Here is a 42,978-nt window from a genome sequence, read left to right on the forward strand (position 1 = left end):
ATGAAAAAATCCTTGCAAATTATTGATTTACAAGGATCTTTCTGTGGAGCATAACGGAGTCGAACCGATGACCTCTACACTGCCAGTGTAGCGCTCTAGCCAGCTGAGCTAATGCCCCAATACGCTTTTTTATTTGCAAAATGTTGTTTTGCCTATTTTTTAACACTCAAAACCAGTAGTGGAATTGAACATCTAAATTCGCGCTTCAAAATTATATTTTTTTCCCATAACTTGGTAAAAAATCCACGTTTTCTTCTAAAAACAATTAAAATATCAGGTTGGTTGGTTTGAAAATGCTCAAGCACACCTTCGAAAGTACTAGTGTTTTCGGTAGTTTTCAGAGAATCGCTCAAGTTTTCTAAAATTGGATTTAAAACCAAATCTTCCGCTGTATACTTGGGTGTTTTAACCAATAAAAGGTTTAAATATAGCTTAAATGCATTTTTAAATTGTATTAAAGTCTCTAGAATCGATTCATGATTGACAATTCCTGACTTAAATGCAACCAATCCATTTTTATAAGGATAAAAAGAATTTCCTTCCGGGATGATCAGTGTAGGTATGTTGGTTAGTTTAATAATACCTCCAGAGGTATCTCCCAAAAATACCTCCTCTCGAATATCCGTGGTTTTGGGCTCTAAAATTATCAGATCAATACCATACTGTTCCTCCACGGCTCTTACTCCGTCTACCACATCTCCGTTATAGGCCGTAATGGTGAGAGAAACCCCTTTTTTATCTACTTGACCAACGATCTCGTCTAATTGATTCGTGGTTGATTTAGCAACAGCCCTTTCCACATTGGCCAGACTCCCAGCCTTGGTAACCAAGGTGAAGGCTTGCATAACATAAAGATCAGAACCCATAAATTCTGCAAAATCAATGGCGTATTGCAATGTTTTGATAGCGTTCTCAGTGGGACCAATTGGAACTAAAATATTTTTCATTAGGCTAAAAATTATGGTTTGGTATGTTGTTGAATTTACCTTCAGTACATTTGCACTTAAATTTAAACAAAAAATCTAAGCCTGATCATTGCTGGGAATGCAATGAGTCAACCGATGGAAAAAACAAAAGTAAGCTTTAAAGAAATTAACAAACTTGCCATTCCAGCGATTATTGCCGGTATAGCAGAACCCTTAATTTCATTAACTGACATAGCCATAATCGGTAATGTTAAAGAAAATCCTGTCGAAGCGCTCGCTGCCGCGGGTGTTGTGGGTTCCTTTCTTTCAGCCATTATTTGGATTCTGGCACAAACAAAAACAGCCATTTCAGCTATTGTGTCTCAGCACCTGGGTTCAAATCGTATTAACGCTATTAAAACATTAATACCTCAGGCACTAGCCTTTAACTTCATTCTAAGCATTATCATATACATTACTACCACTTTGCTCGTTGAAGAAATATTTCGTCTTTATAATGCCGAAGGACTCCTGTTAGAATATGCCACAGACTATTATGTTATCAGGGCCGTAGGTTATCCTCTTACATTGGTCACTTTTGCTATATTCGGAATATTCAGAGGTCTACAAAACACGCTTTGGGCCATGAAATGTAGTCTTACTGGTGCATTTGTAAATGTCATCCTAGATTATATTTTAGTTTATGGAATTGATGGGATCATACCCCAGATGCATATAAAAGGTGCTGCCTATGCGAGTGTCATTGCCCAGCTTGTGATGTTTATAATGGCTTTGTATTTCTTTTATACCAAAACCCCTTTTGGGCTATCCCTGCGATTTAAAATCAACCCACAAATGAAAAGACTTTTGGGATTGAGCCTAAATCTATTTGTTCGTGCCGCTTCACTGAACTTTGCTATTTACCTCGCAAATGCTTATGCCACAGGTTATGGAGACACCTACATTGCGGCACAAAGTATTCTGATGAATTTATGGCTGTTCTTTTCCTTTTTTATTGATGGTTATGCAAGTGCTGGAAACGCTATCTCAGGAAAATTACTCGGAGCAAAGCAGTATAAAAAGCTTTGGCTACTCAGTTTAGACATCTCTAAATACGCCATCATAATCTCCTTGATCCTAATGGGAATCTGTGCGGTTTTTTACAACCAAATAGGGTTGTTATTTAACAAAGAAGAAACTGTGTTGGTGCTATTCTCATCAGTGTTTTGGATGGTACTATTAATGCAACCTATCAACGCTATAGCCTTTATGTTTGATGGTATTTTTAAAGGACTGGGAGAGGCAGCTTATTTAAGAAATGTCCTCTTAGCAGCTACTTTTTTAGGATTTGCCCCGACCTTACTCTTATTTGATTCCATAGGCTGGAAATTACATGCCATATGGATTGCTTTTTTTGTGTGGATGCTTATACGAGGTATTTCATTAGTGGTCAAATTCAAGCGAAAGTACGTGAATGCCATTTAGAATCCTTAAATTTGAAATAACGCAAAATTGACTACAATGGGCACAAATCGTATCAACGGAAGTTTATATACCACAATTGAAAATAAAATAGCCACCCTAGAATTTGGTCACCCTCAAAGTAATTCATTTCCTAGTGTGTTGTTAGAGCGTTTAACTGATCAGATCAAAACCCTGTCCAATAACCCAGATGTCTCCGTGATCTTATTAAAAAGTGAAGGTGATAAAACATTTTGTGCTGGGGCATCTTTCGACCAGCTCATGGCCATAACTAACAAAGAAGAGGGTAGCGTATTCTTCAGTGGTTTTGCAAAACTGATCAACGCGATGCGAAACTGTACTAAAATTATTGTAGGACGTGTTCAAGGAAAGGCAGTTGGCGGTGGCGTAGGGTTAATTGCTGGGTGCGACTATGTCCTAGCTACTGAAGCTGCCTCGATCAAACTCTCCGAACTCAGCATAGGTATTGGCCCATTTGTGATCGCTCCTGTTGTAAAACACAAAATAGGAGTCAGCGCATTAGCAGCCCTTTCCTTAGACCCTACTCAATGGAAAAATGCTTATTGGGCATTGGAAAAAGGACTCTATGCAAGAGTATTTGAAAACCAAAAAGATCTCGATAAAGAGATAGAGATCCTTACTTTGAAATTGGCCTCCTACAACCCATTAGCGCTAGCGGCCATGAAAAAATCCCTTTGGGAAGGTACCCAACATTGGGATACCCTACTTTTACAACAAGCTGAAATCTCTGGCGAACTTGTTCTTTCAGACTTTACAAAGAATGCTCTTGAGCAATTTAAAAGGAAGTAGACCTTTACCGAGTTTTAAGCCAGCCCGTTATGCTGTACCGCTCAGTGGCTAAAACCCGCTTCACTTCATGCTCTAATATTTGGCTCTCGAAAATCACCACACGGCCAGGCAAAGGATGGATCACTATCGGTTCAGCAGTAACATCATTTGGGTAAATAACAAGCTCTCCACCATTTTCACTCTTCCAATTACTATCATTTAAGTAGCAGACTAAAGATAGTTTACGCCGATCATCATTTTGAAAGGTATCTAGGTGTCGCTTGTAAAAAGTCCCTTTTGGATATACAGCATAGTGAAATTCCTTATGAAAAATCCCTAAAAAGCACGTCTTATTAAGATAGCTTACCATCGCATTAATCTTTTTGAAAAATAATTGCGCTGCTTTACTTGTGGAGCCTTCGTCAATCCAAAACACAAAATCACCGCGTATCTGATCCAAAATTTGTTCGTCGAACTTATTTCCTATAGCTGCTCTTTTAAAACAATCCTCATGATATTTATCTAAAAGGGAGGCTCGTAACAAAACAATTTCCTCTTCTGAAAAGAAGTTATCAATCACACTGTAATGTTGTTGTAAAAGATCATTTATAATCGTTTCATACAATGGATCTTCTACAAATTCAAGTTGGTCAAACAACTCTGCCATGGTTGAGGATTAAAAAGTGTGCAAATATAATTCTAAATTGAATATGTTGTTTCACTTTTTTTGAATCAAAACCATATTTTATTTAATTTTTGATACCAGTTCCCTGAATTGAATACATTAAAACCAATCAATCACCATATTTTGTCTAAAAACTCTAAACAGTGGTTTAAAGTAGGCTGAAACCATGGATGCACCAACCAAAAAGAATGAGGACTCTGTTGTAGGGTATGAACTTCACTATAAATTTGGTAGGAATTAAGTTTTGAGATCATATCATCTCTACCTGCATGGAATCTATCCTGGGAACTGTTTACAAACAAAATAGGAGGGCTATTGTTATCAACATACTCTAGCGCAGAGGCAAGCCTCCAATTGTTGAAGTTTTCATCTTGAAGACCGCCCAACCACTTTCCAGCAATTTCACTTTCTCGGGCATCGGGATGGATAAAGGAAGTAATCCCATCAATGTTAATGACCCCTTGTACCTTATCCTTAAATTCTTTGTTTCCATCAAAAAACATTGGGTTTGATGCGCTCACACCAACCAAAGTGGCTAATTGTGCACCAGCCGATGCACCTAAAATTGCAATACGCTCCGGATCAATTTTAAATTCATTTGAATGGGCTCGCATCCATTTAATAGCTGCCTTTAAGTCAATAACTGCTGCGGGAAATTGAGCTACTGTACTTAAACTATAATTTACGCTTACGGCAACATATCCATTTTCAGCAAGTCGTTGTGCTAACGGCTTCAAGTTTTCTTTGCTTCCTGATATCCAACCACCTCCGTGAACAAGAAGTACTGATCCATACTGACCCTTACCAGAATTAGGGATAAATACATCCGCTCGTAAAGTCTGCTGTATGGTCTGACGATAAGGGATATCTTTGATCGTGATACAGCTCGGGTTATTAACAAGGGTAAGTGGTTGTATGTGGGGATAGTCTTTCTTTAATTTCTCATAGGTAGTAGCAATGGTATAGGGTTTAGGGGAATGCTGTGATAGCTCAATTAAAGCATCAAATACAATTTGAGCTACTACTGCTGCACCTTCAACCTGGAAATGAGTGTTGTCATTTTCGCCTTTAGGATACGCCTTGAAGGTGTTTGGTGGAAGGTTCATATAATAATGCTTACTTACATAGGATTTTCCCTTTTTGGTGAAGAAGTCTCTTGCTAGCGTATTTAAATCAATCAAAAGTACCCCCATTTCTTGAGCGACATCCTTGGGGGCACTGTCGTACTCCTTATGGACATCCTTAAGTATTCCTTTTTCCCATGGATAATTCCTTGGTACTGGCGTGAGAATAATAGGTATTCCCCCTTTTTGGCGCGTTTGGGTTACAAATAGACGCAAAAACTCTTTGTATCCTCTCACATTCACATAACGCTCAGGTTTACTCTTTGAGGCATCATTATGACCAAATTGCATCATCACCAAGTCATTTGGTTTTATTGCTTTATACACCTCGGCCCAATGACCTTGTTGAAAAAATGTACGCGTACTTCTTCCCCCACGAGCTTTATTGGATACCACGACACTATCTCCTTGAATAAGGTTTGAAAGCAATGTTACACTTTTTTTTGTAAATAATGCTTGGAACACCTGGCCCCAGCCAGTTAAAGGGTATCTAGTTTGCATATAATCTTTACCTGGATCGTAGTTATCACTATAATCCGCCATGGTAGAATCACCAATTAAATGAATAGTAATAGGGTCATGTTCCTGTGCAAAGCAAGAGCATGACCCTATGAATAAGAATAAGAAAACAATGAGGAAGTTTTGATATGGTACTACACGCATCCTATCGTTTTTCTAAAGGTTAATAGTCAATTTTAAGTGTGGTTCCTTCTACTTTTATTTTTTTACGCACCGTTGTGGTTGATTTAGCGTTTAAATCCGTTTTAAAACAAGGTTGCTCTCCTCCCACGCTTATTGAAAAAACACCTGGTTCAATAACCAAATCTCCTTTATCATTGATCATGGAAAGCTGTCTTGGTTCAATAGTAAATTGAACCTGTTGACTTTCTCCTTTCTTTAGGTGGATTCGTTTAAAGCCAACCAATTCACGAATGGGACGAGGCGTGCTTCCCTTTTCATCTGTAAGATATACCTGAATGACCTCATCGCCATCGTAAGCACCTGTATTGGCTACCTCTACACTCAACGCAATGGGTTCATTCATACCAATTTTAGAAGGCAATTGAAAATTTGAATAATCAAAAGTGGTATAACTAAGGCCATATCCAAAAGGGTAAAGCGGCTCTTTATCAAAATAACGATACGTTCTACCGTCCATATTGTAGTCTTCAAAATCAGGTAGATCCGCCACTGATTTATAATACGTCACTGGAAGTCTAGCAGCGGGATTGTAGTCCCCAAATAACACCTGAGCAACGGCATTTCCTCCTTGTTGACCTGCATATCCAGCGGTGAGAATTGCTGGAATATTCTCCGCCGCCCAATTTATAGAAAGGGCGCTTCCGTTGAGAAGAACCAGTACAATTGGCTTTCCCGTCTTTGCTATCTCTTTTAAAAGCGTTCTTTGTGAGGCAGGAAGATCCAAAGCCGTACGATCTCCTCCTGCAAAACCTTCTACTTCAACATCCATTTCCTCACCCTCCAAACGTTCATTTAATCCCAACACCATCACAACTACTTCAGCCTTTTCAGCAGCCGCAATGGCATCTTCTAATTGATGTTCCTTAGGAACACCCCACAGCATTTTCGCTGTGGAATTACCGTAGTAGTTATTGTATTTTACCTCTATTTTATATTTTTTTCCCTTCTCCATATAAATCTCTTTATTGATGATGGCAGGGCGATGTTCATGGTTTCCACCACCACTTATTTGCTGGGCAATTTCAAATTCCATGAATGGTTTTCCCCAATCACTAAAAGAATATGTACCCGTTTTTGGTGGGGTGATATATCCGCTCCAACGGATGCTATAATCTCCCATTTTCAAACTAGGATCAGGGGTTTCGATATCCCATTGAAAATCAATATTGGCATCTATACGATCAATTACTGGGGTTCCCTCCCAGTTATTATTATCGTAATATTGCGCTGATAGCCCTTGCTTGCCATCCTCCGTACTTAGATATACTGATGGGATGACTTCCATAGTAGGAATCCCTTTAGCTAATGGTCCACCTTCTTCATATAGAACAGTTGTTTTTGAACCCAGGGCATTTTTTATTCCTTGCAAAACGGTCACGGGGTCTTTAGGGTTGCCATTATAATTTCCCCATAAGGACTGAATGTTATCTGCATTAGGTCCAATAACTGCCACAGATTTAAGATCTTTTGAAAGGGGAAGCAAATCTCCCTGATTTTTCAAAAGCACAATACTCTTTTTCGCAGCTTTGAGAGCCAATTGATTATGCTTTTCACTGGTATTGACGCTAAATGGTATTTGAGCATATGGAACCACCTCTTCAGGATCAAACATTCCTAACTTAATACGTGCTTCCATTAAACGGCTTAATGCGATGTCTAAATCCTTCTCTGTAACAATTCCCTGCTTGTAGGCTTCGCTAAGCTTTTCATAGGAATCACCACAATTTAGATCACATCCTTCGATAACTGCCATAGCTGAAGCCTCAGCAGCATCCTTTGCAATCTTATGATACTTCCAAATATCAGAAATAGCATAACAATCAGAAACCACGTAACCGTCGAAATCCCAATAGTCTCTTAAAATAGTAAATAGGGTATCACTAGCACTTGCTGCTTCCCCATATACACGGTTATAAGCGGTCATTACCGATCTAACATCTCCTTGTTTGACCAAGTCACGAAAAGCTGGAAGATAAGTTTCCCACAGATCACGTTTACTTGGGTGTACATCAAACTCATGGCGTAGCGGTTCTGGTCCTGAGTGCACAGCGAAATGTTTTGCTGTAGCAACTAACTTTAAATAATTAGGATCATCTCCTTGAAGACCTTTCACGTAGGCTATGCCAAGCTGCCCAGTCAGATAGGGATCTTCTCCATAAGTCTCATGGCCACGTCCCCATCTGGGGTCTCTAAAAATATTTATGTTTGGAGACCAGAAGGTAAGTCCTTGGTAGATTCCTCGCTGCCCTCGTCTAATATATTCATGGTGTTTTGCTCTCGCTTCATCTGAAATGGCATCTGCCACTTCCTTAAGTAAGTCGCTATCCCAAGCGGCCGCTATGGTAATGGATTGAGGAAAAACGGTCGCATAACCAGCTCTTGCAACACCATGTAAAGACTCATTCCACCAATTATATTCTGGAATCCCAAGGCGTTCTATGGCTGGTGAGGTATATAAAAGTTGATCAATTTTCTCCTGCACAGTCAGTCTGCCTAATAGATCTACTACACGATCCTTGTCGTCTAAATTCGGATTTTGAAAAGGGTATTGCTGCCCATTGGATATGGACATTGATAGTGCGAAGACTATAAAAAATAGTTGTTTTAGTTGGTTGATTGTATTCATTATATTGGTGTTTAATTAACATTTAAAGCAATGGAATTAATCCGAAAATTCCAAAACTAAAAATGATTTTCTGTATTAATCCACCCTAAACCAATCAAAATCAGCATATCCTCCACGTTTGGACTCGGGCGTACTCACAGTAAAGAGCCCTACTTTTGCTCCGATCCATTTTCCAGGTTGTGCATAAAACAACTTGCCGATATTTTTAAATTTCCTACCATTTTCACTATAGCTAAATTGGCATTCACCTTTAGGCCCTACTACCTGAACCCTGAAATATACCTGATTGGATTTTGCAAGTTCTTTCTCCAAGACAACTTCCTGATGCCCATCAATAGCATTGATGCTTTCGGAATGTTGGATGTAATACTTCTGGTCTTCATACACAATACTCAAGGCTGCATAATCCGTTCCCATTACAATTAAACCAGCTCTTTTACCAGAGGTCGCCTCTTCTGGGAATAAGCTTACCTTAGTGGTAGCGGTAAACTCAGGTGCTGGAAATTTCTGTAGTAAAAGATTTGGTGCCATCCAGAGATTGGTATCCTCTGGGTTGGTTTTAATGGCAAACAACCTCAGATGTTTTGTTCCTCGAATTTGAGCGCTCCATAGAACATTTGGGTTCGCCTGCCACTGCCATTGTAACCCCAGCTCATCGGAGTTAAATTCATCGGACTCCATTGGTTGTTGTATGGGATAATTTACACCACTTATAGGTTTTTTGTACTGTGTCACAGGTTCACCAATACCATTGCCATCATAATCTTCTCCCATTACAGGCCAATTATCTTTCCACTGCATAGGTTGCAAGTGCACAAGTCGTCCATAGGGATCTAAATCTTGAAAATGATAAAACCAAGAAGCTCCCTCTGGAGTATCTACCCAAGCTCCTTGATGCGGACCATTTACTGCCGTACTTCCTTGTTCTAAAACTATTTTTTCTTGATAAGGTCCATATATATCCTTTGATCGTAATATCAATTGCCATCCAGTGGCTACTCCTCCAGCAGGAGCGAATATATAGTAGTAACCATTGCGCTTGTAGAACTTAGATCCTTCTACCGTTGGATGTGCATCATGGCCGTCAAAAACGTGTTTTCCAGCATCCAACACCTTTGTTCCCTCTGCATTCATGCGATGAACAGTTAATAAACTCTTTACCCCTGCCCGGCTTCCTGCCCAGGCATGAACCAAATAGGCTTTTCCATCATCATCCCATAGAGGAGATGGATCGATTGCACCTTTAGCTTCCATTACAAGTACAGGAGGATCCCATGATCCAAAAGGATCTTTTGTTTTTACCATATAAATTCCAAAATCAGGATCTCCCCAGTAGATATAAAAATATTCGTTATGGTATCGAATACTCGGTGCCCAAACTCCATTACCGTGCTGTGGCACCCCAAAATGCTCCCGAGGGATCTGAAAAGGTAATGCATGATTTACTAACTGCCAATTCACCATATCTTTTGAATGTAGAATTGGTAGACCAGGAGCACAGTTAAAACTTGAAGCGGTCATAAAGTAGTCTTCTCCTACTCGAATAACATCGGGATCTGAATAATCCGCATACAAAATTGGGTTCTTATATGTCCCATCACCTTGGTCGCTCTGCCAAACCTTAGACTGATATGGGGTTTGGGCGTTAGCAACAGGCAATAGGCCACATAGCACACTTAAACAATAAAAGAAATAAGCACGAATTCCACTCATGATTAATTAATATTTTTGCCCACTTATGGTGGTATTTGTAAACTGAATGGGCTCTGAATTTTCAATACGCATAGGCATTTCTGCCTTTTTTATAGTTACATTTTTAAAAGTTATATTCTCGACAGGGTTCTCTTCGCGTCCTTGAATTAAGATGCCGTATTTCCCTCCGTCTTCAACCGTAACATTTTCGATATGAATATTCTTGATCGATGGTATGTGATCCCCTTCTTGATTATCATAAATCGCATAATACGTATTGATTTTCAAAAAGGCCTCTTTTACTTGTCCTACTTGAATATCTTTGACAAAAACATTCTCCACAAAACCACCTCTTAAGGTGTTGGTTTTAATACGAATGGCTCGATCCAAATTCGGGCTATCCATTTTGCAGTTTCTCACATACACATTGCGCACCCCTGCAGAAATTTCACTTCCCATAACAACACCACCGTGGCCATCTTTCATAATACAGTTTTCTACTACAATGTTTTCACTTGTTATACCCACTCTGCGCCCCTCATCATTTCGACCAGATTTAATGGCGATGCAATCATCCCCTGTATCAAAGACACAATTGGTAATATGTACATTTTTACTATATTCTGGATTACACCCGTCATTGTTTGGACCATGACTTATCACCTTAACTCCATCCACAGTCACATTAGTACATTTAATAGGATGCATTACCCAAAAAGGCGCATTGATAAAAGTCACGCCCTTAATAAGCACATTTTCGCTTTCAAAAGGTTCGAAGAAGGTAGGTCTTAGGTGATGCCCCTCTCCAAATATTCTTTCACTCACAGGCAAGGCATCCTCATTCATCTTACGGAGTCTCGGTAGATTGAATGTATCCCTTTGATGTGGATCTCCTTTTTTATGACCATATCGCTCAGCACCGCTCCACGGCCACCAGTTTTCTTTACCTGCTTGGCCATTAAATGTTCCGCTTCCTGTGACCGCTATATTTTTTTGTTGATACGCATAGATTAAAGGTGAATAGTTCATAAGCTCCACCCCTTCATAAGAAGTTCTAACCACAGGCAGGTAGGCTTGTTTATCTTTGGTAAATATCACTTCAGAATTTTTTTCTAGATGTAGATTTACATTACTCTTTAAGTGAATAGGACCCGTTAAAAATTTTCCAGCTGGAATAATAACCTTTCCACCACCCGCTTCCACACAAGCCTGAATCGCATCCTTTATGGCCTGAGTGTTATCAGTTATACCATCGGCCACTGCACCATAATCCATAATACTAAAATTAGTATCGGGGAATTCAGGGATCGTGATGGATTCGATTATTAAATCTGCAGCATCCTTTTCCTGGGTTACCTGCTTTTTAGATTCGGTTTTACAGCCTATCACAAGGCTTAAAATTATCAGGCTGAAAATAATTTGTTTCATAGTTATTAATTCAATTGTTTATAGTTGGATTCCAATTATCATTTCCCTTAAATATGTTTTCTTTCCTATACTCTAACATTTTGTTTTTAGTTAATTTCTTTGCCCAAGCAACCCTATTGGAGGTAGCACCAGGTCCACTAGAATTGTATTCCGCATAAAATACCGTTCGCTCAGCCTCTGGCTTATTCCAATTATGCCATCCAAGGGGTTTTATATGATCCCCCATATAACAGTCAATCCAGACCGTCTGGGCATAATTTCTCCAAGGGCGACCGAGGTAAACACTGTTTTTTTGCGCTTCGCTAATAAGTTTACAATTTTTAAAGACCATTCCATACGAGGCAACTTTAGGTGTCGATGCCGCTGTTATATACCCCTTGGATTTGGACTTAATTGTACAGTTTTCAAAAAGTGCAGTAGAAGCGCCAAAAATAAAATCTACTGTCCCTTCAATATAACACTCTTTATAATATTGCCTACTGTTTGCTCCTTGCAAGTATAAAGTATCTTGATTCCCAATGAATTTACATTTATAAAATACAACCCTATCGGCACTTACTCGAACAGCCACCGCTTGACCTACATTGCCCGCACTGTTTTCAAAACTCAGATTCTCTGCCTTGAAACCATCGCCAAAAACAAAAAAAGTACTGGAGCCCGTAGTGCCCATTTCTTCTCCAAAATCATTGACTTTTGCGGCAAAATCGTCGTTAGTTATGATGGTTTTTTCTACGTCTTGCCCAATCAAACTCACATTTGTTTTACTGCTGGGGAGTACCAGTTTTTCCTTATACACGCCGTTTTTAATATAAATATAAGTGCGATTCCTACGAAAATCGGGAACAGCATCAATGGCCTGTTGTATCTTTAAAAAATCACCACTACCATCGGGAGCTACTGTAAAATCATATACGCTAGGGACCAGTGAATTTGCATACACCTCAATATTAACATAATGCTCATCTAAGGTATGTAAACCCGCATCATTTTTTGTTTTATCCAAACCATGTTGATCCTCCCAAAAATCAGGAATTCCATCCAAATCAGTATCCTTCTCTATACTGTTTTCTGGAATTTTAGGCCATCCACCTACCTGTTCTTGAGAATCAATAATTCCTTTTTTATAAGTTGCCGTTGTTGTTTTAACGCCCTGTATTATTCGAAGATCTACGGCATCTCGATAAAGGCTATGGCCAGCTTCTCTGATCACCAGTCTATAGGCCTGTTTAGGCTGATGGGTCTTAACATTGTCTATGTTGGGGGCTAAGGTGAGCTTGGTTAATTCTGGCTGATCACACTGAACACCACCATCCCAATTATCCTGCGATATCCTCTGGGATCCTTCAATGAAATTACCAGTTACATAGAATTTACCATAGGGTTTAGAAGGATTCACAATACGATCTGGTTTGGTGGTTGCCGGTCCTGGTTTAAAATAATTATTTACCATAGAATAGGTACCGTTCTCTCCGCCATAAACACTATTAAACCCCCAATTGTAAATTACATTATTTCGAAAATCAACAAATTCATTCTTGTTATTTTTGGTTGATTTAGAACCACTAAACCTTGGATTTCTACTGTTATTATTAGCGATTAGGTTATGATGAAAGGAAGCGTTAACTCCTCCCCAAATCCCACCATACCCATGTGCTCCTTTTGAATGAACTGAGTTGTTCAAGGCCTCTGATATGATACACCATTGTAGTGTAAAATTTTCATTTCTATAAAAGGAGACATTTTCATCCACCGCCCAACTAACTGAGCAATGATCTATGATGACACCATTTAAATCTCGCCCTCCAAGAGCATCTGATTCGATGGCATTAATATCGCCCATGCGACATCGGATGTATCGAATAATCACATTGTCTGCCTTTACATTTAATGGATATCCTTTTAAGGTAATCCCTTTTGGTGGAGCGGTCTGTCCTAAGATCGTCAAGTTCGGTTTATTGATGTCCAAAGGAGATTTTAAATCAATGGTTCCTGAGACCGCAAAAACAATAATTCTAGGTCCATCCTTGACAATACCTTTTCTTAAACTACCCTCCCCGTCATCGTTTAAATTGGTAACTACATATACTTTTCCTCCTCTACCTCCAGTGGTATATCGTCCAAAACCTTCTGCCCCAGGAAAGGCCAATTGTTGAGCCGAGAGTGAAAAGCAACAAAGTAATAATAGATATCCAAGTGCGAGACTCTTCTTAAGCATACGCTAAAAATTATATATTTATGATGTTCTTATTTGTTTGTATGTTAATAAAACTGAGTCATGCACCGGTATAGTAATACCGGTGCTTTTTCTCAGCGTTAAGCAAATTTAACTACAAACAAACTAAAACAATTCAATTCCAATAGTTACAACTTGGCTCTCCATCGAGGATCACCAGCTGTGTATTTTCCAGAAAACCCTGTATCTTTAAAATTAAAATTATTCTGCTCTGGGCTAACCCATAGATCTTCTTGTGTACCCTTGTAATTTCCAACAGGAAATCCAGGAATTTCTTTTGATTCGCTAAAAGCAAAATTCTCCGTGCTATAGTTATTTAAAAGTGAGATATTGGTGGATTCCAAACCTTCACCTATTCCTTGAATACTACCGTATTCTCCTGTTCCTGTTTGATCCCAACTATGACCAAATATGGAATTACTAATGGATATTCCACCAGTGATATTGTTGTTTCCATCCCCCCCTCTATAGCGCAGTAATCGCCCTCCAGGAACAATGAAATTAGCAAATGTGCAACTTTCAATACTAAGGGATAGTGAATTATTACGTGACTGTATTCCAGTATCAATTTTATTAAAGGTACTGTTACTCAAAACTATGGTATTTACATGAGCCGTCATAGGGTCACCAGGATTGGTGTCGGTAGTGATAATTCCATACCCTCCAATACTATCCACAACGCTGTTATTGATGATATAATTATCAATCTCAACTGTTCCTCTAATTCTAATAATACCTCTAAGGGTTCCGATCTCACAATTTTCAAAATTCAGCTCTCGAACATATATATTGTCTGTATTTGGATTAAAGACATAGTCTCCACTAAAATCTTCACCTCTTATTTCCATATCAACAAATTTGATATGGTCGATCGTACTATTCTCTGCAATATTCCAGTTACCAGTGGTATATAATTTTGCTTTCTGTGGCCCAAAGCCATATGCTCCTCGGATCGTAATGGATTTGGTTAAATCATCCTGAGGCAAATCATATGTCACACCGCGTTTAACCAGTATTATGGCCCCATCGGGTGCAGCTGCCACAGCATCGGCCACCGCAGAAGGGCTTTCATTCTCGGTCAGATCTATTACATTTGGCAAACTAGGATCGATATCAGCCACTTTGGTACTATAATTCACCCAGCCACGGATTTCTTCTCCACTATAAATAGCTATTTGATAATCCGTCTCTGGCTCTAATCCATAAACAAAACTTTCTCCGCTTTGCTGCTCATCTGATGTCACTGAAACGGCATCGAACAATGGTGTGGCTAATTTTAGATCGTCTCCTGCGAATACTTTCATGGAGGTTACAGCGGCGCCAGTAGGCGTCCATGTAACCCTTGCGGCCACATCGGTCACATCATAAGCCATTGGGATATTCAATATCGTCGGGAATCGCTGTGTTCGCACATTTCCTAAATCAGACACCTTACTGTCGTATTGCGGGTCTGAAGCATGAGCTATAACCCTAACCTGATACAAGGTGTTCCAAAATAATTCTTCCCCTACTAATTTCTCATCAATGGTAACAAAACTAGTATCCGTTTTAAAACTATAATCGATCGTCGCAAAAGTATCCCGACTCACCTCAAAACTATATGACTTAGCTGCTTTCAAGCTACCCATATCTACGATAATGCTATTGCCTTCAGCGTACAACTCTTCATTGAGTACTGGGCGAAACAACCTTGTTTTCTCAAAGTCTGATTGATCATCATCACTACATGCGGTAAAAAAACCAGCACATAGAACAAAGAAGATTAAGAGCCGATTGTGAATGATATTGTTGATGATTTTCATCTTGGTGTTTTTTTAATTGATCTAGAAACCGTATCCGTCATTGCTTAATGTGCCTTGGCTATTCTCCACCGCAATGGTAGGTATAGGAAAGATATACCTTACCACTCCTGGTTTGGGACCGTTAATATAGTTTTCCCAATCCCTTGTGATCCACTCGTCGTAAGTGGTGGTCTCATCGTGAAGATCCAGTAAAAAAGGTACTTGATTCCATGAATCATCTGGCGGGGCAACTACCTTTTGATTAGGATTCAAAATGGTAAATTTACCTTCCTGATCCAATTTCCAGTACATATAATCAGGAAGATCTGTCGTGCCATTATAAGCCTCATCTGCAAGTTTTTTCAAACCTTCAACCGTTTCGGCTACTTTTTCGGAGTATATTCCCCAACGAATGAGTTCGTATTTTCGAATCATCTCCCCACCAAATTCCCAAGCACGTTCATCGACGATGGCATCAAAGAAGCTCGATTTATCAGCGGAAATTTCTGCAACATACTGATCTACTTTTTCAGCCCAATCCTCACTTTTAAAAGCCCTTCGACGAACACGTTTTAAAGCATCTTGAGCGGCAGCCGTAGGTCCATTTAACTCATTTTCTGCCTCAGCAAACATCAACAATACATCCGCATACCGCATCATCGGCCAGTTGATTCCAGTACTTTTTGCGGTAGAGGCTCCCGGTGGTGTTGTCAATAAATGACGCCCCCACTTTCCCTGGGAAATATTCATTGGACCATCAATAAATTCAGCCTCAAAGTCCTTGTTTATTCTATATAAACCACAAGTGACATCTCTTCTAATATCTAAGTTGTCAAAAGAAAAGTAATAGGTCACCGGCATGGCCATGTAATTATTTCCAGACCCATAAGCATGGGAGGAAGTTGGTCCGCCCTCAACTTCTATCCCTATATTCCAACCCACATCACCACTGTTTAATGAGAAAGGAACTTCGAAAAGTATTTCACTATTCAGAGGCGTTTGAAAGGTTACATTATTAAGGAATATCTGAGCAAAATCCTCAGGTAGTGGTCGGTCTTTAAGTGTAATGAGCTTCTGGGTATATTGTTTAGCAATCTGATAATACTCAAGATAGTCACTATCTCTGGCAAGACTAAGGTTTGGTTTAAGATAATAACCTCCTCTTTGTAGTGATAAACGAGCGATCATCCCTAAGGTGTATTCTCTATTGACCTGTTCTACGCCATAGGTTGTTTGATCGGCCCACATCATATTCTCTTCAACCTCCATGAGTCGTTTAATTTCACCACTTAAAATGTCATTTCTATGAGTCTTGGGTAAATTAAACTCTTGCCCTGCCTTAGGTGCACTAATCACATAGGGAACATCACCAAAATAATAGATCAGCATACTATACCAATACGCTCTAAGGGTATAAGCTTCCCCTAGTAAATGATGCATGGTCTTTCGGACGGTTTGATCCTGGCTTTCTAAATTTCCACTTAAGTTAATTCCTTCAATAGCGATATTAGCATCCCTTATAGCTCGATAGGCGTAGGTCCAAACAATATCCAAATCCCTATTACTTGGAAGCGCATCGAGGTTCCAAATCTGGTAACGATCTCCATTACTTGTCCATCCTGATTGGTGTTCTATGTCCGTATTCCCAGTAAAATTATTTGATAAGCGGGAACGAAATGCATCCTGATTAAAATAGGAGTATATTGCATTGACTCCATTTCTGGCATCATCTACGTTGGAATAAATATATTGATTATCAAAAGTCGAAATTGAGTCTGGCTCCATAAAGTCATCACTACAAGCCGACACAGCAAAGATTAGCGAGAGTGATGTAAATCCTATTTTAAATAAACGTGTTATATTTTTCATTGTTCAAAAGGATTAAAAAGTTAGGTTTAAGCCAACGGTATACGAGCGGCTTCTAGGAAAAGAAGAATAATCTACCCCTGGCGTAAGTCCGTTATTAGATGAGTTCACTTCAGGATCATATCCTGAATAGTTGGTCCATAGTTTTAGGTTTCTACCAGTGACATAAACTCTAAATTGAGTCATTCCAAGTTTGGAAATCCATTTTCTTGGCAGGTTATAGCCCAAAGTTAAATTATTGAGTCTCAAGAAAGAACCATCCTCAATAGCCCAAGAATGAACCACAGCACCTGCTATCCCGTGACTGGCATGGGACCACATATTTTTATCGGCGTTGAGTTGTTGTAGTTGATTTAAATCAGTAACAACTCCTCCAGCCACACCTGTGAGTTGTCCATCAACATCGATATAAGAATATCGATTATCAATGTTCATAGTGTTTAACAGGTTACCATAGGTAACCCTCCTAAACTGATTGTATTGAATTTTACCAGTGTTGTAGACGTCATTTCCATACTGATAGTTGAAGAAAATTGAAAGGTCAAAGCCTTTATACTGAGCGCTGAGTCCAAATCCACCTTGAAAATCAGGAAGTGCATTTCCGATCACCTTACGGTCATCCGCATTAATTTCTCCGTTACCATCCAAGTCTTTTAATCTTAAGAACCCAGGACGGATATCGGTATTTCCTACCACAGAACCTGAGGAAGGAACGCCTTGTTTTAAAATGTATTCTCCAGAGGCTGGGTCATAGGATTCAAAATCATCCGTGGTATACATGCCATCGGTCACATAACCATAAATATCTCCAATTTTACCACCCACTCTAAGGTAATAATCATTAATATTATTCAAATCGGTACTGGCCCAATTGGATCGTTGAAATCGTTCCGTAGTCCCATCGAGCTTCTCGATTTTAAAGGTATTGGCACCAATATTGAAATTCGCGGAAAGACTAAAATTCTCTCCATCTACAATATAGCCAGTGGCTCCAAACTCAACTCCCCGATTGGAAGTAGAACCAATATTAGCCCATTGTTCGGAAAATCCAGTATTATTTGGAATAGCCGAGGCTAAAAGTAAATCTCTAGTCTCATTTTTGTAATAATCTAAACTACCTTTTAACCTGTGATTGAAAAGAGTAAAATCCAATCCAATATTATTGGTTACAGTAGTTTCCCATTTCAAATCAGGATTGTACAAAATATCGCTACTAGGGGTATAATATACATTGTCTATATTTCCAAATCCTGGCCCTCTATTGGTGGTAGCTGAAAATAAAAACTGTGTTGCTGTAGCATCAATACGATCATTCCCCGTTTCACCATAGGTTACTCTGAGTTTCAGATCATTCACAAAATCAATGTTCTCCATAAATTTTTCTTGGTTGAGTTTCCAGGCGAAAGCCAAGGCAGGAAACACCCCTAATCGATTTCCTTTAGAAAAACGACTCGATTCATCAGCTCTAAAGGTCAATGTCCAAATAAAACGTTCCCAAAGCTGAAAATCCAAGCGCCCAAAAGCGGAGCGTCTATTTATATCGGTGTCCTCAGAAGTAGAAATTCTATCCACACGTCCAAAGGCCATATTTGCAAATAATTCCTCTGGTGTAATTGACAGTCTAAAATCTTCTGCTCTAATAAAGTGACGTTTTCCAGAGGCAGAGGACATCTCGAAACCAACTAAGAAGTCTAATTTATAATCAGTTGACCACTGTTTTTTATAATTCAAGGTCGTAAGCCAACGGTAAGAAGTATTATCACGGTCTTCCTTTTGTCCTAAAGGCATGCTTCCGCCATTGTTAAATGATTCACCCGTTAAAGGTCCGTAAAAACGTAAATTTTCACGAAACCTGCGCTGGTTGGTATAAACGGTCTTCAGATCCAAATCTGGAAAGACTGACCAGGTTAACCCAGCGTTAAGTACATAGTTATGATCACTTCTTTTTCGCCAATCTTGCTTTACAAGTTCAGTAGGATCGATCAAAGACAATAAAAATTGTTGGTAATCATTATCAGTATTCGGAGCATTTAAATCAATTTCCAACTCATCCGCTATTCCGTTAACTGGTCTTGCTTGTACAGCATCTTTAATTTTTAATTGTGCATTATTGGAGGTTCCCGCTCCATCAATCTCCGTATTGGTAATCCTTGCAGAAATATCCAAATGTAAAGGGTTGGCTAGTTTTTGATTTAACTTAAAATTGATCGAAGTACGCTCGTAGGCAGAACCCGTTAAGAGACCCTCATCATTGTTACGTGTAACACTTAATCGCATTTTAGTTTGTTCCGTTCCACCACTTACACTCAGATTATGGTATTGAGACATTCTTTGGCCACCAAACAACTCTTCTTGCCAATCCGTGGCGGGTTTGTATTTATACAACTCTAAATCATCATACTTACCATAATATTTCTCGAAATCATCCACAGCAGTTTGCCCCTGCAATTTGGCGTATTCATAATTTGCCATCACATATTCATAAGGGGATAATACATTGTAGCGTCTATCTTTTGGTAATTCGTTAAATTGAAAATAATTGTTATAAGAGATAGACACCTTACCAACGGTAGGTGATTTTGTAGTGATCACCACAACACCATTAGAAGCTTGAGCTCCATAAACCGCTGTAGCCGCAGCATCTTTTAGCACATCAATACTTTGAATATCATTTGGAGGAATGTCCGTTATGCTGCTAACAATAAAACCATCAACAACATAGAGTGGAGAATTGTCTTGAGTAATAGATCCGCCCCCACGAACACGAATTCGTACTTCCGCACCTGGCTCCCCGTCTGCAGTAGTTACATTAACCCCTGGAAGTCTTCCCGAGAACACATCAGCTGCACTGGACACGGGAATTTTAGCGATTTCCGTACTGCTCATAGTTGCTACTGATCCAGTCATATCCGACTGTTTTACTTTTCCATATCCGTAATCGATCAGTACAACCTCATCCAACTGATTGACATCTACCTCCAATACAACATTGATGCTAGTTTGGTTACCCACAACAACCTCTTTGGTGGTATATCCAATATAAGAAAATACCAGAACGGATTCTGACCCAGAAACGGTCAAGGAAAACTCCCCATCAAAGTCAGTTGTGGTCCCGTTACTGACTCCTTTTTCTAGAACTGTTACACCAGGTAAAGGGCCACCAACATCGCTAGCTTCAACCCTTCCAGCGATTTGAATTTTTTGTGCCGAAATCGTTGTAGTAAATAGGACAAAAAAAAGAAAAACCATCCCTAATTTCGATTCCTTAGGGGGCTTCTGAACAAAGCCACCCGCATCCTTGCATAAACCAGAGGCATTTGAAGAACTTTGGTGTTTCATAAATTCGGTTTTTAATGGTTGATTAGAACTACATTTAAAAACATCGTTAAATGCAATCGATTACACAAATATATTTATAAATATGAGAAATCCAAATATTAAGTTAAATTTTATCGTTTTTATCAATATATTGTTCCGAATACCGCCTCATATTACGTGTTATAAGTAGATACATGAAATATTTACAACTTTTTAAAGGATTTACAACCACTTTATGTAATCGATAACATTTTAAATCCTATCATCAAGCTAGAATTTCTGTAGTATCTTTGCATAAATTTCCAAACGATGAGTACAATCAGAATTACCAAACAATTTAGTTTTGAAACTGGACATGCACTTTATGGCTATGACGGGAAGTGCAGAAACGTTCACGGCCATAGTTACAAGCTATCGGTGACTGTTATAGGTAGTCCTATTACAGATACAAATGATGTTAAACTAGGGATGGTCATCGACTTTGGAGATTTAAAGAAAATTGTAAAAGAAGAAATTGTCGATCAATTTGATCACGCCACTGTATTTAACAAAAATACGCCTCATAAGGAATTAGCGGAGGAATTGTCCAATCGAGGTCATCATGTAATACTGGTGGATTATCAGCCAACTAGTGAGAATATGGTTGTTGATTTTGCCTCCAAAATTCAAAAACGACTTCCTGCGCACATCAAACTTTTCTCACTTAAACTTCAAGAAACCGAAAGTTCTTATGCTGAGTGGTATGCTAGTGATAATGGCTAATGCACTGCTAAAAGTTCACTAATTATTATATCTTTATCTTCAAAACAAATCGAATGCAAATTCCAAAGGGTAAAAAAGTATATTTTGCTTCCGATAATCATTTAGGTGCACCTACACAAAAGCAGAGTTTGGTTCGCGAAAAGAAGTTCGTGCGTTGGCTTGATACGGTAAGTAAAGATGCAGCGGTTATTTTTCTCTTAGGGGATCTTTTTGATTTTTGGTTTGAGTATAAAACAGTGGTTCCTAAAGGATTTACTAGAACTCTAGGGAAACTTGCAGAGCTCTCCGATGCGGGGATTCCAATTTATTACTTTGTTGGCAACCACGACCTGTGGATGAATGGCTATTTTCAACAGGAACTCAATATTGAGGTCTTTCATCAACCCAAAGAGTTTCAGTTTAATGACAAAACTTTCTTTATAGGCCATGGTGATGGTTTAGGTCCAGGCGATAAAGGGTATAAGCGCATGAAAAAGCTATTTACAAACCCAGTCGCGAAATGGTTTTTTAAATGGTTACACCCCGATCTTGGGGTTCGACTTGCCCAGTATCTATCGGTGAAAAATAAGTTAATTTCTGGAGATGAAGACGTCACCTTTCTAGGAGAAGATAAAGAATGGTTGGTACAATATGCTAAGCGTAAATTAGAGCAAAAGCACCGCGATTATTTTGTATTTGGACACAGACATTTACCCCTTGAGATTGCCTTAGGAGATCAAAGCCATTATATTAATCTCGGTGATTGGATTCAGTATTACACCTATGGTGTATTTGATGGAGAATCAATGAAACTCAAAACTTTTGAGAATTCGTAACTTACAAAGTCTTAATTTTCAACCGCTAGAGAGACCCCGCCCCATACCACGGAGAATTGAGGACAAAAAATCACTAAGGATTTAAATTCACTTAGCTGAATCCCCTTTGGAATAGGATACTTCTGAGCGCCTTTATTGGATTTTAAACCAGCGATCATTACACCGCCATTTTTGTCAATTGGTTCTCTATCGTCAATATTTTCAATGGCTGTTGGTGAGAGATATATTTTTAGGTCAGGTCCTGCTAGGGTCATAAAATCGTTCCCTAAGACAAGATAAAAGGTTCCATCTTCTTCTTGAATTTTCCAGTTTCCTTCTACAGAATACACCTTATCAGTCCATTGGTCTCCTTCTTGCGCTAGCAATATAGAAGATGAGGTTATAAAAAATAACAGAGTTAAAATATTGGTTCTCATTTGATTGGTTTTTGGTTAAGAACTGCAGGATAACATGGAACAACCCACTTTATGAGCTGCCCATTGTGGTCGTTTGGCAAACCATTCTTCAAACTGCGGTTGTTCTTCGTATGGGTTTTGTAGCATGATGTAAAATTGGTCAATTAAACTATAATCTCCTTGTTGTGCAGCATCGATTGCTAGTTGGGCCATATAGTTTCTCAACACATATTTGGGGTTTGTGTTATTCATATTAGCTTTTCGCATTTTGTCAGTGGTCGTTTCTAATTTTAAACGTTCACTGTACTTTCCAAACCAAGCATTCCATTTTTCCCTTATCTGATGGGTTAGTGCTTCTTTAACGTAAAAAGCATCCATTATAGTATCTAACCCTTGGCTGGGTTTACTTTTGTTAAAGGTACTCAATTTTCTATAAAACAGGGTCATGTCTGTTTCAGTGAGGGTTAAGGCCTGGTCTAATTCACCTAAAAGCTCCACATCCTCAGGTAGTTGTTTTTCCAGTCCTAGCTTGGATCTTAGCATTGCAAAGTATTTTTTGGCAAAAGCCTCATGATAACTTTCTAGGATTTCTTCAATTGGCTCTGCTACCTGAATTAAAGGATAAAGCGCATTGGCAAGTTGATAAAGATTCCATAATCCTACGTTGTGTTGATTGGCAAATCGATATCGTTTCTGTGGTAAATCTGTTGTATTTGGCGTCCAATTGTGGTCATAGACCTCTAGCCATCCATAGGGTCCATAATCTATTGTGAGGCCCAAAATAGACATGTTATCCGTATTTAATACGCCATGAACAAATCCTACCCGCTGCCAGTGAATGATCGTCTCCAGTGTACGATCCATAACTTCTTTAAAAAATGTAATGTAAGTATCTGTGGATGGTGTTCCAAGGTGGGGGTAAAAGTACTTGATGGTGTAATCTGTCAGATGTTTTAAATTTTCTATATCTCCTCTTTGGGAATACAACTCAAAATTTCCAAAACGAATAAAACTGGGTGCCACCCGTGATACAATTGCACCAGGTTCATATGCGGGATTACCGTCATAAAGTACATCCCTTAGCACCTTATCTCCTGTTAGAGAGAGTGAAAGAGCTCTTGTGGTAGGGATACCAAGATGATGCATGGCTTCACTACATAGGTATTCTCGGATGGAGGAACGAAGGACAGCACGACCATCTCCTCTTCTAGAATACGGGGTCTTGCCAGCGCCTTTTAGCTGCAAAACATATCGATTATCTCCTTTGATTCCTTCCCCAATATTAATTGCCCGGCCATCTCCTAACTGCCCTGCCCAATTACCAAACTGATGCCCACCATAATTCATGGCATAGGGTTTACATTCGGATATAGGTTCATTTCCCGCAACTATATTCAAGAATTGTTCACTTTGGATATCTTTTTCAGACAAGCCAAGTTGAGCACTTAGATGCTTTGATACATGGAGGAGTTTTGGTGCTATACTTCTTTGGGGTTCCACAAAAGAATAACTCGCATACTGAACTTGGCGAATATAATTCTCCATAATTGGATCCCCTGGAAGTTCTCGGGTAAAACTATTGTCAATATCTAAATTAAGATTCTTCATCTTGCAATTTGTTTGACCTGTACCATAGGATATTAATTTTCAGAGGGCTTCAACCGATCAGAATAATGCTGTTTTAACTTTACGATTTTAGGAGTAATTACCATGGCACAATAACCCTGATCGGAATTGTTATTATAATAATCCTGATGATAGTCCTCCGCTGGATAAAATTTGGCCAAAGGACTAATTTCTGTCACGATGGGGTCATCGTAATAGGCTCCTACTTCCTTTACAACGTTTTGGGCAATTTCTTTCTGCTGTTCATTGTGATAAAATATAACAGATCGGTATTGGGTACCCACATCACCACCTTGCCTATTTAAGCTTGTGGGATCATGGCTGGTCATAAAAATTCGAAGTAAATCCTTGTAACTAATGATACTAGGATCATAACTTACCTGAACCACTTCGGCGTGACCAGTGAGTCCCGAACACACTTCTCTATATGTTGGATGACCAGGGGCCTTCCCTCCACAATAACCTGAAGTAATAGAATGTACACCGCGTAAACGTTGCAGTACAGCTTCTACACACCAAAAACAGCCCCCTCCAAGGGTTGCTAGTTCATAATTGCTACTTGGACTCATGTTCGGTTTGTTTTTCAAGTTCAATAGATGCTGAATTAACGCAATATCTCAAACCTGAAGGTGGGGGGCCATCAGGAAACACATGCCCTAAATGCGCATCACAAACATTACACATTACCTCCACGCGTACCATCCCAAAGGAGATATCTTTATCATACTTTATAGCGTTCTCGGCAACGGGTTGTGTAAAACTAGGCCATCCTGTACCTGATTCAAATTTAATATTTGAATCAAACAATGGTTCCCCACAACAAGCACAGTGATATCTTCCTGGCTTATAAGTGGTACAATGCGCCCCTGTGTGTGCCATTTCTGTACCTTTTTGTCGGGTGATTTTAAATTGATGATCCGTGAGTATTTCTTGCCACTGCTCTGGAGTTTTCTCCACGCGCCTTTTGGGTGTTGGATTTGAATTCTGAGTGAAATTTATAATATCTTTCCAAGTAAGCATTGCTTTTACCTTTTTAATTAAACAATATTGGTATCACTGTGATATAGTCGAAATTTAACCCATTCCCTAACAGTTCATCTAGGGGTTTGAACCGTTCAATTCATTGAGAATTGTGGGCTTGATATCTCTAATAATAAGTTGGAGACTCGTCTTGCCGTTGAAATAATTTTCATCGATGGTGTAGAGGATGTCCACGGGCTGATTATTTTTTAATAGGGGTAATTTATCCCCTAAACCAAATGCAATACCATCAAAAATTACACCATCACTTTGCGCTAAACTCAATTTTAAATGTGCATTTTCTTGACCAACGCACCTACTACCTCCCGTATCTATTAAATTTTGCGTTAAGAATACTGGAATGGCATTTCCAGGTCCATAAGGTGCAAATTGTTTGAGGATACGATAAAACTTCGGGGTAATATCATTAAAATCAATTTTCAGATCTACTTTAATCTCTGGAATCAGTAAATGCTTATCTATAGTCTCACGAACTACTTTTTCAAATTTCTCCTTAAAAGCCATAAACTGATCCGCTCTTAAGGTAAGACCTGCTGCATATTTATGCCCCCCAAATTGTTCGATGCAATCACAACAAGCTTCTAGGGCATTATAGATATCAAACCCCTTTACAGACCTCGCAGAAGCCGCTAACTTATCGCCGCTTTTGGTAAACACTAGTGTTGGTCGGTAATAGGTCTCTGTTAACCTTGATGCTACAATACCGATAACACCCTTATGCCAAGAAGGGTCATATACTACCGTAGAAGCATTATCTTCCTCCTTATTTTTGATGATCTGCTCCAATGCTGCCTTTGTGATTTCTTTATCCAAGTCTTTACGACTACTGTTGAAGGTCTCAATCCCCTGCGCCATTTCCATGGCTTTCTCTAGACGTTGTTCAATTAGTATTTCAACGGCATAGCTCGCATGTTCCATTCTACCTGCAGCATTAATGCGAGGAGCAATTTTAAAAATCACATCGGTCATGCTAATGGGTCTATCCAATGGTGGAGTCAATGCCTTAAATCCAACTCTTGGAGCGTTGTTGATCTGTTTCATACCAAAATGAGCCAGCACCCTATTTTCACCTGTTATAGGTACAATATCCGCTCCAATTGCAGTAGCAACAAAGTCCAAATAAGGAATTATATCTTCTGTGGTTTTGCCGCTTTTTTGCGACAATGCCTGAATAAGCTTAAATCCCACACCACATCCACACAATTCTTTGTAGGGATAAGGGCAATCTTCTTGCTTGGGATCTAAGACTGCAATCGCATCGGGTATCTCCAAACCTGGTCTATGGTGATCACAGATGATAAAATCAATCCCTTTTTCTTTTGCATATGCCACTTTGTCTATGGCTTTAATTCCACAGTCCAATGCGATAATAAGGCTATAATTATGCGATTTAGCATAATCTATCCCAGCATATGACACACCATACCCTTCTTTGTATCGATCTGGAATATAGGTGCTGACCAAAGAATAGGATTCGCTTAAATAGCTATAAAGTAATGCCACAGATGTCGTCCCATCCACATCATAATCACCGTATATTAAAATATGCTCCTTATTTTCAATTGCTTTTTGGATCCGATTGACCGCCTTCTGCATATCCTTCATTAAAAAAGGATCATGTAAATCATCAAGGGATGGTCTAAAGAATGCTTTGGATTGATCAAAATCCTTCACACCCCGTTGAATTAATAAACTCGCGATACAATGATCAACGTTTAGGTGATTTGCCAAACGAATCACATCCTCTTTAGCAGGAGCTGCTAAAAGGTTCCACCGGTACTTAGAGATCTTTACAGTGTTTTCGATTTGAATCTATAATATAAATTAAGAATTATGATAAATGGTTTGAATATCCAAGCTTGCAAATTTTCTAAACATTTCCATCACCCCACAGTATTTCTCCACTGATAAGTTTACCGCCTTATCCAACTTTTTTTGCTCCAAATTAGATCCATAGAAATGATATTCTACCTTCACTTTATGATAATACTTTGGATGTTCATCGGTAAGCTGCGCTGTGATATCAATTTTAAAATCATCCACCGCTAATTTCATTTTTTTCATCAGTGATGCTACATCCAAGCCAGAGCACCCTGCAAGAGCTGAAAGCATTAGTGCTTTAGGGCGTAGTCCCTCTCCATCGCCTCCGTCCTCTGGGCTAGCATCAATGTTTAATTCACCAGCAGGATTAGTAGAATGAAACTGCATATTCTTTTTCCAGGTAGTTACCACTGTAGTTGTATTTGCCATAATAAGTGCTTTTTTAAGTTGGATTTATACAAGACCAATTCTATTGAAAAATCAAAATTTATCGCTTGTTTGAACCATCAAAAATACGGAATAATAAAGTAACAATAAGAGCAATCAGCTTAAAATCATCGCAACCCTTTGCTGCAAAACTGGAAGGACCTCGGTGCTGAACCACTTGTTCTTTGCCATCCAAAATCTATTGGTAGGTGAAGGATGTGGTATAGGAAATGCTGATGGGAGGAACTTGTAATAGTTCAACACTGTTTGTGTTAAATTCTTTTGAAACCTTTCTCCTAGATATGCCTTTTGGGCGTATGCTCCAATTAATATGGTTAACTCCACTTTATTCAAGGTTTCCATAATTCTGGGGTGCCACTGGGGCCGGCATTCAGGTCGTGGAGGTAAATCTCCTGTTTTTCCTTTTCCAGGATAACAAAATCCCATAGGGATTACTGCAAAATTTGCTGTATTATAAAATGTTTCCCTATCAACTCCTAACCAGCCTCTGAGTTTATCTCCACTTGGGTCATCAAAATCCAATCCACTTAGGTGGGCTCTGAGTCCTGGCGCTTGACCGATAATTATTATTTTAGATTTTTCATTAAAGCGAACAATTGGTTTGGGCTCATTGGGTAAATGTGCTGCGCAAATTTTACATTGTTTTATGTCCTCTAAAAGCGTGCTCAAAGCCTTTCTCTTCTTTACGATTTCCCTGCTACTACAATTACCAACTCACCTCTAGGTGCCACTTGCTCAAAATGAGCAATAAGATCAATTACTGTCCCTCTGATGGTTTGTTCATGTAGCTTGGACAACTCCCTGGAAACCGATATGGAACGCTGTGCTCCAAAATAGCTTGAGAAATCCCCAAGCGTTTTTAAAAGTTTATGAGGTGACTCGTAAAAAATCATCGTCCGGGTTTCATTTTCCAAAAACTTCAATCGCGTTTGTCGTCCTTTTTTCACTGGAAGGAACCCTTCGAATACAAATCGATCATTCGGAAGACCACTACTAACCAGTGCAGGAACAAAGGCCGTCGCTCCAGGAAGGCACTCTATTTCAACACCGTTTTCTACGCAAGCTCTTGTTAATAGAAATCCAGGATCAGATATCGCAGGTGTACCAGCATCACTTATTAAAGCTACCGTTAGGCCATTTAAAATGCGATTAACCAAACCTGGAACCGTTTTGTGCTCGTTATGCATGTGATGACTTTGCATAGGGGTTTGCACCTGAAGGTGTTTTAACAACTTCCCGCTAGTCCGTGTATCCTCTGCAAGAATTAAGTCCACCTCTTTTAGTATTCGTATTGCCCTTAATGTAATGTCTTCTAAATTCCCTATGGGAGTCGGGACAATGTACAGTTTTGCCATGTTGCGGTATTAAAGACTACAAAATTCAATCATTCTGAGGACTTTTCATTAAAAATTTTATAACAATGATATTTAGGAAAACTTCTGCTCTACGACAGCCATAAACCGTGCCTCATAAGCTTCTTTTCCTTGCCAATGATTGTAATCTGGTTTTACCATGGAAACGATAAATTCCTGCGCATTCTCAAAAGAATCAATGGTATTAATTTGAGAAATCACTCTTACGTAATCCTCGCTGCTGTCATTAAAGAGGTGTTTAATAAATGCGATCTTGTCGTTTAATCCTACTTTAAACCCAGTACCTGTTTGAAATTCTGATGGTTTTCGAACATTCTTAGCGATCATGGTATCGACCTCTGATGGTGTTGGTGTTACGGCTTCTTTATCCCGTTTGACAAATGTGGGTTGGGGAAGAATTCCCGCTAGTATATCCTCTAGGGTTTCTTCCTCTGGCATCTCACCAACCAAATCTTTGATCGTATCCATCACTGGCGTCATAATCTCTTCTTCATCGGCGTTGGGGTTCGATTCTGGAACATCTTTATTTCCTTTGAGTACCTCATTGGCTAAGACCTCAAAACGATCCGCAATTTCATATTTGTGATCTGTTGTTTGAAGTTCACCAAAATGGGTTTCAACATATTTTAAAAGTGTTAGTTTTTCGTATAATTTTTGCGCTTGTTCGTGTAAAACTAGGACATCATCGGTCCCTTGTTTGTTCAATACTTTCTGCGCCAATATCATCAGTTCTGCTTCCAATTGCTTTTTCATCATATCTTTTTTAAGCGATTCTACGTTCAAATTCCCTGGTCTTAAACCACAACGATTAGGACGGTTAAAAGATAGCCATTTTTTTAATAAAAGCTCGTTTAATTTCTCTTAAATTCCTAGATGATTTTGCTAAAATAGTGGCTAAAACACTGGGTTACAAGATTAGCAAGGGATCTTAATTGTAGTGGAGAACTTGGTGTAATGAGATCAGTACTGAAGGTCGTTTTAAATTAAAATGAAATTGTTGATATTATTTTTTTTAATCTGTAAACCAAAAAAATTAATTACGTAAGTTTGTTTTGTCGTATGTTAAAGCGAGAATTTCCTGTTAAGTACCCCGTGAAAATAACAACATGTTTCTAGAGAATACTGTAAATCATAAAGAACAATTTGGATGGATTGAGGTTATCTGCGGTTCCATGTTTTCTGGTAAGACGGAGGAATTGATTCGTCGTTTGAAACGTGCCCAGTTTGCCAAACAGAAGGTTGAAATATTTAAACCAAGTGTGGATAATCGCTATGATGATCAAATGGTAATTTCGCACGATGCCAATGAAATCCGATCAACTCCAGTTCCTGCAGCTGCCAATATTAGACTATTGGCAGATGACTGTGATGTGGTAGGTATTGACGAAGCTCAATTTTTTGATGAGGAAATTGTATCGGTGTGCAATGATTTAGCCAACAAGGGCGTTCGAGTTGTAGTCGCTGGTTTGGATATGGATTTCAAAGGAAATCCATTTGGCCCAATGCCTGCTTTAATGGCCACAGCAGAATATGTCACAAAAGTGCATGCTGTATGTACAAGAACTGGAAATCTGGCCAATTACAGCTTTAGAAAATCTTCCAATGAAAATTTGGTGTTACTAGGAGAAACCGAAGAATACGAGCCGTTAAGTAGAGCTGCTTATTTCAAAGCAATGCTTCGAGAGAAGTTGAATAAAATGGAAGTCAAAGATGTGGTAGAGGTAACAGACCACATTGAAAAAAATACAAACAATGACCAAGATTCAGGAAACAACACTGGAAATTAACCTACCTTCACTAAAAGAGAATTACCACCATTTACGTTCATTTCTAAATCCGCAAACCAAATTCATGGCTGTGGTAAAAGCCTACGCTTACGGTAGCGACTCGTGCGAAATAGCCTTATTTTTAGAAGGCTTGGGAGTGGACTATTTCGCCGTTGCCTATACCAAAGAAGGAGTTAGACTAAGAGAAGCTGGGGTAAAAACACCTATTGTAGTATTGCATCCTTTGGAACTTCACTTTAAAGATCTTATCAAATATAATTTACAACCTAGCATCTATAGCTACCCAGTCTTAGAATCCTTCTTAAAGGTCGCAAAAGATCAAAGCCATTATCCCGTACATTTAAAATTTAACACAGGATTAAATCGCTTAGGCTTTAATGCGGAGGAGCTCCCAGAATTATTAGACAAATTTGATCGTCAATCACATTTAAAAATTGCCTCGGTCTTTTCTCATTTAGGCGCATCCGAGGATTTAAAGGAGAAGCATTTTACACTTAATCAAATTAAGGTCTTTAAAAATATTAGAAATGAGGTCATTTCAAAGCTGCCTTACAGACCGCTTTTTCATATGCTAAACACCTCTGGAATTTTAAATTATAGCTCCGAAGCTGAATTTGATATGGTTCGAAGTGGGATCGGATTATATGGATTTGGAAATGATCCAAAGTACAACTCACTATTCAAACCCATTGCTAGTTTAAAGAGCATCATCTCACAAATCCACCATCTAAAACCTGGAGAAAGTGTTGGCTATAACAGAGGCTATATTGTCTCTGGGACTATGACAACTGCAACCATTCCACTAGGACATGCTGATGGAATATCACGGCATTACGGCCAAGGAAAAGGATTTTTAATCCTTCATGGAAAAAAATGTCCAATTGTTGGCAATGTATGTATGGACATGCTGATGATCGATGTCAGCGGGATTCAGTGCAAGGCTGGTGATGAAGTAGTTATCTTCGGACCAGAAAATAATGCAGCGGATCTGGCAATGGCAGGTTCAACAATTTCATATGAATTACTTACCGCTATCTCTCAAAGAATTACCAGGAAAATTGTGTACTAATATCTATTTTATAGGTAATAATCGCGAAATTTCATCATTAAGAACCATTAGATTGAACGGAAAAATAATCAATTCTTTTTAAAATTTAATTGTATATTCGTGATAATCAGTGTAAGCTATAAAGGAGCCTTAATGGCTTGTAAGCAAACCTAAATGAAACTATAATTCGTTTTTTTATAGTTAAACAAAACTAATTTATAAATTTTAAGTTCAAAACCTATGGGATTTTTACAAGATTTTAAGTCGTTTTTACTTAAAGGCGACATTGTCAACTTAGCAACGGCAGTAATTGTCGGCGGAGCCTTTGGTAAAATTGTAACCTCTATTACAAATGATATTTTAATGCCCCCCATTGGGCTTCTATTGGGCGGTGTAAATTTCAATGACCTAAGAGTGGTACTGAAAGATGCGGTAATTGATGGCGAAAAGGTAGTGACGGAAGCTGTTAGCATAAATTACGGAGCCTTTGCTCAGACTGTCATTGATTTTGTAATTATCGGGTTTTGTATTTTCATAGTGCTAAAAGCGTATGAAAAAACAAAGAAGAAAAAAGAAGAAGCACCTGCAGCACCTGCTGGTCCTTCCACTGAAGACTTACTTGCTGAAATTCGTGACGAATTAAAAAAACAAAATAATAAACAGTAAGGCATTCCTGAATTTGGGATGGACACTGTTATAACAGTGCTACATTAAACCACGTTTTAAAGCGTGGTTCTTTTTTAATTATTCAATTTTTGTAACATTTTGTTATAAAAATATATTTTCTGCTTTTTAGGTTAATAATGCCGTGAATATTAATTACTTTTGTAATTGATTATTTACCATTTAAGACATCAAAATAAATTAAAATGAAAATAGCAGTTGTAGGAGCTACCGGAATGGTAGGCGAAGTCATGCTTAGAGTTCTAAAGGAACGTAATTTTCCTGTTGACGAATTATTATTGGTTGCCTCACCACGATCGGTTGGTAAGCAATTAGAATTCAACGGTAAGAACTATACAATTATTGGTCTTCAGGATGCCGTGGATGCAAGACCTGATATCGCCATTTTTTCGGCTGGAGGGAGTACCTCCTTAGAGTGGGCACCTAAATTCGCTGAGGTGGGTACTACTGTGATCGATAATTCATCAGCTTGGAGAATGGATCCTACCAAAAAATTGGTCGTTCCGGAAATTAATGCTAAGGAGTTGACCAAAGAGGATAAAATTATAGCCAATCCAAACTGTTCTACCATACAATTAGTAATGGCATTGGCACCATTACATGAGAAATACAAAATGAAAAGAGTGGTTGTATCTACCTATCAAAGTATTTCTGGAACAGGCGTAAAAGCTGTTCAACAATTAGAGAACGAACTTGCTGGTATTGAGGGAGAAATGGCTTATCCATATCCGATCAATAAAAACGCCCTTCCACATTGTGATGTTTTCCAGGACAATGGATACACCAAAGAAGAGATGAAGCTTGCCAATGAACCTCAAAAAATATTAAATGATAATTCATTTGCGATTTCAGCCACTGCAGTTCGTATTCCTACTTCAGGAGGACATTCAGAGGCAGTAAACGTGCAATTTGAAAATGATTTTACACTTTCTGATGTTCGAAGACTCTTAAATGATACTCCAGGAGTTGTGGTACAAGACAACCCAGATACAAATACCTATCCAATGCCGATCTATGCGCATGATAAAGATGATGTTTTTGTGGGTAGAATTAGAAGAGATGAATCCCAAGATAACACCTTAAATATGTGGGTGGTAGCTGACAATTTAAGAAAAGGGGCCGCCACAAATGCGGTACAAATCGCGGAGTATTTAGTGCAAAATAACTTAGTATAAGGTCGATTCACGAAAAATATGTTAAATTAAGCCCTTGGATAGCCATATTCAAGGGCTTTTTCTGTATTTTAAACACCGCTAATTTTAATCAAATTTCTAAATGAAAAAATTAATCGCATTTGCGGTGGTCACTGGTATACTACAATCTTGTGAAACCACTCAAACTAAAAAATCAAGTCCTTTGGAATACCCAATTACAAAAAAGGTCGATACAGTGGACACCTATTTTGGCACTGAAATTAAAGACCCATACAGATGGTTAGAAGATGACCGCTCTGAAGAAACCGCCCAATGGGTGAAAGCTCAAAATGAAGTCACATTCAATTACCTAGATAAAATCCCCTTTCGTGATCAGCTTAAACAACGTTTAGAAAACTTGTGGAATTACGAAAAAATTACAGCGCCATTTAAAGAAGCGGGATACACGTATTACTACAAAAATGATGGCCTCCAAGACCAATATGTCCTTTACCGAAAAAAAGATGGCACCGATGAGGAAGAAGTCTTTTTAGATCCCAATACTTTCTCCAAGGATGGTACGACTTCCTTAAGTGGAATTAGTTTTTCCAAAAGTGGTAAACTCGCTGCTTACTCCATTTCTGAGGGAGGGAGTGATTGGAGAAAAATTATCGTTTTAGATGCCATTAAAAATGAAATCGTTGAAGATACCTTGATAGATGTAAAATTTAGCGGGATTTCATGGCTAGCAGATAAAGGGTTCTATTACTCCAGTTATGATAAGCCAGAGGGAAGTGAACTTTCTGCAAAAACTGATCAACACAAATTATATTACCATGAACTTGGTACTTCACAGTCGGAAGATCAACTTATTTTCGGTGGTACTGAGGAGGAAAAACACCGTTACGTTGGTGGAAGTGTTACCGAAGATGATCACTTTTTGATTATTAGCGCATCGGTGGCTACATCAGGGAACAAGTTATTCATCAAGGACCTTACAAAGGACAATGCGCCTCTTGTACCTATCATAGAAACTACCGAGAGCGACACCTATGTTCTGGAAAATGTCGATTCAAAATTATACTTAGTTACAAATTTAAATGCACCTAACCGCAAAATAGTAACCGTTGATGCCTCCAATCCTAGACCAGAAAACTGGAAAGATTTTATTGCTGAGACGGAAAATGTTTTAAGTCCAAGTACTGGATCTGGTTATATTTTCGCAGAATACATGATCGATGCAGTATCCAATGTGAAACAATATAATTATGACGGTAGGTTGGTTCGTGAAGTAGCGTTGCCTGGTCTGGGAAGTATCGGAGGGTTTTCCTCAAAAAAGGAGGCTGAGGAGATCTATTATTCTTTCACCAATTACAACACCCCTGGAACGACCTATAAATTTGATCCAGAGACTGGTAATTCAGAAGTCTATTGGAAACCTGAAATCGATTTTAACGCTCAGGATTATACATCCGAACAGGTATTTTACACCTCCAAAGATGGCACAAAGGTTCCAATGATCATTACTTATAAAAAAGGAATTAAGCGCAATGGTAAAAATCCTACCATTCTATACGGCTACGGCGGATTTAATATAAGCCTTACACCATCCTTTAGCACCTCAAGAGCAGTTTGGATGGAGCAAGGTGGCGTGTATGCTGTTCCTAATCTTCGAGGTGGCGGTGAATACGGAAAAGAGTGGCATGTTGCTGGTACAAAAATGCAAAAGCAAAATGTATTTGATGACTTTATTGCTGCCGCTGAATATCTCATTGAAAAAGGGTATACCTCTTCGGATTATCTGGCAATCAGTGGTGGGTCAAACGGAGGATTACTCGTGGGGGCTACCATGACACAACGTCCAGAATTAATGAAAGTGGCACTTCCAGCTGTAGGTGTATTGGATATGTTACGTTATCACACTTTCACCGCTGGCGCGGGATGGGCGTATGACTATGGTACTGCACAGGATAATAAAGAAATGTTTGAGTATTTGTTAGGTTATTCTCCAGTTCACAATGTGAAGGCAGGGGTGGAATATCCCGCAACTCTAATTACAACGGGTGACCATGATGACCGTGTGGTACCTGCCCATAGTTTCAAATTTGCAGCGGAGCTTCAAGAAAAGCAACGTGGTGACAACCCAGTTCTTATTCGAATAGAAACCAATGCTGGACATGGTGCTGGAACTCCAGTAAGTAAAACCATCGAACAATACGCTGATATATTTGGGTTTGCATTATTTAATATGGGGTATAGCACATTACCATCAGAGAAGTCTAACAACTAAATTTAATAAAATCATGAATTTTAAGATTACATGTACCGCAGTACTTTTCACTATTACTGCCTTTGTACACGCTCAAACACAACAAGAAATCGTAGATGCTCTGGTGAAAGAAGCCTCTGAAAACTCTCAATTAGAAGAATTGGCCTATGAACTTTTAGAAGGCATTGGACCACGTTTAGTGGGGACACCACAGATGCAACAAGCACATTCTTGGGCTGTTGATAAATTTGAATCCTGGGGGATTTCAGCTAAAAATGAACAGTGGGGTCAATGGAAAGGATGGGAAAGAGGAATCACCCATATAGACATGGTTTACCCTAGAGTGGAGACCATCTCTGGAACGCAGCTTGCATGGAATCCAAGCACCTCTAAAAAAGGAGTAACAGCGGAATTAGTTATTCTTCCAACAGTTGCTAACCCTGCTGCTTTTGAAAATTGGCTTCCTAGTGTAAAGGGTAAAATTGTAATGGTCTCTATGAAACAAATTACAGGGAGACCTGAGGCCAATTGGAAAGAATATGCCACAGAGGAGTCTTTTGAGAAAATGAAAAAAGACAAAGCTGAAGCAGAGCGCAAATGGCATGAGAACATAAAAAATACTGGCTATGATAGAAGAACAATCATTGAAGCACTAGAGGAAGCTGGGGCAGTAGGTATTGTACAATCCTATTGGTCTGAAGGTTTTGGCGCAAATAAAATTTTTAGCGCCTATACAAAAGAAATCCCTATGGTTGATATATCACTTGAGGATTATGGGATGCTTTACCGTATGGTTGAACACAATGCCAAACCTAAGCTTCGAATTGTAGCAGAATCTAAGGATTTGGGAATGGTTCCAACCTTTAACACTATTGCGACCATTAAAGGAACTGAGAAACCTGAAGAATATATCATTCTTTCTGCCCATTTCGATTCTTGGGACGGAGGAACTGGAGCGACAGACAATGGCACGGGTGTTATTACAATGATGGAGGCTGCCAGAATACTGAAAAAAGTATACCCAAACCCTAAAAGAACCATCATTGTTGGTCTATGGGGAAGCGAAGAACAAGGATTAAATGGTTCAAGAGCTTATGTGGAAGATCATCCAGAGATTGTCAACAATATTCAGGCGGTGTTTAACCAAGATAATGGAACTGGCAGAGTTGTCAACTTGTCTGGACAAGGATTTCTAAATGCCTATGATTATTTGGGAAGCTGGCTGCATGCTGTTCCTGAAAATGTAAGTAAACATATTGAAACACATTTTCCAGGCACCCCTGCCAGAGGAGGATCCGATTATGCGTCCTTTGTAGCCGCTGGAGCTCCAGCTTTCTCATTGAGCTCATTAAGCTGGGCATACTGGAATTACACTTGGCATACGAATTTAGATACCTATGACAAAATTGTATTTGACGATGTCCGAAACAATGTGATCCTTACGGTGATTCTAACCTATATGGCCAGCGAAGATCCTGATCGTACCTCAAGAGTAAAAAGTGTCTTGCCTATAGATAAGAGAACTGGAGAACCTGGTCTTTGGCCAACACCAAGAAAACCAGAAAGAAATGGTGGTGTGAATTAAGCTTCCACACTGAAAAATTAAACCAAAACTCCAAGAATAACTCTTGGAGTTTTTTTATTTTTATGCAAACCATTGTAATATGAATCCACCTAAGACCCATATTCTTTTACTCAGAGGTATTAATGTCGGAGGACATCGTAAAATTAAAATGGCTGATTTAAAGCTACTATTATTAGATAATGGTTACTTGAATGTTCAAACCTATATACAAAGTGGGAATGTCATTTGTAAAAGTGAAAAAGAAAAACCTCAAGTCAAACAACACATCGAATCACTCATTGTAGATAATTACGGGTTTGAAGTTACTATTTTAATACTGAGTCCATTAGATTTACAAAAAATAATGGATAATAACCCCTTTGTAAAACAACAGTCCCCTATTGAAAAACTCTACTGCACTTTTTTAGAATATCGGCCAACTCCTGAATCCAAAGATCTATTGCTGAGCTATAAAACAGAGGATGAAGAATTTGTCTTTGAAGAGTCACACATTTATTTCTGTTACCATAAAGGTTATGGAAAAGCAAAGGTGACCAATCCCTTTATAGAGAAGAAACTCAATCTTCAAGCGACGAGTCGTAACTGGAAAACCATTGGTAAACTATTAGAACTTACAAGGCAATAGTGCTAGTCTTGGACTCTTGGGAGCATATAAGCAGTCCTCAAATACCCAGAATATATTTTTCATAGCAATACTATATGAATTAGTTACATCCTTTTGGTTACTTAACCTCTAAGCATAGATTAGTCGGCTTGTTAAAACAAATCATTTAAGAAAATAACTCAAATTTCATCAAGAGGTTTTCTTTTCTCTTCTTTTATCTTCTTAAAATGACTCGGGGTAAGACCTGTTACTTTTTTAAACTGATTACTCAAATAGGAAACGCTCGAATAGTGAAGTTGAAATGCAATTTCACTTAAAGACAACTCACCATAAACCAATAATTCCTTTACCTTCTCTACCTTTTGGGCAATAAAGTACTTTTCAATAGTGGTACCCTCCACCTCTGAAAACAGTGTGGATAAATAACTATAATCCAGATTTAATTTATCACTCAAAAGCTTGGATAAATTGACCTTTAATTCGGTATCTTGGTGATGAACAGCTTGAATAATGACGTTCTTTATACCCTCTATAATTCGACTTCTCTTATCGTCAATAACCTCGAACCCCAGTGGAAGTAATGCTTTTTTCAACTTCAGCTTATCGCTCTTTGATAAGGCGCTATTTAAATCTACCCTACCCAAGGAGACTGAATCAACATCTAAGTGTAATTTATCCAATTCATTTTGCACAACCATTATACAACGATTACAAACCATATTTTTAATAAAAACCGAATCCATAAACCTTAAGTTGATCATTTAATACAAAGGTAGAGAATCAAAGCAACTTTATTTCAGAGCAAAGGGTTTTAACACCCGTATAAAATTCCATTATACTTATTTTCTTATCGTGCAGCGAAGGTATTTATACCTGCCGTGGTTCAAAGGTTGATTTTTACCATTTAATCTTTTTACTTAACTTGTGACTTGTCATTGCTACAAACAATCGAAACAGACAGAGAATGAATCCAGACTTTAAACCCACTTTTATTATACTACTTTTTATAGGGAGCATTTTTACCATGATTGGTATTATGTTGATGATGCTTTTTCATAGTAAAACCTTTGGTCTTATTCTACTAGGAGTTGGTTTCATCATTCAGTTAATCAACCTTTTCCTGTATTACAAATACGGAAGGATTTCTAAGGAGTAAGGGGTGATATAAAGTCATATTCCCTAACTTTGGAATCAAAATACATGGAATATGCTCAAGGTTCATAACGTCACTTTTCAATACGATACAAAAGTAGTTCTTAACAACATTTCCTTGGAATTACATCCTGGCGAACATCTTTCAATAATCGGGGAGAGCGGATCTGGAAAAAGCACCTTATTGAAGATCATCTACGGATTACATCATGTTGAAAAAGGGAAGCTCTTTTGGGGTAAAAAGCGCCTACTGGGTCCTAATTACAACCTTGTTCCTGGTGAAGATTTTATCAAGTATCTTGCCCAAGATTATGATTTAATGCCTTACATTACTGTGGAGGAAAATGTGGGTAAATATCTATCAAACTTTTATCCAAGAAAGAAACAAAAACGCATCGCCGAGTTACTTAATCTGGTCGGACTTACGGCCTACGCCAAAACAAAACCTACAGATCTTAGCGGCGGACAACAACAACGTGTCGCTATTGCAAAAGCCCTCGCTCAACAGCCCAAATTACTCCTATTGGATGAACCCTTTTCAAATATTGACAACTTTAAAAAAAACAGTCTTCGCCGAGAACTCTTTTCGTATTTAAAATCACAGCGCATAAGTTGTATTACGGCAACTCATGACAATATGGATTCCTTGGCATATGCCGATAAAACCATGGTGCTCCGGGAAGGAAAAATCATTTGTTTTGATGATCCTAAGCGATTGTATAAAAATCCAAAAAACAAATATGTAGCATCCTTGTTTGGAGAGGTAAATGAAATCCTAGAAAAACACATTGTGCCATATTCCTCTTCCAATAAAAAAATCGTTTGTTATCCGCATCAATTGCAACAGAGTAAAACTGGTTATTTAGTTGTTAAGGTTAAAAATTCCTATTTCCAAGGAAGTCATTATTTAATCGAAAGTGTGTTGCATTCAAAAACGGTATTTTTCAATCACCACGAAGCAATACAAGAAGGTCAACAGGTCAGCTTAAAAGCAAATTTTAATGCTTAAAAAAAGACCAATGCATTCATGGTTTAGAATACATCGGTCTTACACAAAACCTAAAACTTGTTTATTGTAAATATTGTTATTCAGTTTCTTCTACTGGTGGTGCTGGCGCAATGGGCCCTTTGGTATAGGTATGAGTTACCTCGATTTCAATACGCTGTCCATTTTCTTTGGTATAATAGTTTGTGGTAGTAAAAGAAAAAGTAGTTCTCTCTGCATTAATATCTAAGTCCACTACGCTTTCCAGACATGAGGTAATCATACCTAAAGTGGAGCCTCCAAATTTCCAGGTACCTTTGATCGTACCAGAGGTTTCACAATCTTCGGCGTTTTTTCCAACACTGTATGTATATGTTCTGTCAGTATTAAAATCGTACTGTAAATCATTTTCACATTCGGATTGTTGTGCATAAATATCTGTACTTGGATTGTCTTCATCATCATCAGTAAGATCAATCGCTTCAGAAGATTCTATGGCTGTGAGGTGCCATTCTCCCGCAAAAGCAGTTTCATCTGCGCTGAGTGCTCCAGTATAATCTGGAATACATTGGTTATCGTCATCATTACAACTCACAAACATCCCTGTTAGCGCGGCAAATAGAACAACTGCCGCCAATTTTTGTTTTTTCATTTTTTGCTATTTAGTGTTTACTACACCTTATAGAGGCAAAAACAGTAAAAAGGTTGCGTGGATTGGAAAAAAATTTTAATTATTGTGGTTATTTCCAGCGCTGCTATGGAGTTTATGCAAGTTTATATTTTAAAAGTTTAAATAAATGCAAAAGATTCCCAAATTACTTCTTAGCAGAAGTAGAAGGACTTTCTATATCCAAAGGTCCATAGAGTTGCATTTGTTGAAGAATCCATTTTTTGCGCTCTTGCACATAGGGTGTTGCTGGATTGGCTTTCATTTTTAATGGGTTGGGAAGTATTGCGGCAATAGCAGCCGCTTCATCTCTAGAGAGCGATCCTGCATCTTTACCAAACCAATACTTAGAAGCGGCTTGGGCTCCGTAGATTCCATCACCCATTTCAATGCTGTTTAAGTACACTTCCATAATTCTAGATTTTGACCATAGAAGTTCTATTAAAAAAGTGAAATACGTTTCAAACCCTTTTCGAACCCAGCTTCTCTGTGGCCAAAGAAAAACATTTTTTGCGGTTTGCTGACTAATGGTACTGGCTCCTCTGAGCCGCTTATTCTCGGAATAATTATCAATAACCTTCTCAATAGCCTTTATATCAAACCCAGAATGACTAATGAACTTTTGATCCTCGCTGCAGATCACAGCTAGTTGTAGATTCGTTGAAATATTCTCTATAGGAACCCACTGATGGGACCATTTTATGTCTTGTTTCTCTGACAACTGTTGTGTGCTTCGAATAACCATTAAAGGGGTAGCTGGAACTGGTACCCATCTATAAAAAAGTACCCAAAACACGGTAATGATTATAAACCAAAAGAACAGTTTTAAAATAAAACCAAATAATTTCTTAAGCATATCCCATGGTTAAATTTGCCAATTCCTCACCTACTTGGGAGCCAATGGCGATTCCCATACCTCCAAGTCGAACACCACAGAAGACATGATCGGATAATTGTTTAACTATTGGTAGTTTGGAATGCCCTACCCCCATAATACCACTCCACCGCATATCCACCTCAGCTCCTTTACCTGGTAAAATTACTTTGCAGAGGAGCTCATCGAGTTTGTTTTGAATGGTTTTAGTTGTTTCAAAAACAGTGGTTTGCTCCGTTTGAGGATCCAAATTTCTACCCCCACCAAGTAAAATTCTATTGTCAATATTTCGAAAGTAATAAAAGCCTTTATCCAAATGGAATGTCCCCTTTATCTTTAAATTCGGTATCGGTTTTGTAATCAGTACTTGGGCTCTCGCAGGTTTAACCTCTAGATCATTGTTTATCAATTCCTTAAAAAGACCATTAGTGGCTATGCAAAGTTTTTTAGAGCTAAAATCTACTATATTGGTCTTTACTATAACGGCATCATCCCTGGTCTGGTAATCATTTACTAAGACGCCGTATAAAATCCTAATACCACTTGCTATACATTTTCTGTACAAGGCATCCATCATCAAACCTGTGTTGATCTGACCTTCAAACCTATTGACTAGATAGCGATCAAAAACGTGTTTAAAAGAGAACCTATTTTTCGATATGGTAAAAACTTCCTTTTTAAAAATTGGGTATAAAGCCTTGTTGATATAATTAAAGCGATCCATGCACTCCAAAAATGTCTCTGGAGCATCTTTTAAAAACACCTCATACCCTAGGTGACCTTTATAACCGATTTGTTGTTCTCCCAGGGTCTGCTTTAAACACTGCAGCCCTTTAAAGCGTTTTTCTACTAATTCAAGAACCTGTTGCTCAGGATGTGTTTTTAAATCATCTAAAAGCTCTGAGACACTTCCAAAACAAGCAAATCCTGCATTTTTAGTACTAGCCCCTCTGGGTAAAAGTCCTCTTTCAAGAACAACTATTCTACCCTTAGGATGTTTTTCTTTTAACTTTAGTGCACAATGAAGCCCTACGATTCCAGCACCGACCACAGTAAAGTCGATGTTTGAAAAATACGTATTATGCTCCCAGTATGAAAATGACCTCGCCATGACTTAAAGCTAAGAAAATTGGAATGATATTGTTATTAACGACAAACGGCTTGCAGAAATTGCAAGCCGGTATATTGTCATTGAAATCATAAAAAAAGAAAAACTATTGATCTTCTTCCTTTTTAGGATCCATTTGGAAGTCTTCCATAAATTTTGTAGTGTAATTAC

35 protein-coding genes and 1 tRNA gene are annotated in these 42,978 nt (G+C 38.6%); 12 read left to right on the plus strand and 24 right to left on the minus strand.

The window, feature by feature from the left end; all coding sequences use genetic code 11:
* Window positions 1-44: 44 nt before the first annotated feature.
* Window positions 45-118 (minus strand) — tRNA-Ala (locus VKY50_RS10835).
* 34 nt (window positions 119-152) lie between these two features.
* Entirely contained in the window at window positions 153-947 is a 795-nt protein-coding gene (locus VKY50_RS10840) for a universal stress protein (RefSeq protein ID WP_324301728.1), read from the minus strand.
* Window positions 948-1,061: 114 nt separating this feature from the next.
* Here VKY50_RS10840 and VKY50_RS10845 point away from each other — a divergent pair, with 114 nt between their 5' ends.
* Together VKY50_RS10845 and VKY50_RS10850 are read left to right on the plus strand one after the other, a co-directional pair.
* Window positions 1,062-2,390 carry an MATE family efflux transporter gene (locus VKY50_RS10845; RefSeq protein ID WP_324301730.1) on the plus strand — a complete coding sequence of 443 codons (1,329 nt, stop codon included), beginning with the start codon at window positions 1,062-1,064 and terminating at the stop codon, window positions 2,388-2,390.
* Window positions 2,391-2,426: 36 nt separating this feature from the next.
* Window positions 2,427-3,197, plus strand: a complete 771-nt coding sequence (locus VKY50_RS10850) for an enoyl-CoA hydratase/isomerase family protein (RefSeq protein ID WP_324301732.1) — start codon at window positions 2,427-2,429, stop codon at window positions 3,195-3,197.
* A gap of 4 nt (window positions 3,198-3,201) precedes the next feature.
* On the opposite strand, the gene VKY50_RS10855 is transcribed toward VKY50_RS10850, so the two are convergent.
* From VKY50_RS10855 to VKY50_RS10895, 9 genes are all read right to left on the minus strand, one after another.
* Window positions 3,202-3,843, minus strand: a complete 642-nt coding sequence (locus tag VKY50_RS10855; RefSeq protein ID WP_324301734.1) for a 2OG-Fe(II) oxygenase — start codon at window positions 3,841-3,843, stop codon at window positions 3,202-3,204.
* A gap of 131 nt (window positions 3,844-3,974) precedes the next feature.
* A complete protein-coding gene (locus VKY50_RS10860; RefSeq protein WP_324301736.1) occupies window positions 3,975-5,648 on the minus strand; it encodes an alpha/beta hydrolase fold domain-containing protein in 1,674 nt (557 codons plus the stop codon).
* Window positions 5,649-5,667: 19 nt separating this feature from the next.
* Complete coding sequence (locus tag VKY50_RS10865) at window positions 5,668-8,313, minus strand: glycoside hydrolase family 3 C-terminal domain-containing protein (RefSeq protein ID WP_324301738.1); 2,646 nt, start codon at window positions 8,311-8,313, stop codon at window positions 5,668-5,670.
* Between the two features lie 75 nt (window positions 8,314-8,388).
* A complete protein-coding gene (locus VKY50_RS10870) occupies window positions 8,389-10,026 on the minus strand; it encodes a glycoside hydrolase family 43 protein (RefSeq protein ID WP_324301740.1) in 1,638 nt (545 codons plus the stop codon).
* 6 nt (window positions 10,027-10,032) lie between these two features.
* Window positions 10,033-11,433 carry a glycoside hydrolase family 28 protein gene (locus tag VKY50_RS10875; RefSeq protein WP_324301742.1) on the minus strand — a complete coding sequence of 467 codons (1,401 nt, stop codon included), beginning with the start codon at window positions 11,431-11,433 and terminating at the stop codon, window positions 10,033-10,035.
* Window positions 11,434-11,443: 10 nt separating this feature from the next.
* Complete coding sequence (locus VKY50_RS10880; protein ID WP_324301744.1) at window positions 11,444-13,648, minus strand: pectinesterase family protein; 2,205 nt, start codon at window positions 13,646-13,648, stop codon at window positions 11,444-11,446.
* Between the two features lie 146 nt (window positions 13,649-13,794).
* Complete coding sequence (locus tag VKY50_RS10885; protein ID WP_324301746.1) at window positions 13,795-15,468, minus strand: DUF4957 domain-containing protein; 1,674 nt, start codon at window positions 15,466-15,468, stop codon at window positions 13,795-13,797.
* A gap of 21 nt (window positions 15,469-15,489) precedes the next feature.
* On the minus strand, window positions 15,490-17,316 hold the full coding sequence (locus VKY50_RS10890) for a RagB/SusD family nutrient uptake outer membrane protein (protein WP_324301748.1): 1,827 nt from the start codon (window positions 17,314-17,316) through the stop codon (window positions 15,490-15,492).
* A 12-nt stretch (window positions 17,317-17,328) separates the two neighbouring features.
* A complete protein-coding gene (locus VKY50_RS10895) occupies window positions 17,329-20,652 on the minus strand; it encodes a SusC/RagA family TonB-linked outer membrane protein (protein ID WP_324301750.1) in 3,324 nt (1,107 codons plus the stop codon).
* Window positions 20,653-20,940: 288 nt separating this feature from the next.
* Between VKY50_RS10895 and VKY50_RS10900 the strand changes: the two genes are divergently transcribed.
* Complete coding sequence (locus tag VKY50_RS10900) at window positions 20,941-21,393, plus strand: 6-pyruvoyl trahydropterin synthase family protein (protein ID WP_324301752.1); 453 nt, start codon at window positions 20,941-20,943, stop codon at window positions 21,391-21,393.
* Between the two features lie 53 nt (window positions 21,394-21,446).
* Window positions 21,447-22,208, plus strand: coding sequence for a UDP-2,3-diacylglucosamine diphosphatase (locus VKY50_RS10905; protein WP_324301755.1), 762 nt, complete (start codon window positions 21,447-21,449; stop codon window positions 22,206-22,208).
* Between the two features lie 11 nt (window positions 22,209-22,219).
* Here the strand turns inward: VKY50_RS10905 and VKY50_RS10910 are convergent, their stop codons facing one another.
* The 9 genes from VKY50_RS10910 to VKY50_RS10950 form a co-directional block, all read right to left on the minus strand.
* Complete coding sequence (locus VKY50_RS10910) at window positions 22,220-22,624, minus strand: DM13 domain-containing protein (protein WP_324301757.1); 405 nt, start codon at window positions 22,622-22,624, stop codon at window positions 22,220-22,222.
* A gap of 15 nt (window positions 22,625-22,639) precedes the next feature.
* Complete coding sequence (locus tag VKY50_RS10915) at window positions 22,640-24,211, minus strand: protein adenylyltransferase SelO (protein ID WP_324301760.1); 1,572 nt, start codon at window positions 24,209-24,211, stop codon at window positions 22,640-22,642.
* A 32-nt stretch (window positions 24,212-24,243) separates the two neighbouring features.
* On the minus strand, window positions 24,244-24,798 hold the full coding sequence (gene msrA, locus VKY50_RS10920; protein WP_324301762.1) for a peptide-methionine (S)-S-oxide reductase MsrA: 555 nt from the start codon (window positions 24,796-24,798) through the stop codon (window positions 24,244-24,246).
* The gene (gene msrB / locus VKY50_RS10925) at window positions 24,785-25,249 is read right to left on the minus strand and encodes a peptide-methionine (R)-S-oxide reductase MsrB (protein WP_324301764.1); all 465 of its coding nucleotides are present in this window, start codon (window positions 25,247-25,249) and stop codon (window positions 24,785-24,787) included. The genes msrA and msrB overlap by 14 nt, the downstream gene beginning before the upstream one ends.
* Before the next feature lie 78 nt (window positions 25,250-25,327).
* Complete coding sequence (recJ, locus tag VKY50_RS10930) at window positions 25,328-27,010, minus strand: single-stranded-DNA-specific exonuclease RecJ (protein ID WP_324301766.1); 1,683 nt, start codon at window positions 27,008-27,010, stop codon at window positions 25,328-25,330.
* A gap of 84 nt (window positions 27,011-27,094) precedes the next feature.
* A complete protein-coding gene (locus VKY50_RS10935; protein WP_324301768.1) occupies window positions 27,095-27,520 on the minus strand; it encodes an OsmC family protein in 426 nt (141 codons plus the stop codon).
* Between the two features lie 114 nt (window positions 27,521-27,634).
* The gene (locus VKY50_RS10940; RefSeq protein ID WP_324301770.1) at window positions 27,635-28,207 is read right to left on the minus strand and encodes a uracil-DNA glycosylase family protein; all 573 of its coding nucleotides are present in this window, start codon (window positions 28,205-28,207) and stop codon (window positions 27,635-27,637) included.
* Between the two features lie 14 nt (window positions 28,208-28,221).
* Complete coding sequence (gene rsmI / locus VKY50_RS10945; RefSeq protein WP_324301772.1) at window positions 28,222-28,893, minus strand: 16S rRNA (cytidine(1402)-2'-O)-methyltransferase; 672 nt, start codon at window positions 28,891-28,893, stop codon at window positions 28,222-28,224.
* A 72-nt stretch (window positions 28,894-28,965) separates the two neighbouring features.
* On the minus strand, window positions 28,966-29,694 hold the full coding sequence (locus VKY50_RS10950) for a hypothetical protein (RefSeq protein ID WP_324301774.1): 729 nt from the start codon (window positions 29,692-29,694) through the stop codon (window positions 28,966-28,968).
* Window positions 29,695-30,017: 323 nt separating this feature from the next.
* Here VKY50_RS10950 and VKY50_RS10955 point away from each other — a divergent pair, with 323 nt between their 5' ends.
* The 7 genes from VKY50_RS10955 to VKY50_RS10985 all read left to right on the plus strand — a co-directional run bounded on the left by VKY50_RS10955 (window position 30,018) and on the right by VKY50_RS10985 (window position 38,042).
* Window positions 30,018-30,698 (plus strand): thymidine kinase, encoded by a 681-nt coding sequence (locus VKY50_RS10955; protein WP_324301776.1) that lies wholly within the window; start codon window positions 30,018-30,020, stop codon window positions 30,696-30,698.
* Window positions 30,664-31,767 (plus strand): alanine racemase, encoded by a 1,104-nt coding sequence (gene alr, locus VKY50_RS10960; RefSeq protein WP_324301778.1) that lies wholly within the window; start codon window positions 30,664-30,666, stop codon window positions 31,765-31,767. The genes VKY50_RS10955 and alr overlap by 35 nt, the downstream gene beginning before the upstream one ends.
* 219 nt (window positions 31,768-31,986) lie before the next feature.
* Complete coding sequence (mscL, locus tag VKY50_RS10965; protein WP_324301780.1) at window positions 31,987-32,412, plus strand: large-conductance mechanosensitive channel protein MscL; 426 nt, start codon at window positions 31,987-31,989, stop codon at window positions 32,410-32,412.
* 203 nt (window positions 32,413-32,615) lie between these two features.
* Window positions 32,616-33,605, plus strand: a complete 990-nt coding sequence (locus VKY50_RS10970; protein ID WP_324301782.1) for an aspartate-semialdehyde dehydrogenase — start codon at window positions 32,616-32,618, stop codon at window positions 33,603-33,605.
* Between the two features lie 100 nt (window positions 33,606-33,705).
* Window positions 33,706-35,853 carry a prolyl oligopeptidase family serine peptidase gene (locus VKY50_RS10975; RefSeq protein WP_324301784.1) on the plus strand — a complete coding sequence of 716 codons (2,148 nt, stop codon included), beginning with the start codon at window positions 33,706-33,708 and terminating at the stop codon, window positions 35,851-35,853.
* A gap of 13 nt (window positions 35,854-35,866) precedes the next feature.
* On the plus strand, window positions 35,867-37,417 hold the full coding sequence (locus tag VKY50_RS10980; protein WP_324301787.1) for a M20/M25/M40 family metallo-hydrolase: 1,551 nt from the start codon (window positions 35,867-35,869) through the stop codon (window positions 37,415-37,417).
* Window positions 37,418-37,496: 79 nt separating this feature from the next.
* Entirely contained in the window at window positions 37,497-38,042 is a 546-nt protein-coding gene (locus VKY50_RS10985) for a DUF1697 domain-containing protein (RefSeq protein ID WP_324301789.1), read from the plus strand.
* A 158-nt stretch (window positions 38,043-38,200) separates the two neighbouring features.
* Here VKY50_RS10985 and VKY50_RS10990 read toward each other — a convergent pair whose 3' ends face one another.
* Window positions 38,201-38,764 carry a helix-turn-helix domain-containing protein gene (locus tag VKY50_RS10990; RefSeq protein ID WP_324301791.1) on the minus strand — a complete coding sequence of 188 codons (564 nt, stop codon included), beginning with the start codon at window positions 38,762-38,764 and terminating at the stop codon, window positions 38,201-38,203.
* A gap of 464 nt (window positions 38,765-39,228) precedes the next feature.
* Between VKY50_RS10990 and VKY50_RS10995 the strand changes: the two genes are divergently transcribed.
* On the plus strand, window positions 39,229-40,182 hold the full coding sequence (locus VKY50_RS10995; RefSeq protein ID WP_324301793.1) for an ABC transporter ATP-binding protein: 954 nt from the start codon (window positions 39,229-39,231) through the stop codon (window positions 40,180-40,182).
* Window positions 40,183-40,258: 76 nt separating this feature from the next.
* On the opposite strand, the gene VKY50_RS11000 is transcribed toward VKY50_RS10995, so the two are convergent.
* From VKY50_RS11000 to VKY50_RS11010, 3 genes are all read right to left on the minus strand, one after another.
* Window positions 40,259-40,810, minus strand: a complete 552-nt coding sequence (locus VKY50_RS11000) for a DUF5004 domain-containing protein (RefSeq protein ID WP_324301795.1) — start codon at window positions 40,808-40,810, stop codon at window positions 40,259-40,261.
* Window positions 40,811-40,973: 163 nt separating this feature from the next.
* Window positions 40,974-41,681 carry a monofunctional biosynthetic peptidoglycan transglycosylase gene (mtgA, locus tag VKY50_RS11005; RefSeq protein ID WP_324301797.1) on the minus strand — a complete coding sequence of 236 codons (708 nt, stop codon included), beginning with the start codon at window positions 41,679-41,681 and terminating at the stop codon, window positions 40,974-40,976.
* Window positions 41,674-42,810: an NAD(P)/FAD-dependent oxidoreductase gene (locus VKY50_RS11010; protein WP_324301799.1), complete on the minus strand. Its 1,137-nt coding sequence runs from the start codon at window positions 42,808-42,810 to the stop codon at window positions 41,674-41,676. Before VKY50_RS11010 ends, mtgA begins: the two co-directional genes overlap by 8 nt.
* Window positions 42,811-42,978: the final 168 nt, after the last annotated feature.

The organism is Galbibacter sp. (assembly GCF_035306585.1).
Lineage (GTDB): Bacteria > Bacteroidota > Bacteroidia > Flavobacteriales > Flavobacteriaceae > Galbibacter.

Excerpts from the sequence above, each read along its gene's own strand:
- mscL (WP_324301780.1), top strand. The coding sequence starts at position 31,987 with ATGGGATTTTTACAAGATTTTAAGTCGTTTTTACTTAAAGGCGACATT.
- VKY50_RS10865 (WP_324301738.1), bottom strand. The coding sequence starts at position 8,313 with ATGAATACAATCAACCAACTAAAACAACTATTTTTTATAGTCTTCGCA.
- VKY50_RS10870 (WP_324301740.1), bottom strand. The coding sequence starts at position 10,026 with ATGAGTGGAATTCGTGCTTATTTCTTTTATTGTTTAAGTGTGCTATGT.
- VKY50_RS10890 (WP_324301748.1), bottom strand. The coding sequence starts at position 17,316 with ATGAAAAATATAACACGTTTATTTAAAATAGGATTTACATCACTCTCG.
- VKY50_RS10990 (WP_324301791.1), bottom strand. The coding sequence starts at position 38,764 with ATGGATTCGGTTTTTATTAAAAATATGGTTTGTAATCGTTGTATAATG.
- msrA (WP_324301762.1), bottom strand. The coding sequence starts at position 24,798 with ATGAGTCCAAGTAGCAATTATGAACTAGCAACCCTTGGAGGGGGCTGT.
- VKY50_RS10935 (WP_324301768.1), bottom strand. The coding sequence starts at position 27,520 with ATGGCAAATACAACTACAGTGGTAACTACCTGGAAAAAGAATATGCAG.
- VKY50_RS10905 (WP_324301755.1), top strand. The coding sequence starts at position 21,447 with ATGCAAATTCCAAAGGGTAAAAAAGTATATTTTGCTTCCGATAATCAT.
- VKY50_RS10910 (WP_324301757.1), bottom strand. The coding sequence starts at position 22,624 with ATGAGAACCAATATTTTAACTCTGTTATTTTTTATAACCTCATCTTCT.
- rsmI (WP_324301772.1), bottom strand. The coding sequence starts at position 28,893 with ATGGCAAAACTGTACATTGTCCCGACTCCCATAGGGAATTTAGAAGAC.
- VKY50_RS10980 (WP_324301787.1), top strand. The coding sequence starts at position 35,867 with ATGAATTTTAAGATTACATGTACCGCAGTACTTTTCACTATTACTGCC.
- VKY50_RS10850 (WP_324301732.1), top strand. The coding sequence starts at position 2,427 with ATGGGCACAAATCGTATCAACGGAAGTTTATATACCACAATTGAAAAT.
- VKY50_RS11000 (WP_324301795.1), bottom strand. The coding sequence starts at position 40,810 with ATGAAAAAACAAAAATTGGCGGCAGTTGTTCTATTTGCCGCGCTAACA.
- VKY50_RS10880 (WP_324301744.1), bottom strand. The coding sequence starts at position 13,648 with ATGCTTAAGAAGAGTCTCGCACTTGGATATCTATTATTACTTTGTTGC.
- VKY50_RS10915 (WP_324301760.1), bottom strand. The coding sequence starts at position 24,211 with ATGAAGAATCTTAATTTAGATATTGACAATAGTTTTACCCGAGAACTT.
- mtgA (WP_324301797.1), bottom strand. The coding sequence starts at position 41,681 with ATGCTTAAGAAATTATTTGGTTTTATTTTAAAACTGTTCTTTTGGTTT.
- VKY50_RS10970 (WP_324301782.1), top strand. The coding sequence starts at position 32,616 with ATGAAAATAGCAGTTGTAGGAGCTACCGGAATGGTAGGCGAAGTCATG.
- VKY50_RS10995 (WP_324301793.1), top strand. The coding sequence starts at position 39,229 with ATGCTCAAGGTTCATAACGTCACTTTTCAATACGATACAAAAGTAGTT.
- VKY50_RS10855 (WP_324301734.1), bottom strand. The coding sequence starts at position 3,843 with ATGGCAGAGTTGTTTGACCAACTTGAATTTGTAGAAGATCCATTGTAT.
- VKY50_RS10985 (WP_324301789.1), top strand. The coding sequence starts at position 37,497 with ATGAATCCACCTAAGACCCATATTCTTTTACTCAGAGGTATTAATGTC.
- alr (WP_324301778.1), top strand. The coding sequence starts at position 30,664 with ATGACCAAGATTCAGGAAACAACACTGGAAATTAACCTACCTTCACTA.
- VKY50_RS10840 (WP_324301728.1), bottom strand. The coding sequence starts at position 947 with ATGAAAAATATTTTAGTTCCAATTGGTCCCACTGAGAACGCTATCAAA.
- VKY50_RS11010 (WP_324301799.1), bottom strand. The coding sequence starts at position 42,810 with ATGGCGAGGTCATTTTCATACTGGGAGCATAATACGTATTTTTCAAAC.
- msrB (WP_324301764.1), bottom strand. The coding sequence starts at position 25,249 with ATGCTTACTTGGAAAGATATTATAAATTTCACTCAGAATTCAAATCCA.
- VKY50_RS10875 (WP_324301742.1), bottom strand. The coding sequence starts at position 11,433 with ATGAAACAAATTATTTTCAGCCTGATAATTTTAAGCCTTGTGATAGGC.
- VKY50_RS10955 (WP_324301776.1), top strand. The coding sequence starts at position 30,018 with ATGTTTCTAGAGAATACTGTAAATCATAAAGAACAATTTGGATGGATT.
- VKY50_RS10885 (WP_324301746.1), bottom strand. The coding sequence starts at position 15,468 with ATGAAAATCATCAACAATATCATTCACAATCGGCTCTTAATCTTCTTT.
- VKY50_RS10975 (WP_324301784.1), top strand. The coding sequence starts at position 33,706 with ATGAAAAAATTAATCGCATTTGCGGTGGTCACTGGTATACTACAATCT.
- VKY50_RS10900 (WP_324301752.1), top strand. The coding sequence starts at position 20,941 with ATGAGTACAATCAGAATTACCAAACAATTTAGTTTTGAAACTGGACAT.
- VKY50_RS10895 (WP_324301750.1), bottom strand. The coding sequence starts at position 20,652 with ATGAAACACCAAAGTTCTTCAAATGCCTCTGGTTTATGCAAGGATGCG.
- VKY50_RS10845 (WP_324301730.1), top strand. The coding sequence starts at position 1,062 with ATGGAAAAAACAAAAGTAAGCTTTAAAGAAATTAACAAACTTGCCATT.
- VKY50_RS10860 (WP_324301736.1), bottom strand. The coding sequence starts at position 5,648 with ATGCGTGTAGTACCATATCAAAACTTCCTCATTGTTTTCTTATTCTTA.